Origin of the sequence: Auraticoccus cholistanensis (assembly GCF_009742705.1) — a bacterium.
GTDB lineage: Bacteria > Actinomycetota > Actinomycetes > Propionibacteriales > Propionibacteriaceae > Auraticoccus > Auraticoccus cholistanensis.
Genome location: NZ_WPCU01000010.1, coordinates 257,767 through 302,397, shown reverse-complemented (window position 1 = coordinate 302,397; position 44,631 = coordinate 257,767). Strand labels below are relative to the sequence as shown.

Sequence of the window (44,631 nt, the reverse complement as noted above, 5' to 3'; positions counted from 1 at the left end):
CAAGCAGGTGCTGGCCGCCGCCGCCACCGACACCGCCCCGCCGAACCTGCCGGTGGTGCCCGAGGCGCTGCGTCCCCGGCTGCGGCTGCTGACCCGCGGTGCGGAGAAGCCCGGGCCGGACGAGATCGCCACCAACCCCCGTTCCGCCTCGGCCCGGCTCCGGGCCGCCGAACGCATCAAGGAGGACGCGTGAGCGCGCTGCTGAACGTTCCCGGGCTGCGCCGTCCGGGGCCCGGGCCCCGGTCCGCGCGGCACCTGCGTCCCGTCCCCAGCGCGGTGCCGCGGCTGGCCCGGGTGCCCTTCCTGCTGGTGCTGGCGGCCGTGCTGGGGCTCGGCATGGTGGGTCTGCTGGTGCTCAACACCACGGTGCAGACCAACGCCGTCGAGGTGCGGGCGCTGGAGCAGCAGCTGACGACGCTCTCCTACACCGAGGCCGAGCTGAAGACCCGGCTGGACCAGGCCGAGTCCCCGGCCGACCTCGCCACCAAGGCCTCCGACCTGGGGATGCGCCCGAACCCCTACCCGGCCTTCATCGACCTGGAGACCGGTGAGGTGCTGGGCGACCCCCGGCCGGTGGAGGGCAAGGAGATGACCAGCCTGGTCACCAAGTCCGACGCCCAGGTCGCCCGCGAGCAGGCCGCCGCCGAGCAGCGCGCCGCGGAGGAACGGGCCGCGGAGCAGCGGGAGCGCGAGCGGGAGGCCGAGCGCCGGCGGGCCGAGCAGGAGCAGCGGGCCGAGCAGGAGAAGCAGGACAAGAAGGAGCAGGACGAGAAGGAGCAGGACAAGAAGGAGCAGAAGGAGCAGGAGGAGCAGGGTGACTGAGCGCCGCCCCCACCCCAGCCGACGCCCCCGTCCGGCCCCCGGTCCGCGCTCCGCGGCCTCCGCCCGCCCGGGTCCGGGCGACGGCCGGCGCAGCGCCCGCCCCCAGCCCGAGCAGACCAGGCCCGAGCAGGCCCGGCCAGAGCGGACCAGGCCCGGGCAGGCCCGACCCGAGCAGGCCCGACCCGAGCAGGCCCGGCCCGCACCCCGTCGCCGGCCGGTGCAGGAGAGCCGTCCGGCGCCGCGCCCGGCCGCACGTCGCAGCCCCTCCCCGCAGGCCTCCTCGCGGCAGCGCCCGGTCCAGCAGCGTCCGGCCCCGCGCCGCCCGCCGCGCCCGCCCGCCCCGCCGCGGGAGCCGGTGCGGCTCAAGCTCGGCCGCAGCGCGCTGCGGATCCGGGTGGTGCTGATCGCGATGGCCGTGCTCGTCTCGCTGTGCGCCGGCCGGCTCTTCCAGCTGCAGGCGCTGGACTCCTCGGCCTACGCCCAGTCCGCGGCGGAGAAGATGCAGTACACGATGACGCTGCACCCGTCCCGGGGCACCATCACCGACCGCAACGGTCTGGTGCTGGCGCGCAGCGAGACCGCGGTGGACGTCACCGCCGACCCGACCCACACCACCGAGGACGCCGCCGAGATCGCCGACGTGCTGGTCGCCCACCTGGGCGGGGAGCCGGCGGACTACCTGGAGCCGCTGACCCGCGAGGGCACGCGCTTCGTCTACCTGGCCCGCAAGGTGCCCTCGGCCACCTACCAGCGGCTGGCGGTGGACCTGCAGGAGCGGGGGCTGTACGGGGTGTTCCGCGAGAGCAACCCGATCCGCACCTACCCGGGCGGCACCGTGGCGGCCAACGTGGTCGGCTTCGTCAACGGCGAGAACGAGGGCGCGGCCGGCTTCGAGTACTCGATGAACCGCGAGCTGGCCGGCGTGGAGGGCTCGGAGGTCTACGAGCGCGACGCCCAGGGCAACAAGATCCCGCTGGGCACCCAGGAGATCACCCCCGCGGTGAACGGCACCAGCTACCAGCTCACCATCGACTCCGAGCTGCAGTGGATGGCCGAGCGCCGGCTGGCCCAGGAGGTCGAGAAGGCCGACGCCGCGTCCGGGACCGTGGTGATGATGAACGTCCGCACCGGCGAGGTGCTGGCCATGGCGAACTACCCGAGCTTCGACGCCGCGCAGCCGGGGGAGGCCGACCCCGAGGACCTGGGCAACCGGGCCGTCACCGACGCCCTCGAGCCCGGCAGCGTGCAGAAGGTGCTGACCTTCGCGGCGCTGCTGGACGCCGGCCTGATCACCCCCGAGACCAAGGTCACCATCCCCACCTCGGTCGCCTCCGGCGACGGCAGGATCACCGACGCCGACGACTACACCGGGGCGAGGCTGACCGCCACCGGCGTGCTGGCGAAGTCGGCCAACACCGGCACCGTGATGCTGAGCCGGGACATGTCGAAGGAGGACCTGGCCCGCTACCTGCGCTCGTTCGGGCTGGGCGCCCGGACCGGGATCGAGCTTCCCGGCGAGGCCACCGGCTTCGTCCCCGGGCCGGACATGGAGGACTACACCTTCGACCAGATCTCCTTCGGCCAGGGCCTGTCGGTCACGCCGATCCAGTACACCGCCGCGGTGGCGGGGATCCTCAACGGCGGGGTGTACAACCCGCCCACGGTGATCAGGTCGGCCACCGACAAGGACGGGGAACCGGTCGAGGTGCCGCGGGGGGAGCCGCGCCGGGTGATCTCGCCCGAGGCCTCCACCCAGATCGCGCAGATGATGGAGGCGGTGACGGGCGAGGGTGGCACCGGCGTCTCGGTGCAGCTGGACTCCTACCGCACCGGCGGCAAGACCGCCACCGCCGAGCGCTTCGACTCCGGGTGCAACTGCTACCGCGGCTACACCTCCGGCTACATGGGCTTCGCCCCCGCCGAGGACCCGCAGATCGTCACCTTCGTCCAGATCGACCGGCCCGCCAGCGGCCGCTACGGCTCGGTGGTGGCCGGACCGGTGTACAAGGACCTGACCCAGCTGGCCCTGCAGCGCTACGCGATCCGGCCCTCCACCACCCCCGCCTACGAGGGTCGGCTGACGTGGTGAGCGAAGGCACGGCGTCGCCAGCGGCGTCCGGGGGGCCCGAATCGGTACGGTCGGTGCCGTGCCCGACCCGCTGACCGAGCTCCGCCCAGCCGCCGCCGCACCTCGCCCGGTCGAGGAGCTGGCGGCGGAGCTGGGTGCGGGGCTCCACGTGCTGCGACCCGGCCGCAGCCGGGTCAGCGGTGTGACGCTGGACTCCCGCCAGGTGCGCCCGGGCGACCTGTACGCCGCGCTGCCCGGGCAGCGCACCCACGGCGCCCGCCACGCCGGCGAGGCCGTCGGCCGCGGCGCGGTCGCGCTGCTGACCGACCGGGAGGGCGCCGAGCTGGCGGCCGGGGTCGGGGACGAGGTGGCCCTGCTGGTGGCCGAGGACCCGCGTGCGGCCACCGCCCGGCTGGCCGCCGCCCTCTACCAGCACCCCGCCGAGCGGCTCCGCATGCTGGCGGTCACCGGCACCAACGGCAAGACCACCACCACGGTGCTGCTGGCCGCCGCGCTGCGGGCGACCGGTGCCGTCCCCGCCACCATCGGCACCCTCGGCTTCACGGTGGCCGGGCAGCCGCTGCGCGGACCGCGGACGACGGTCACCACCCCCGAGGCGCCGGACCTGCAGGCCCTGCTGGCCGCGGTGGCCGGGCGCGGCGCGGACGCGGTCGCGATGGAGGTCTCCTCCCACGCGCTGGTGCTGCGGCGGACCGAGCCGGTCGTCTTCGACGTGGCCGGCTTCACCAACCTCGGCCAGGACCACCTGGACTTCCACGCCGACATGGCCGAGTACCTGGCCGCCAAGGCGCAGCTGTTCACCCCCGACCACACCCGCCGCGCCGTGGTCTGCCTGGACTCCCCGGCGGGCGCGGAGATCGTCCGCCGCGCCGGCGCCGCGGGTGTGCCGGTGACCACCACCGGGCTGGCGCCGGGGGCCGACTGGACCGCCGAGGAGGTGCGTCCCGGCCCGGCGGCGACGTCGTTCGTGCTGGTCGGTCCGCGGGGCCGCTGGCCGGTCACCCTGGCCCTGCCCGGCAGCTACAACGTCTCCAACGCCGTGCTGGCGCTGGCCATGCTCGACGCGCTCGGCCTCGACGTGGCGGCCGCTGCCGCCGGGCTGGCCGATGTCGTGGTGCCGGGACGGATGCAGCGGCTGCCGCTGCCCGAGGGCTCGCCCGGCGTGGTGGTCGACTTCGCCCACACCCCGCAGGCGGTGGAGGCCACCCTGGCCGCGCTCCGCGCCGACCTCGACGCCGCCGGGCACCCGGGCCGGCTGGTGGCCGTCTTCGGCTGCGGCGGCGACCGCGACCGGGCCAAGCGGCGCCCGATGGGCGAGGCCGGCGCCCGGCTGGCCGACGTCGTGGTCGTCACCGACGACAACCCCCGCAGCGAGGACCCCGCGGCCATCCGCGCCGAGGTGCTGGCCGGCGCCCGCGCGCTGCCGGTCGCTCGGGCCCGTGAGGTGCACGACGGCGGCGACCGCCGGTCGGCGCTGCGGCTGGCGCTCGACCTGGCCCGTCCCGGTGACGTGGTCGCGGTGCTGGGCAAGGGGCACGAGACGGGTCAGGAGGTCGGCGGCGTGGTCACGCCCTTCGACGACGCGCAGGTGGTGACCGAGCTGGTCCTCGGCACCGTCCAGGCAACGGGAGGTGGCGGTCGTGCGACGACGCAGCGTTGACGAGCTGGCCGAGCAGGTCGGCGGCCGGGTGGTCTGGCCCGAGGGCCGCGAGCCGGCCGACGGCGGCCGGCTCTCCGTCGGGCCCGACGTGGTGACCGACTCCCGCCGGGCCACCCCCGGCGCCCTGTTCGTGGCGCTGCCCGGCGAGCACGCCGACGGCCACGACTACGTGCTCGCCGCCGCGGCCGCCGGGGCGGTGGCCGTGCTGGGCTCGCGACCCACCGAGCTGCCCACCGTCGTCGTCGATGACGTCGCCGCGGGCCTGGGCCGGCTGGGCCGCGCGGTCGTGCTCGGCACCCCGGGCCTGACGGTGGTGGGCATCACCGGGTCCTCGGGCAAGACCTCCACCAAGGACCTGCTCGCGCAGGTGCTGGAGGACGCCGGCCCCTGCGTGTCCCCGCCCAACTCCCTCAACACCGAGGTCGGCGTCCCGCTGACCGCCACCCGGGTCGAGGACGGCACCCGCTACCTGGTCAGCGAGATGGGCGCCCGCGGCATCGGCCACATCCGCTACCTGTGCCAGCTCACCCCGCCCCACGTCGGCGTGGTGCTCAACGTCGGCACCGCCCACCTCGGCGAGTTCGGCGACCGGGACGCGGTGGCCACCGCCAAGGGCGAGCTGGTCGAGTCCCTGCCGGCCTCCGGCTGGGCGGTCCTCAACGCCGACGACCACCGGGTGCTGGGCATGCGGGAGCGGACGTCGGCGCAGATCTCGCTGTTCGCCGTGGACGCCCGCCCGCCGGCCGCCGACCGCCAGGTGTGGGCCGAGCAGGTCGCCCCCGCCGGCGCGGGCCGCTACCGCTTCCTGCTCCGCTGCGCCGACGAGCTGGGGGAGCGCTCCGCCCCGGTGACGCTGGCCGGGCTGGGACGCCACCAGGTGGCCAACGCGGTCGCGGCCGCGGCGGCCGCGCTGGCCGTCGGGGTGGGGCTGGCCGAGGTCGCCGCCTCGCTGAGCGCCGCCGGCCCCCGCTCGCACTGGCGGATGGAGCTCACCGAGCGTCCCGACGGGGTGCTGGTGCTCAACGACGCCTACAACGCCAACCCGGACTCGATGCGCGCCGCCCTGGCCGCCGCCACCGAGCTCGTGACCGAGTCCCGCACGCGCCACCCCGGCGCCCGGCTGGTGGCCGTGCTGGGCGACATGCTGGAGCTGGGTGAGGTGGCGCAGCAGGAGCACCGGGCGCTGGGGGCGCTGGCGGCCGCGGCCGGTGCGGAGCTGGTGGCGATCGGGGCGCACGCCGACGACCTGGCCGCGGGCTTCGCCGAGGGCGCGGATTCGGCGCCGGGCGACGCGGCGGCTACCGTGCTGGGGACCAGGGACGAGGTGGTCGCGCTGCTGACGGGGCGGCTCTCGCCCGGCGACGTGGTCCTGGTCAAGGCATCCCGGGCGTGCGAGCTGCAGACGGTGGCGAGCGCGCTGGCCCGGGGTGGGAGCACGCCCCCGACTGGAGAGAGCACGTGAAGACGATCCTGCTGGCCGGCGGGCTGGCCATGCTGGGCACGCTGCTCGGCACCCGGGTGGCCATCGGGGTCCTCGTCCGCAAGGGCTACGGGCAGTTCATCCGCGACGACGGGCCGACCGCCCACCACACCAAGCGCGGCACCCCCACCATGGGCGGGCTGGTCATCATGGCCGCGGTGGTGCTGGCCTACCTGCTGGCGCACCTGATCACCTGGACGCCGCCGACCGCCTCGGCGCTGCTGCTGCTCTACCTGTTCGTCGGGCTGGGCGTGGTCGGCTTCCTCGACGACTGGATCAAGATCTCCCGGCAGCGTTCGCTGGGGCTGAACAGCAAGGCCAAGCTGATCGGGCAGGGGCTGGTGGCGGTCACCTTCGGGGTCGCCGCCCTGCAGTTCCCCGACGAGCGGGGGCTGACCCCCGCCTCGCAGTTCGTCTCCTTCCTCCGCGACCTGCAGCCGCTGCACCTGGTGCTGCCGCTGGCCGTGGTCTGGTTCATGCTGCTCATCGCCGGCGCCAGCAACGCGGTCAACCTGACCGACGGGCTGGACGGGCTGGCCACCGGGGCCAGCGCGATGGTCTTCGCCGCCTACGCCATCATCAACATCTGGCAGTACAACCAGAGCTGCGCCTACGTGGCCACCGCCAACGCCAAGTGCTACGAGGTCCGCGACCCCTACGACCTGGCCGTGGTGGCGCTGTCGCTGGCCGGGGCCTGCTTCGGCTTCCTGTGGTGGAACGCCTCCCCGGCCAAGATCTTCATGGGCGACTCGGGCTCGCTCTCGCTGGGCGGCGCGCTGGCCGGCATGGCGATCATGACCCGCACCGAGCTGCTGCTCGTGGTGCTGGGCGGGCTCTTCGTCATCATCACCCTCTCGGTGATCCTGCAGGTCGGCTGGTTCAAGCTGACCAAGGGCAGGCGGCTGTTCAAAATGGCGCCGCTGCAGCACCACTTCGAGCTCATCGGCTGGGCCGAGATCACCATCGTGATCCGGTTCTGGATCGTCTGCGGGCTGTGCACCGCCGGCGGGCTGGGGATCTTCTACACCGAGTGGGTGGCGGGCCTGTGAGCGCAGCGAGCACCGGGTTCTGCGCTGCGGGCGCAGCGAGCACCGAGGAGGAGGCCGTGGGGACGGCGGGCACGGGGGAGGACGCGTGAGCGGGCTGGACTGGATCGCCGGGGCCGACGGGCGCTCGCCCTGGCCGCAGGCCAGGGTGCTGGTCGCCGGGCTGGGCACCTCGGGGTTCGCCGCCGCGGACGGCCTGCTCGAGTTCGGCGCCCGGGTGCAGGTGGTGGACGAGTCCGACTCGGGCGTCAACGCCGAGCGGGGCACCCTGCTGGAGACGCTGGAGGCCGACGTCCGGCTCGGCCCGGGCAGCACCGCCACGCTGCCCGATGACGTCGACCTGGTGGTCACCTCGCCCGGCTGGCGGCCCTCCACGCCGCTGCTGCGGCAGGCCGCCGAGCGCGGCATCCCGGTCTGGGGCGAGGTCGAGCTGGCCTGGCGGCTGAGCCGGCCGGCGAAGCAGGTCCCGTGGCTGGCCGTCACCGGCACCAACGGCAAGACGACCACCGTGCAGATGCTGGAGTCCATGCTCAGCGCCGCCGGGCTGCGGACCGGCGCCTTCGGCAACGTCGGCCGTCCCGTGATGGAGGCCGTGCTCGACCCCGAGCCCTACGACGTGATCGCCGTCGAGCTGTCCAGCTTCCAGCTGCACTGGTCGAGCACGCTGCAGATGCACTCCGCCGCGGTGCTCAACCTGCAGCCCGACCACCTGGAGTGGTACGCCGACGCGGGCGCCCCGGGGAGCACCGGGCCCGACCCGATGGCCGCCTACGCCGCCGACAAGGCGCTGATCTACGAGCGGGTCACCCACTCCTGCGTCTACAACGTGGCCGACCCCGCAACCGAGCGGATGGTGGAGGAGGCCGACGTCACCGAGGGGGCGCGGGCCATCGGCTTCACCCTCGGCGTGCCGGCGCCGTCGATGCTGGGGGTGGTGGACGACCTGCTGGTCGACCGCGCCTTCATCGAGCAGCGGCGCGACTCCGCCCTCGAGCTGGCCCGGGTCGAGGACGTCCAGCCGCTGGCTCCGCACAACGTGGCCAACGCGCTGGCCGCCGCCGCGCTGGCCCGCTCCTTCGGCGTCCCGGCCACCGCGGTCCGCGACGGGCTGCGCTCGCTGCGGCTGGAGGGGCACCGCATCCAGACCGTGGCCGAGCGCTCGGGGGTGCGCTGGGTCGACGACTCCAAGGCCACCAACCCGCACGCCGCCGAGGCCAGCCTGGCCGCCTTCGATCCGGTGGTCTGGGTGGCCGGCGGACAGGCCAAGGGCACCACCTTCGACGACCTGGTCCGGCGGCACCGCGACCGGCTGCGCGGGGTCGTGCTGATGGGGGTGGACCGCGCGGTCATCGCCGCCGCGCTGGCCCGACACGCACCCGATGTGCCGGTGATCGAGGTGGCGACGCCGCACACTGGGGCCATGCAGGAGGTGGTCGGGGCAGCCGCGCAGCTGGCCCGACCCGGCGACACCGTGCTGCTGGCCCCCGGGTGCGCGAGCTTCGACATGTTCGCCGGCTACGCCGCCCGCGGCGACGCCTTCGCCGAGGCCGTCGGTCGACTCGACGCGGAGGAGTGAGCGTGGCGATCCTGTCCTCACCGTCGTCCCGGTCACCCGCACCGCCGCCCGCGCCGGGGCGGGGGAGCGGCTCGCTGGCCTCCATCCGGCAGGCCCTGGCGCACCCGATGGCGAGCTACTGGCTGATCCTGGTCTCCTCCGGCCTGCTGCTGGTGCTGGGCACGATGATGGTGCTGTCGGCCTCCAGCGTCCTCGGCCTGGCGGACTACGACGACCCCTACTTCTTCGTCAAGCGCCAGGTGGCCTTCCTCGGCCTCGGCCTGGTCGGCGCCTGGGTGCTCTCGCGGCGCCCGCTGGCCTGGCTGCGGGTGCTGGCCTGGGTGGTCTGGTTCCTGGCGGTGGTCCTGCTGCTGCTGCTGTTCACCCCGCTCGGCGTCGAGGTGAACGGCAACACCAACTGGGTCGCCATCCCGGGCCTGGACTTCTTCAACATCCAGCCCTCGGAGCTGGCCAAGCTGGCGATCGTGCTGTGGGGTGCGGACGTGCTGGCGCGCAAGGAGCCGCTGCTCGACCAGCCGCGGCACCTGCTGGTGCCCTTCCTGCCCATGGTCGGCGTGCTGGTCGGGCTGACCCTGCTCGGCGGCGACCTCGGCACCGCGGTGGTGATGGCCGCCATCGTCTTCGGCATCCTGTGGATGGTCGGCACGCCGGTGCGGGTGCTGGTCGTGCTGGGTCTGGCCGCGGCCGCGGGGGCGGCGGCGATGGTGGTCAGCAGCCCCAACCGGGTCCGCCGCTTCGTCAGCTTCCTCAACCCCTCGGTCGACACCGAGGGGGTGGCCATGCAGCCCACGCTCGGCGTCTGGGCGCTGGCCTCCGGCGGCTGGTGGGGGCTGGGCCTGGGGGCGTCCCGGCAGAAGTTCGGCGGTCTGGTCGAGGCCCACACCGACTTCGTCTTCGCCATCATCGGCGAGGAGCTGGGCCTGGTGGGCACGCTCACCGTGCTGGCGCTGTTCAGCGTACTGGGCTACGCCGGGCTGCGGGTCGCGCTGCGCTCGGACTCCACCTTCTGCTCGATGCTGGCCGCCGGGATCACGGCGTGGTTCCTCAGCCAGGCGCTGATCAACCTGGCCGTGGTGCTGCGGCTGCTGCCGGTGATGGGCGTCCCGCTGCCGTTCGTCTCCTACGGCGGGGCGTCGATGCTGACCAACCTGGCCGCCCTCGGCCTGCTGCTGGCGTGCGCCCGCCACGAGCCGGCGGCCCGCCGGCTGCTGGCCCGCCAGCGCCGCGGTGACCCGCGCCCGCGGATGACGGCCGTGATCGGCAGCCGGCGCCGGTGAGCGCGTCCGCGCCACCACCCAGCGCCCACCAGCGGACGAGCAGGACAGGAACGAGGCAGCACCGATGACGCACGTGGTTCTCGCCGGCGGGGGGTCCGCCGGGCACACCTCCCCGTTGATCGCCACCGCGCAGGCCCTGCGCGAGCTCGACCCGGCCGGCGCCGTGTCGGCCGTGGGGACCGCCCGCGGGTTGGAGACCACCGTGGTGCCGGCCGCCGGGATCGAGCTGGACCTGGTCCCGCCGGTGCCGATGCCGCGCCGGCCCACCCCGGACCTGCTGCGGGTGCCGCACCGGCTGGCCGCCGCGGTCGGCGCCGCCGCCCAGGTGCTGCGGGAGCGCCGCGCCGACGTGGTGGTGGGCTTCGGGGGCTACGTCTCGATGCCGGTCTACCTGGCCGCGCGACGGCTGCGGACCCCCGTCGTGGTGCACGAGGGCAACGCCGTGCCGGGGCTGGCCAACCGGGTCGCCAGCCGGTTCGCCGCCGCCGTGCTCACCGCCTTCCCCGACACCCCGCTGCGCGGGGCCGAGTACGTCGGCATGCCCGTGCGCCGGGCCATCTCCGGGCTGGACCGGGCCGCCGGCCGGGCCGCCGCGCGGGCGCTGTTCGACCTGCCGGCCGAGGGACCGGTGCTGCTGGTCAGCGGCGGGTCCCAGGGGGCCCGCAGCATCAACACGGCCGTGGCGGACGCCCTCGGCGACCTGCTCGAGCGCGGGGTCTCGGTGCTGCACGTGCTCGGCCGGGCCAACATGAGCGCCGACGTCGTCGCCGTGGACGCCCCCGGCGGGGCCCGGTACCGGCCGGTGGCCTACGTGGAGGCGATGGAGCAGGCCTACGCCGCCGCCGACCTGATGCTGGGCCGCTCCGGCGCCGGCACCGTGGTGGAGACCGCGATGGTCGGGCTGCCCGGGGTGTTCGTGCCGCTGCCCCACGGCAACGGCGAGCAGGAGCGCAACGCCGACGCCCTGGTGGCCGCCGGCGCGGTGCAGGTGGTGCGCGACGCCGAGCTCACCCCGCGGCGGCTGCTGGACCAGGTGGTGCCGCTGGTGCGCGACCCCGACCGGTTGGCGGCGATGGCCGCCCGCGGCCGCGACCTGGTGCCCCGGGACGCGGCCGACCGCGTCGCCGAGCGGGTCCTGCAGCTCGCGGCGGGGCGTCGGTGACGGCCGCGCCGCCGCCCGGCCGGCTGGTCGAGCCGGTGCCGCTGGTGCCGGTCGACGAGCTCGGCGACGTCCACTTCGTCGCCGTGGGCGGGGCGGGGATGAGCGGGATCGCCGCCCTCTACGCCGACCTCGGCGTCCGGGTCAGCGGCAGCGACCGCGCCGACTCCGCCACCCTGGCCGCGCTGGCCGCCCGGGGGGTGCGGGTGCACGTGGGCCACCGCGCCGAGCAGCTCGGGCAGGCCTCCACCGTGGTGGTCTCCACCGCCGTGGCCGAGGACAACCCCGAGCTGGTGGAGGCCCGCCGCCGGGGGCTGCGGGTGTGGCACCGCAGCGCCGCGCTGGGTGCGCTGATGCTCGGCCGCCGGGGGATCGCCGTGGCCGGCACCGCCGGCAAGACCACCACCTCGGCGATGGTGGCCACCGCGCTGGTCGAGGCCGGCCGCGACCCCGGCTACGTGGTCGGCGCCCCGCTGCTGGCCAGCGGCGCCAGCTCCGCGCTGGGCAGCGGCGAGCTGGTGGTGGTCGAGGCCGACGAGAGCGACGGCTCCTTCCTGCAGTACCCGGCCGAGGTCGTCGTGGTGACCAACGTGGAGGCCGACCACCTCGACAACTGGGGGACCCCGCAGGCCTACGCCGAGGGCTTCCGCCGGCTGGCCACCGCCCCGCAGGTCCGCGCCGTCGTGCTGTGCGCCGACGACCCCGGGGCCGCCCGACTGGCCCAGCAGGTCTCCGAGCTGGGCGACGAGGGCCCCGAGCTGGTGCTCTACGGCGAGTCCCCGCTGGCCGACCTGGTGGTCGCCGACGTCGGCGTCGGCCCGGACGGGACGACCGCGACGCTGCGGTGGCGGGGGACCGAGGAGGGCCGGCTGCGGCTCGCGCTGCCCGGCCGGCACAACGCCCTGAACGCGGCCGCCGCCTACGCGGTGGCCCGGCTGGTCGGGGTGGAGCACGAGCGCGCCCTCGCCGGCGTCGCCGCCTTCGGGGGCACCTCCCGGCGCTTCGAGCGCCGCGGCGAGGTCGGCGGCGTGGTGGTCGTGGACGACTACGCCCACCACCCGACCAAGGTGCGGGCGGCGCTGGCCTCCGCCCGGGCCGCCGCCGGCGGAGGACGCGTGGTGGTCTGCTTCCAGCCCCACCTGTACAGCCGCACCCGCGACTTCGCCGACGAGTTCGGCGACGCGCTCGCGCTGGCCGACGAGGTGGTGCTGATGGAGGTCTACGCCGCCCGCGAGGCGCCGCTGCCCGGGGTCACGTCGGAGCTGGTGGCGCGCGCCTGCGCCGCCCGGCTGGGCGAGCAGCACGTGCGGCTGGTGACCGGGCGCGAGCAGGTCGTCCCCACCCTGGCGGGGCTGGCCCGGCCCGGCGACCTGGTGATGACCGTGGGCGCCGGCGACGTCACCGAGGTGGCGGGTGAGCTGCTGACCGCGCTGGCGCAGGAGCCGCGGTGAGCGCCCGCCGCGGCTCGATCACCGACGCCCGCCCGGCGCTGCGGCAGCGGCAGCGCCGGCTGCGGCGGCGCCGGCTGCTGCCGGTGCTGGTGCTGCTGCTCGTGCTGGGCCTGGCCGGGGCCGGCACCTGGCTGGTCGGCTGGTCCTCGGTGCTGGCGCTGACCCGGGTGGAGGTGACGGGCACCTCGGTGCTGACCGCCGAGCAGGTCGTCGCGGCGGCCGACGCGCCCGTGGGACGTCCGCTGGCGCGGGTGGACACCGACGCCGTGGCCGCGCGGGTGGCCGGGCTGGCCCCGGTGCGTGAGGTCGAGGTGTCGCGCGGCTGGCCGTCCACGCTGCGGGTGGAGGTCACCGAGCGCACCCCCGTGCTGGCCACCGGGAGCGGCCGCCAGCTCACCCTCGTCGACGCCGAGGGGGTGGGCTACACCACGGTGGCCGAGCTCCCCGAGGGCGTCGTCCGCGCCACCCTCGCCGAGGAGGTGCCGGCGGAGGACCGCCACGAGCTGCTGGTCGACCTGGCCACCGTCGTGCGGGCGCTGCCGGCGCCGCTGCTGGAGCAGGTGGAGCGGGTGGGCACGGCCTCGGCCGACACCATCGAGCTGCACCTCGCCGAGGACCGTGTGGTGGAGTGGGGCAGCGCCGACGACTCCGCCCTCAAGGCCGAGGTCGCCGTGGTGCTGCTGGAGCAGGAGGGCGAGGTCTACAACGTCACCGTGCCCTCGCACCCCACCGTCCGGTGACGGCCCGGCGTGGTCGAACCCTGACCCTGAACCTCACCTTGAGACCTTCTCCGCGCGTCGTCGGGCACTGTTTGGACTCCCCCCGAGGGCTCTCATAGCCTGACGGGACGCCTGTCGTGCCCACCAGAAAGAGGCAGCGCCTGATGTCGAACCCTTCTCAGAACTACCTGGCGATCATCAAGGTCGTCGGTGTGGGCGGAGGCGGCGTGAACGCCGTGAACCGGATGATCGAGGCCGGGTTGCGGGGCGTGGAGTTCATCGCGGTCAACACCGACGCCCAGGCGATGCTGATGAGCGACGCCGACGTGAAGGTCGACATCGGCCGCGACCTGACCCGCGGCCTCGGCGCCGGCGCCGACCCGGACAAGGGCCGCCAGGCCGCCGAGGACAACGCCGAGGAGCTGGAGAACACCCTCAAGGGCGCCGACATGGTGTTCGTCACCGCCGGTGAGGGCGGTGGCACCGGCACCGGCGCCGCCCCCGTGGTGGCGCGCATCGCCCGGGCGCTGGGCGCGCTGACCATCGGCGTGGTCACCCGCCCCTTCGGCTTCGAGGGCCGCCGCCGGGCGACCCAGGCCGACGAGGGCATCGCCCGCCTCCGCGAGGAGGTCGACACCCTCATCGTCATCCCCAACGACAAGCTGCTGCAGATGACCGACCACCACGTCGCGATCCTGGACGCCTTCAAGCAGGCCGACCAGGTGCTGATGCAGGGTGTCTCGGGCATCACCGACCTCATCACCACGCCCGGTCTGATCAACCTCGACTTCGCCGACGTGAAGTCGGTGATGTCCAACGCCGGCTCGGCGCTGATGGGCATCGGCCAGGCCCGGGGCGAGGACCGCGCCCGGGTGGCCGCCGAGGCCGCCGTGTCCTCCCCGCTGCTGGAGGCCAGCATCGACGGCGCCCACGGCGTGCTGCTGTCCATCGCCGGCGGCTCCGACCTGGGACTGTTCGAGGTGTCGGCCGCGGCGAACCTGATCGAGGCCGCCGCCCACGACGAGGCGAACATCATCTTCGGCACCGTGATCGACGACGCCCTGGGCGACGAGGTCAAGGTCACCGTGATCGCCGCCGGCTTCGAGGGCGGCACCCCGCCCCGGCGCCAGCAGGGCATCACCACCCGCAGCGCCGACCTGCGGCCCACGCCGCAGGTGCCGGTGAACCGGCCGGCCCAGCAGCCGGCCGCCAGCCCGGCCTCCGGCAGCCGTCCCGGCGTGTCGGCCGCGGTCCCGGCCGCGCCGCAGCCGGCCCCCGCCCCCGAGCGCACCGCACCTCCCGCGCCCCAGCCGCGGCCGTCCGCGCCGCCGGCCGCCGACGACGACCTGGACGTCCCCGACTTCCTCAAGTGAGTGCTCCGCTTCACTGACTCCGTCGACGGCGTCCGGGTCGCCTTCACCGACCGCCACGGGGGAGTGACCCCGGGCCCGAGGGGCAGTCTGGACCTGGGCCGGACGGACCTCGACCCCGACGGGGCGCGCGAGAACTTCACCCGGCTGCGCCGCACCCTGGGCCTGGACCGGGTGGTGGCCATGCACCAGGTGCACTCGGCCCGGGTGCACGAGGTCGACCTGGCCACCGCCCGCCGCTGGCCCGAGCACGGCCACCTCGGCGACTCCGTCCCCGGGCAGCCGCCGCTGCCGGTGGCCGACGCGCTGGTCGCCGGGGACCTCCGCGAGGCCGGCCGCGTCGCGCTCTGCGTCCGGGTGGCCGACTGCCTGCCGGTGCTGCTGGCCGACCCCGCCGCCCGGGTGGTGGCCGCCGTGCACGCGGGTCGCGTCGGGCTGCTGGCCGGGGTGCTGCCGCGGGCGCTGGAGGCGCTGCGCCGGCGCGGCGCCACCGCGGTCCGGGCCTGGATCGGGCCGCACGTCTGCGGGCGGTGCTACGAGGTGCCCGAGCCGATGCAGCAGGAGGCGGCCGCCACCCACCCCGCCGCCGTGGCCCGGACGTCCTGGGGCACCCCCTCGCTCGACCTGGGCGCCGCCGCCGAGCAGGAGCTCGGCACCCTCGGCGTCGACGTCACCCGGGTCGGCGGGTGCACCCGCACCGACCCCGACCTGCACAGCCACCGCCGCGACGGCGAGGCGTCCGGCCGGCTGGCCGGACTCGTCTGGCTGGAGTGAGCGTGTCGGCGTGTGCCGACGGGGTCGACGGGGCCCGAGGCGCTAGGCTCGACCGCGCAGCTCCAGGACACGAAAGGCAGGGCCATGGCAGGGCGGATGATGCGTGCGGCGGAGTGGTTGGGGTTCGTCTCGAACGACCGCTACGCCGACGACCGGTGGGACGACGAGGCCGACCAGGAGCTCACCGAGGACGTGCCGGCCGCCCCGGCGGCCCGGACGCCCGCCACCAAGGAGCCGGCCCGGGTGACCGACCTCTCCACCCGGCTCCCCAGCCGTCCCGAGCCCGCGGCCACCGCCGCGAGGACCCCCGCTTCCCGTGAGGCCGACGTGACCCGGATCATCACCGTGCACCCCCGCACCTACAACGAGGCCCGCACCATCGGCGAGCACTTCCGCGACGGGGTCCCGGTCATCATGAACCTGTCCGAGATGGAGGACGTCGACGCCAAGCGCCTGGTCGACTTCGCCGCTGGGCTGATCTTTGGGCTGCGTGGCAGCATTGAACGCGTCACCAGCAAGGTGTTCCTGCTGTCCCCGCCGAACGTGCACGTCACGGCCGAGGACAAGGAGCGCATCGTCGGCGGGTTCTACAACCAGAGCTGACGCGGACCCCGGGCCCGCCCGGGGAGGAAGAGGTCGCCCCCGTGGTCCTGCTCGGTCTCGTCATCAGCTGGGTGCTCGGCATCTACTCGATCATCCTGCTGGCCCGGCTGGTGCTCAGCTGGGTCCCCATGTTCAGCCCGCAGTGGTCGCCCAAGGGCCCGGTGCTCGTGGTCGCGGAGGCGGTCTACACCCTCACCGACCCGCCGCTGCGCTTCCTGCGCCGTTTCATCCCGCCGCTGCGCATCGGGCAGGTCGCGCTCGACCTCTCCTTCATCGTGCTGTGGCTCTGCGTGCTGCTGCTCACCCGGCTGAACGCCGCCCTGCTGCTCAGCTGAGCCGGGCGTGCACAGCCGTCGCCGGTTGGGTAAGGTCGCACGGAGCCGGGCTCCCCGAGGTCCGCGCCGAGACTTCCCGTGCCGGTAGCCGCCGCACACCGATTTCCGAGGTGAGAGATGACCCTGACGCTGGACGAAGTCCGCAACACCAAGTTCCACATGGCACGCCGTGCCGGCTACGAGGTGACGGACGTCGATCTCTTCGTCGACCGAGTCGAGGCCTCCTTCGCGCAGCTGGTCGAGGAGAACCAGATGCTGAAGCGGCAGATCGAGGCGCTGAAGGCCTCCCAGGGCGACAGCCCCGTCTCCACCGAGGAGGACGGCTCCGACGACACGATCCGCCAGCCGGCTCCCGCCGCCGTCCAGCCCGAGGCCGCCGCCCCGCAGGTCGCCACCGCGGCCGCCGGCGAGGGCGCTGAGCGCATCGTGGTGACCACCGGCGCCGAGGCCAGCCCCGCCGTCGTCCGGCTGGTGCAGCTGGCCACCGAGCAGGCCGAGAGCCTGCTGGGGGAGGCCCAGGCCGAGGCCCGACGGACCCGCGAGGACGCCCAGAACGAGGCGAAGCAGACCGTCGACCAGGCCCGCCGCGAGGCCCACGAGATCACCACCGACGCCCGCACCAAGGCCGAGCGGGTCGAGTCCGAGGCCCGGGTGAACGCCGAGCGCGTCCGCAACGAGGCCGCGGCCAAGGCCAGCGACGTCGAGCGCGAGGCCGCCGAGCGCCGCACCGCCCTCTTCACCGAGCTCGAGCAGGAGCGCGACACCCTCAAGGCGTCGGTGCGGGAGCTGCGCGAGTTCGAGGCCGAGTACCGCCGCACCTTCACCCAGCAGCTGCAGGAGCAGCTGGACCGGGTGACGGGCAGCACCGCCGAGCCGTCCGGCTCGCCCGTCCTGCTCGACGAGGACGCCGACGACGACGCCGAGGACGAGTCCCCGGCCGGTCGCCGCGGGCACGAGCAGCCCAGCAGCACCCCCCGGCTGGACGCCCTCATCCGCGACAACTCCTGAGCTCCCCGCACCACCCCGGAACTCCTGCAGGGCCCCGCTTGTGCGGGGCCCTGTGTCGTGTACGCTTCCCCGGACTTCCTCCCCGCTGGCGGGGTCGGGGACCTGACCAGGAGGCTTTCCATGAGCTCGGCCAAGCACGGGGCGACGGCGGACGACATCAGCTGGCGGGCGTCCGTGGACCCCGGTTCGCTGCCCTACCGCGAGGGCGAGGAGCCCTGGAGCCGCGAAGAGGTCGACGAGGTGATCGACGAGCTGCTGGCCGACATCGCCAAGCAGCAGACCGCGATCGCCGTCGCCGAGCGGGAGCTGGCGGACCTGCGTGACGGCACCGACGGGGCGGGTCGCGACCCGGCCGACGTCGGGTCCAGCAACTTCGAGCGCGACCAGGAGATGTCGCTGGTGCACAGCGCCCGCGAGATGCTCGAGCAGAGCCTCTCCGCGCTGCGCGCCATCCGCACCGGCCACTACGGCTCCTGCGAGAACTGCGGGCAGCCGATCGGCAAGGGACGGCTGCAGGTGTTCCCCCGGGCGAACCTGTGCGTCACCTGCAAGCAGCGCGAGGAGCGGCGCTGACCTCTCCAGCCGCGCCCGAGGACGCCGTGAGCCAGTCCCCGCCGCCGCGGCACCGGATCGGTGCGGGCGCCGCCCGCCTCCTCTTCGTCGCCACCGTGGTGGTGGGCTACGGCCTCGACCTGCTGACCAAGCAGCTGGTGCTGGCCCGGCTGCGCGAGGGCGAGCCCGAGCGGCTGCTGGGCGGCCTGCTCACCCTGCGGCTCATCTTCAACCCCGGCGCGGCCTTCGGACTGGGGCAGGGGGCGACCATCGTCTTCTCGCTGCTCTCGATCGCGGTCCTGGTCGGTGTGCTGGTCGGCCTGCTGCCGCGGATCCGCCACCGGGGCTGGGCGCTCGCCCTCGGCCTGCTGACCGCCGGCGTGTGCGGGAACCTGACCGACCGGCTGGTCCGCCCGCCCGCCGTGATGCACGGCCACGTGGTCGACTTCCTGCAGATCCCCTACTTCCCGGCCATCTTCAACGTGGCCGACGTCTGCGTCACCGTCGCCGCCTTCTCCATCGCCGCCATCTCGGTGTTCGGCCGCACCACGATGTCCGGTGAGCCCGTCGAGCCGGAGCGGACGCCGTGAACCGGGTGCTGCTGGTCCCCGACGGCCTCGACGGGCAGCGGGTCGACGCCGCCACCGCCCGGATGCTGGGGCTCTCGCGCAACCAGGTGGCCGACCTCATCGCCGCCGGCTCGGTGCTGCTCGACGGCCGCCCGGTGGCCAAGTCCGACCCCGTCGTCGGCGGCGCCATGCTCGAGGTCGAGCTGCCCGACGCCCCGCGCGGGGTCACCGTGGTGCCCCGCACCGTGGCCGGGGTGCGGATCGTGCACGACGACGCCGACGTGGTCGTGGTCGACAAGCCGGTCGGGGTGGCGGCCCACCCCACGCTGGGCTGGGACGGCCCGTCGGTGGTCGAGCACCTGGCCGGCGCCGGGTTCCGGATCTCCACCTCCGGCGCCCCCGAGCGGCAGGGCATCGTGCAGCGGCTCGACGTCGGCACCTCCGGGCTGATGGTGGTGGCCAAGAGCGAGCAGGCCTACACCGTCCTCAAGCGCGCCTTCCGCGAGCGCCGGGTCGAGAAGGTCTACCACGCGCTGGTGCAGGGCCACCCCGACCCGTTCGAGGGCACCGTCGACGCGCCCATCGGCCGCCACCCGGGCAACGACTGGAAGATGGCGGTCGTCGACGGGGGCCGGCACTCGGTCACCCACTACCGCACCCTCGAGGCGAACGCCGCCAGCACGCTGCTCGAGATCCACCTCGAGACCGGCCGCACCCACCAGATCCGGGTGCACATGCAGGCCATCCGCCACCCCTGCGTCGGCGACCCGGTCTACGGCGGCGACCCGGTGCTGGCCGCCCGGCTCGGCCTGGAGCGGCAGTGGCTGCACGCCGTCCGGCTCGGCTTCGTCCACCCCGGCACCGGCGAGCCGGTGGTCTTCGAGTCCGACTACCCCGAGGACCTGCAACGGGCCCTCGATCTCGTCCGCGAGCGCTGAGGTGCTGCCCGGGCACGATGTGAGTAGGGTCGAACCCGTGCGTAGAGCAAAGATCGTGTGCACGCTCGGGCCGGCCACGTCGTCCCCGGAGCGTCTGGAGGAACTGGTCGCCGCGGGCATGGACGTCGCCCGCTTCAACATGAGCCACGGCGACCACCCCGACCACGAGGAGAGGCTCGCCAACGTGCGGGCCGCCGCGGCGGCCGCCGGACGCCCGGTGGGGGTGCTCGCCGACCTGCAGGGCCCCAAGATCCGCCTCGGCCGGTTCGCCGAGGGCCGGGCCCAGCTCGTCGAGGGCGCCACCTTCACCATCACCACCGAGGACGTCGCGGGCGACGTGAGCCGCTGCTCGACCACCTACAAGGGCCTGCCGGGCGACGTCCGCCCCGGCGACCGGATCCTGATCGACGACGGCCGGCTCGCGCTCCGCGCCGAGGAGGTCCGCGGCACCGAGGTCGTCACCACCGTGGTGGTCGGCGGCCCGGTCAGCAACAACAAGGGCATCAACCTGCCCGGGGTCGCGGTCAGCGTCCCCGCGATGAGCGAGAAGGACGTCGACGACCTGCGCTGGGCCCTGCGCAACGGCTTCGACATGGTGGCGCTCTCCTTCGTGCGCAGCGCCGCCGACGCCGAGGCCGTCCGGGCGGTGATGGCCGAGGAGGGCCGCACCGTCCCCATCATCGCCAAGATCGAGAAGCCGCAGGCGGTCGAGAACCTCGACGAGATCATCGACGCCTTCGACGCCTTCATGGTCGCCCGCGGCGACCTCGGGGTGGAGCTCCCGCTCGAGGAGGTGCCGCTGGTCCAGAAGCGGATCGTCAGCGCCGCCCGCCGCTGGGCCAAGCCCGTCATCGTGGCCACCCAGATGCTGGAGTCGATGATCTCCGCGCCGCGGCCGACCCGGGCCGAGGCCTCCGACGTGGCCAACGCCGTGCTCGACGGCGCCGATGCGGTGATGCTCTCCGGTGAGACCAGCGTGGGCGAGTACCCGATCGTCACCGTCGAGACCATGGCGCGCATCGTCGACCAGACCGAGCAGCACGGCCTGGAGCAGATCACCGCCATCAACTGGGACCCGCACACCACCGGCGGCGTGATCGCCAAGGCCGCCGCCGAGGTGGCCGAGCGGATCGGCGCCAAGTACCTGGTGGCCTGCACCCAGTCCGGGGACTCCGCCCGCCGGCTCTCGCGGCTGCGCTCGCCGATCCCCGTGGTGGCGTTCACGCCGGAGCAGCAGACCCAGCAGGTGCTGACGCTGTCGTGGGGGATCCAGACCTACAAGGTCGACACCGTCGGGCACACCGACGAGATGATCCTCATGTGCGAGAACGAGCTCGTCCGCCTGGGTCTGGCCGAGCAGGGGGAGCGGGTCGTCATCGTGGCCGGCACCCCGATGGGCGCCTCCGGCACCACCAACATGATCCGCGTCCGGCGCATCGGCGGACCGCTGAAGTAACCGCAGCGACGACGAGGCCCCCCGGAGCACGCTCCGGGGGGCCTTCTCGTCGTGCTGCGTCCACGTCGCTGCGGCTGGTGGTGGACGCGTCTCGTGCTGTGCCCCGAGTGGGACTCGAACCCACACTGGATGGTTTTTGAGACCACCGCCTCTGCCGATTGGGCTACCGGGGCGAGGCACGGGCATCATACCGAGGTCCGCGCGGCTTCACGGTACGGTTGGTCCCGGCAGTGCGGGCCGAGCGCGGCCCGAGGACGGCAGCGTGGCCCCGAGTAGACAGTGAGGCAACACATCATGGCTGAGAAGAGCGCGGGGCAGGAGTCGGCGAGCAGGCCGCGGGTGCTGGTCGCCGAGGACGAGGCGCTGATCCGGCTGGACCTGGTCGAGCTGCTCACCGAGGAGGGCTACGACGTGGTCGGCGAGGCCGCCGACGGCGAGCAGGCCGTCGCCATGGCCCACGAGCTCGAGCCCGACCTGGTCGTGATGGACGTCCAGATGCCCAAGATGGACGGCATCACGGCCGCCCAGGCCATCGCCGAGGAGCGGCTGGCGCCGGTCGTCATGCTCACCGCCTTCAGCCAGCGCGAGCTCGTCGAGCGCGCCCGCGAGGCCGGCGCGATGGCCTACGTCGTGAAGCCCTTCGAGGCCTCCGACGTGGTGCCCGCGATCGAGATCGCCATCGGCCGCTTCGCCGAGATCAAGGCGATCGAGTCCGAGGTCGCCGACCTCTCCGAGCGGCTCGCCTCCCGCAAGGCCGTCGACCAGGCCAAGGGCCTGCTGCAGACCGGGCTCGGGCTGACCGAGCCGGAGGCCTTCCGCTGGATCCAGAAGACCGCCATGGACCTGCGCAAGTCCATGCGCGAGGTGGCCGAGGGCGTCATCGAGCACGCCAAGACCAACAAGGCGTCGACGATCAAGCGTCCGACCCGCTGAACCTGCCGGCTGCGGGTCCGGGGCGGTCCGCGCCCTGACCGGCGGACCCGGTGTCCCGCCCGGCCGAGCCTCGTCCTCGTTCCTCGGACGAGTTCGGCCAACGCCCGCCACACCCCGACACCGGGTCCGCCGGTCAGGGCGCTCGTGCCGCGTCCACCGGTGGGCCCGCGAGCCGGACGCCCGGGATCTGGGAGGGCTGGGGTTCGGCGGTGACGCCTCGCGTTTCGTCCGTGTGACGGCGTGGTCGATCGCATAACGAAGTCGCAACGAGCGCGGTGCGGGCGGTCACCCCGGGGACACCCGGGCGTAGTGTTCGGCACGATCCGCGGAGCGAGGCCTCCGCCGGTCGTGGCGAACACCAGGAGGAAGCGTGCGAAAGAACCGCATCGTGATCGCAGGGGCCACCCTGCTGGCGACGGCTATGGCCCTGACGGCGTGCGGCACGCGCGCCGAGGAGGGCGGCGGCGGCACCACCGGCGGCGGCGAGGAGACCAAGACGGCCGTGATCGGCGTCGTGGCCCCGCTCAGCGGTCCGCTGGCCCCGCTGGGGCTCGGCATCCGCAACTCGGTGCAGCTGGCCGTGGACCAGGCCAACGAGTCCGGCGCCATCCCCGGCTGGACGCTCGAGGTGCAGCCCGAGGACGACCAGGGCCAGCCGGACCCCGGCCGCAACGCCGCCACCTCGCTGTCCTCCGACGCCGACGTGGTCGGCGTGGTGGGTCCGCTGAACTCCTCGGTGGGGCAGGCCATCCAGCCCGTCTTCGACAGCGCCAGCATCGTCCAGGTCTCCCCGGCCAACACCGGCACCGCGCTGACCCAGGGCGCCGACCCGGCGAACCCGGAGCGGCCCTACGAGACCTACTTCCGCACCTGCACCACCGACGCCATCCAGGGCCCGTTCGCGGCGCGCTACCTGTACGAGACCGCCAAGGTCACCAAGGTGGCGACCGTCCACGACAAGAAGGCCTACGGCCAGGGCCTGGTCGAGGCGTTCTCGGCGGAGTTCGAGAGCCTGGGCGGTGAGATCGTCGCGGCCGAGACCATCAACCCCGACGACACCAACTTCTCCGCCGTCATCAGCGCCGTCGGCGACGCCGACCCCGAGGCCCTCTACTACGGCGGTGAGTACCCGCAGTCGGGTCCGCTCTCGCAGCAGATGAAGGCCGCCGGTCTGGACATCCCGCTGATGGGTGGCGACGGCATGTACGACCCGACCTACATCGAGCTGGCCGGTGAGGAGTCCGAGGGCGACCTGGCCACCTCGGTCGGCGCCCCCGCCGAGGAGCTGGAGTCCGCGCAGGCCTTCCTCGACGCCTACGAGGCCGCCGGGTTCGCCGAGCCGTACGCCGCCTACGGCCCGTACTCCTACGACGCCGCCCAGGCCGTGATCGAGGCCCTGAAGGTGTCGCTGCCCCAGGCCGAGACGGCCGAGGACGCCCGCCAGGCCACGGTCGAGGCCATGGCCGGCGTCTCCTTCGAGGGCGCCACCGGTCCGGTGGCCTTCGACGAGTTCGGTGACAACACCACCCGCGTGCTGACCGCCTACAAGGTCGAGGGCGGGGAGTGGGTGGCCGACCAGACCGACGAGTTCGAGGACTGATCCCACCCGGCCCAGGTCAACCTCCGACGGGGCAGGCGTTCCGCGCCTGCCCCGTCGCACGCCAGAAGGGTTCGCATGGACGTCACCCTCTTCCTCCAGCAGCTGGTCAACGGACTCACCCTGGGCTCGCTGTTCGCGCTCATCGCCGTCGGCTACACCGTCGTCTACGGCATCATCCAGCTCATCAACTTCGCCCACGGCGAGATCTTCATGGTCGGCGCCTTCGGGGCGCTGTCCACCTGGATCGTCATCGGCCGCGCGCAGATCACCGCCTGGTGGATGCTGCCGCTGATGATCCTCGGCGCGATGGGCGTGGCGGTGCTCACCGCCCTGGTGATGGAGCGGCTGGCCTACCGGCCGCTGCGCAACGCACCCCGGCTGGCCCCGCTGATCACCGCGATCGGCATCTCGGTCTTCCTGCAGGAGGTCGTCCGGCTCTTCTACGGGCTCATCCCGGGCTTCCCCGACGCCAAGGCACCGGTGCCCTTCCCGGCGGTGCAGGGCGTCAGCGGGGGAGCGCTCGACCTCGGCGGCGTGGTGCTGCAGCGGGCGGCCATCTTCACCCTGGTCGCGCTGGTGGTCAGCTGGACCTTCCTCTACTTCTTCGTCAACCGGACCCGGATCGGGCGCGCCATGCAGGCCACCTCGCAGGACCCCGACACCGCCCGGCTGATGGGCATCGACGTGGACCGGATCATCATGGTCGCCTTCGCCCTCGGGGCCGCGCTGGCAGCTCTGGCCGGCATCGCCCACGGCCTGCAGTACACCAACATCGACTTCCGGATGGGCTTCCTCGCCGGCCTCAAGGCCTTCACCGCCGCGGTGCTGGGCGGCATCGGCAACATCAACGGTGCCGTCGTGGGTGGGCTGCTGCTCGGCCTGGTCGAGGTGATGGCCACCGCCTACATCCCCGGCACCTTCGGCGGCTCCGCCTGGAAGGACGTCTGGGCGTTCGCCCTGCTGATCCTGGTGCTGGTATTCAGGCCGCAGGGTCTGCTGGGCGCCAAGGTGGTGGACCGGGCATGAGGCTCAACCCCGTCACCCCCGAGCTGCAGCAGCGCCACCGGCGCACCGGCTGGCTGCTGGCGCTGGTCGGCGCGGTGCTGCTCATCGGCTCGCCCTACCTGCCCTGGGCCTGGTCCGACGACGCCCTGGACGACATGACCTACCTGTTCGGGCCCTCGCCGACGCAGTTCCTCGGCCTGGCGCTCGGCGCGGTGCTGCTGGTCTGCCTGCTCGCGCCCCGGCTGCTCGCCCGCGTGCTCGCCGGACGCCGGGCCCGCTGGTTCGCCTTCGCCGACGGGGCCAAGGCGGCGGCGCTCGGCGCCCTGGTCTTCGTGGCCGTCGTGGTGGTCGGCATCGCCGTCGAGCTCGGCGGTCTGGTCAACGTCCGCTACGGCGGCTGGATCGCGCTGGTCGCCGCGCTGCTGGCCGTGGCCGGCACGATGCTGCTGCCCCGCGACCGGCCGGCCACGCTGGGCGGGGTCCGCTCGCCGGGCTGGCTGGTCATCTCGACCATCGCCGTGGTCATGCTGGTGACCCTGCTGCTGGTGGCCTACGCGCTCGACGAGGACGACCCGGTCATCTTCGTGGCGCTGCTCGCCTTCGTCGCCGGGGTGGTGGCCGTGCTGCTGAAGCTCGGCGTCGGCCCCTGGTTCTCCAGCCAGACCGCACGCCACCGCGGCGTGCTCGTCGCCTCCGCCTTCCTGGTCGCCTTCGCCTTCCCGTTCACCCAGGACGGCTCGGAGGCGAACATGTCGATCGCCACCCAGGTGCTGATCTTCGCCGCCACCGCGCTCGGGCTGAACATCGTCGTCGGGCTGGCCGGTCTCCTCGACCTGGGCTACATCGCCTTCCTGGGCGCCGGCGCCTTCGTGGCGGCCATCCTGTCCGGCTCGGCGTTCAGCGCCGTCGGGTGGAACCCGCCCTTCATCGTCACCGTGCTGATCAGCGGGGTGGTGGCCTCGCTGCTCGGGCTCATCATCGGCTCGCCCACGCTGCGGGTGTCGGGGGACTACCTGGCCATCGTCACGCTGGCGTTCGGGGAGATCTTCCGGCTGGTGATGATCAACCTCGACGGCTCCGACGGCCCCGACCTGACCAACGGCTCCAACGGCATCCCGGGGGTCCCCGACCTCGACCTGCTGGGCTTCGACTTCGGCGAGCCCCACGTGCTGCTGGGCGTCGAGATCGGCCGTTTCGCCAACTACTACTTCCTGCTGCTGCTGGTGATCGCCCTCATCATGGTGGTCTTCGCGAACCTGAACCGCAGCCGCATCGGCCGCGGCTGGGTGGCCATCCGCGAGGACGAGAAGGCGGCCGAGGCGATGGGGGTCAACGTCTTCGGGCTCAAGCTGTTCGCCTTCGCCGGCGGTGCGTTCCTGGCCGGGGTGGCCGGTGCCGTCCGGGCCCACCACGACATCTCCGTCACCCCCGACCAGTACATCTTCCTGGAGTCGGCGTTCCTGCTGGCGGCCGTGGTGCTGGGCGGCATGGGCACCATCGTCGGGGTGCTGCTGGGCGCCGTGCTGCTGCGGCTGATGCCGGAGAAGCTGCGCTTCGTCGACGAGTACCGGCTGCTGATCTTCGGCGCCCTGCTGGTGCTGATGATGCGGTTCCGGCCGGAGGGCCTGGTGGCCAGCCGGCGGCGGCAGCTGGAGTTCCACGAGGACGACGAGGAGCTGGCCGACAAGGTCGACCCGACCGTGACGAGGGCGGAGGGAGCCCGGTGAGCACCGAGCAGCACGAGGTCCAGTTCGCCACCGCCCCCGAGGGTGCGGTGCTGCTGGAGGCCCGCGGGGTGACCATGCGCTTCGGCGGCCTGCTGGCGGTGAACGCGGTGGACATGAGCGTCCGCAGCGGCGAGATCGTCGGTCTCATCGGCCCCAACGGCGCCGGCAAGACCACCTTCTTCAACTGCCTGACCGGGCTCTACCGGCCGACCGGCGGGCAGGTCTCCTTCGCCGGGCGCCCGCTGCCGCCGCGGCCGCGCAAGGTCGTCCAGGCCGGCATGGCGCGCACCTTCCAGAACATCCGGCTGTTCCAGAACATGACCGCCCTGGAGAACGTCATGGTCGGGCGCTACTGCCGGACCTCGGCGGGCCCGCTGACGTCCATCGTGCGCGGCCCCAAGTTCCGCCGCGAGGAGGCGGCCACCCGGGCCCGGGCGCAGGAGCTGCTCGGCTTCGTCGGCATCCCCGAGGCGGGGGAGTCGCTGGCCCGCAACCTCTCCTACGGCGACCAGCGCCGGCTCGAGATCGCCCGGGCGCTGGCCACCGACCCGCAGCTGCTGCTGCTCGACGAGCCCACGGCGGGCATGAACCCGCAGGAGACCCGCCAGGCCGAGGAGCTGATCTTCCGGATCCGCGACTCCGGGCTGGCGGTGGTGGTCATCGAGCACGACATGCGCTTCATCTTCAACCTGTGCGACCGGGTGCTCTGCCTGGTGCAGGGCGAGGTGCTGGTGCAGGGCACCCCGGAGCAGGTGCAGTCCGACCCGCGGGTCATCGAGGCCTACATCGGGACCAGCGACGAGGGGGAGACCGGCGATGCTTGAGGTCAAGGACCTGGTGGTCTCCTACGGCCGGGTCCGGGCGGTGAAGCGCATCAGCTTCACGGTGCCGGAGGGGTCGGTGGTGTCGCTGCTCGGCACCAACGGCGCCGGCAAGACCACCACGCTGCGCACCATCTCGGGCCTGCACCGACCCGAGTCGGGGGAGATCTGGTTCGACGGGCGGCGGATCGACTCCGTCCCGGCCCACCGCATCGTGCAGCGCGGGCTGGCGCACTCCCCGGAGGGCCGCCGGATCTTCCCCCGGCTGACCGTGCGGGACAACCTGATGCTGGGCGCCTTCGCCCGCACCGACCGGGGCAGCGCGAGCGCGGACCTGCAGCGGGCCTACGACCTCTTCCCGATCCTGCACGAGCGCCGCAACCAGCCGGCCGGCACGTTCTCCGGCGGCGAGCAGCAGATGCTGGCCATCGGCCGGGCGCTGATGAGCCGGCCCCGGATGCTGATGCTCGACGAGCCGTCGATGGGGCTGAGCCCGCTGATGACCAAGCGGATCATGAGCACCATCGCCGAGCTGAAGTCCGAGGGCGTCACCATCCTGCTGGTCGAGCAGAACGCCCAGGCGGCGCTCACCCTGGCCGACCACGGCTACGTGCTCGAGGTGGGCAGCATCGCCTTCGACGACACCGGGGCGAACCTGCTCTCCGACGACCGGGTGCGCCGGGCCTACCTCGGCGAGGACTGAGCCGGCCGGGTGGCGGGTCAGCGCCGGGGCGGCACCAGCGAGCAGGTCAGCCGGGCCGTGCAGAGCCGCTGCCCGTCGTCGCCGGTGAGCACCACCTCGTAGCTGGCCAGCGTGCGGCCCAGCCGCAGCGCGGTGGCGGTGCCGGTCACCCACCCCTCGCGGGCGGAGCGGTGGTGGGTGGCGTTGAGGTCCACGCCGACCGCCACCAGGTCCAGGGTGAGCGCGTGGGCGTGCGCGGCCAGCGACCCCAGCGACTCGGCCAGCACGCACGAGGCGCCGCCGTGCCAGAGCCCGAACGGCTGGGTGTTGCCGGCCACCGGGGCCCGCCCCACCGCCCGCTCGGGGGACACCTCGAGCAGCTCCAGGCCGAGCTTGGCGTCCAGCGGGCTGACGGCCGAGGCCGTCCACTCGGGCAGGGGTCGGGGAGCGGCAGCAGTCACGCCCCGCACTCTGTCAGAGCCGGACGCTAGAGTCGCGACGTGGTCACGACGAACTCGCCCGCTCCCGCAGCCGACGCCGAACGGCCCCGCCTGCTGCTGATCGACGGGCACTCGATGGCCTACCGCGCCTTCTTCGCCCTCCCGGTCGAGAACTTCTCCACCGTCACCGGCCAGCACACCAACGCGGTGTTCGGGTTCACCTCGATGCTGATCAACGTGCTGCGCGACGAGCGGCCCACCCACGTGGCGGTCGCCTTCGACGTCTCCCGCACCACCTTCCGCACCGAGCTGTACACCGACTACAAGGCCAACCGCAGCACCTCGCCCAACGAGTTCAAGGGTCAGGTCGGTCTGGTCAAGGAGGTCCTGGACGCGCTCAACATCGTCCACGTCGAGCTCGAGGGCTGGGAGGCCGACGACATCATCGGCACCCTGGCCACCCAGGCGCAGGCCGCCGGCATGGACGTGCTGATCTGCACCGGCGACCGCGACGCCCTCCAGCTCGCCAGCGAGCGGGTCACCATCCTCTACGCCCGGCGCGGGGTGTCCGACCTGGCACGGATGACCCCGGCCGCGGTCGAGGAGAAGTACCTGGTGCCGCCGGCCCGCTACCCCGAGCTGGCCGCCCTGGTCGGTGAGAGCAGCGACAACCTGCCCGGCGTCCCGGGGGTCGGCCCGAAGACGGCGGCCAAGTGGATCACCCTCTACGACGGCCTCGAGAACGTCCTCGACCGCGCCCACGAGATCAAGGGCAAGGCGGGGGAGTCGCTGCGCGAGCACGCCGCCAGCGTCCGGCTCAACCGCCAGGTCAACGCCCTGGTGCGCGACCTGGAGCTGCCGGTCACCCTGGAGGAGCTGACGCGCCGGCAGTGGAACCGCGAGGCCACCCACCAGCTCTTCGACTCCCTGGAGTTCCGGGTGCTGCGCGACCGGCTGCTCGAGACCCTCCCGCAGGAGGAGGCCGAGCCCGAGGGCGGTTTCGAGGTGGCGGGCGAGGTGCTCGCCGAGGGTGCCCTGCCGGGCTGGCTGGCCGAGCACGCCTCCGGCAAGCGCACCGGGCTCGACGTGGTCGGGCACTGGGGGGCGGGCACCGGCGACGTCCGCGGGCTGGCCATCGCCTCGGTCGACGGTGCGGCCTGCTGGCTGGACGTCGCGGCGCTGGCCCCCGACGACGAGCAGGCGCTGGTGGCCTGGCTCGCCGACCCCGAGCAGGCCGTCACGCTGCACGACGCCAAGGGACCGCTGCTGGCCATCTGGTCCCGCGGCTGGGAGCTCGCCCGGCTGGAGTCCGACACCCAGCTGGCGGCCTACCTGCTGCGCCCCGACCAGCGCAGCTTCGACCTCGCCGACCTGTGCGTGCGCCACCTCAAGCGCGAGCTGCGCATCGACGTCGAGCCCGACAGCCCGCAGGACACGCTCGACTTCTCCGAGGCCGGCGACGACACCTCCGGCGCCGACGCCGCCGTCAACGCCTCGATGGTGCGGGCCCGTGCGGTGATCGACCTCGCCGAGGTGCTCGACGAGGAGCTGGCCCGCCGCGACTCGGTGGGGCTGCTGCGCGACGTCGAGCTGCCGCTGCTGCGCACCCTGGCCGGCATGGAGCGCACCGGGATCGCGGTGGACGTCGGCTACCTGGAGTCCCTGGAGTCGGAGTTCGACACCGCCGTGCGCACCGCCCAGCAGGCGGCCTACGACGTCCTGGGCAAGGAGATCAACCTCGGCTCGCCCAAGCAGCTGCAGGTGGTGCTCTTCGACGAGCTGGGCATGCCCAAGACCCGCCGCACCCGGACCGGCTGGACGACCGACGCCGACGCCCTGCAGGGGCTCTACGCCCGCACCGAGCACCCCTTCCTGGCCCACCTGCTGGCCCACCGCGACGCCATCCGGCTGCGCCAGACCGTGGAGGGCCTGCTCAAGTCGGTCGCCGACGACGGCCGCATCCACACCACCTACCTGCAGACGATCGCCGCCACCGGGCGGCTGTCGAGCACCGACCCCAACCTGCAGAACATCCCGATCCGCACCGAGGAGGGCCGGCGGATCCGCCGCGCCTTCGTGGTGGGCGAGGACTACGAGTCGCTGCTGACGGCCGACTACTCCCAGATCGAGATGCGGATCATGGCCCACGTCTCCGCCGACGAGGGGCTGATCGAGGCCTTCCGCAGCGGCGAGGACTTCCACACCGTCACCGCGTCGCGGGTGTTCGGGGTGCCGCCCGAGGGCGTCGGGCCCGAGGAGCGGGCCAAGATCAAGGCGATGAACTACGGCCTGGCCTACGGCCTGAGCGCCTACGGCCTCAGCCAGCAGCTGGGGATCGACACCGGCGAGGCCAAGGGCCTGATGGAGGAGTACTTCGAGCGCTTCGGCGGCGTGCGCGACTACCTGCAGGGCGTGGTGGCCCAGGCCCGGCGCACCGAGTACACCGAGACGCTGCTGGGCCGGCGCCGCTACCTGCCCGACCTGATGAGCTCCAACCGCCAGCGCCGCGAGATGGCTGAGCGGATGGCCCTCAACGCGCCCATCCAGGGCTCGGCCGCCGACATCATCAAGGTGGCGATGCTCAACGTGGAGCGGGCGCTGGCGGCCGAGGGGCTGCGCAGCCGGATGCTGCTGCAGGTGCACGACGAGCTGGTGCTCGAGGTGGCGCCCGGCGAGCAGCAGGCGCTGGAGGAGCTGGTCCGCACCCAGATGGGACGCGCGATGGAGCTGTCGGTCCCGCTCGACGTCTCGGTCGGTTCGGGCCGGTCCTGGTTCGAGGCGGCGCACTGACCCCGGCCGGCGGGTGGGGTTTGCCCACTCCCCGCGACCGCGGGTAGGCTGTGCGGGCGCTGTGTCCTGCGTGCCCTCGTACCGAGTGGGGCGCGCACGCCGCCGTCGGGGCCCGCTCCACCGTTGGGCGTCCCCACGACGCGTAGCCGGGCCGGCACACGATCGCTACGCAGTCCACAATCGGAGCCCTACTACATGACGTCCTCCCTCGAGGCACCCCCGCAGGTCGCTGTCGACGACTTCGGGTCCCCGGAAGCTTTCCTGGCGGCCATCGACGCCACCATCAAGTACTTCAACGACGGTGACATCGTCCAAGGCACCGTCGTCAAGGTCGACCGTGACGAGGTCCTCCTCGACATCGGCTACAAGACCGAGGGGGTCATCCCCTCCAAGGAGCTCTCCATCAAGCACGACGTCGACCCCTTCGAGGTCGTCAGCGTCGGCGACGAGATCGAGGCCCTCGTCCAGCAGAAGGAGGACAAGGAGGGTCGCCTGATCCTGTCCAAGAAGCGCGCCCAGTACGAGCGCGCCTGGGGCACGATCGAGAAGATCAAGGAGGAGGACGGCGTGGTCACCGGCCACGTCATCGAGGTCGTCAAGGGTGGTCTGATCATCGACATCGGCCTGCGCGGGTTCCTGCCCGCCTCGCTGGTCGAGATGCGCCGGGTCCGCGACCTGCAGCCCTACGTGGGCCAGGAGCTCGAGGCCAAGATCATCGAGCTGGACAAGAACCGCAACAACGTCGTGCTGTCGCGTCGTGCGTGGCTCGAGCAGACCCAGTCCGAGGTCCGCCAGAACTTCCTCACCCAGCTGCAGAAGGGCCAGATCCGCAAGGGTGTCGTGTCCTCGATCGTCAACTTCGGCGCCTTCGTCGACCTGGGTGGCGTGGACGGTCTGGTGCACGTCTCCGAGCTGTCCTGGAAGCACATCGACCACCCGAGCGAGGTCGTCGAGGTGGGCACCGAGGTCACCGTCGAGGTGCTGGACGTCGACCTCGACCGCGAGCGCGTCTCGCTGTCGCTGAAGGCCACCCAGGAGGACCCGTGGCAGGCCTTCGCCCGGCTGCACCAGATCGGGCAGATCGTGCCCGGCAAGGTCACCAAGCTGGTGCCGTTCGGTGCCTTCGTCCGCGTCGAGGAGGGCATCGAGGGTCTGGTGCACGTCTCGGAGCTGGCCGAGCGCCACGTCGAGATCCCCGAGCAGGTCGTCAGCGTCAACGACGAGGTCATGGTCAAGATCATCGACATCGACCTCGAGCGTCGCCGCATCTCGCTGTCGCTGAAGCAGGCGAACGAGAGCATCGACGTCAACGCCGAGGACTTCGACCCGACCCTGTACGGCATGGCCGCCAGCTACGACGAGCAGGGCAACTACCTCTACCCCGAGGGCTTCGACCCCGAGACCCAGGAGTGGAAGGAAGGCTACGAGGAGCAGCGGCTCGCGTGGGAGCAGCAGTACGCCGAGGCCCACGCCCGCTGGGAGGCGCACAAGCGCCAGGTGGAGGAGGCCGAGAACGCCGACGTCCAGGCGTCCGCCGCGCCGCAGACCTCCTACTCCTCGGCCGGCTCCAGCTCGGCTGACGAGGACACCGACGGTGGCGCGCTGGCCTCCGACGAGGCTCTCCAGGCCCTGCGCCAGAAGCTGACCGGCGGCGCCTGAGCGCTCCCGGTACGCACCTGACGAGGTCCCCTCCGCCCGGCGGAGGGGACCTCGTCCGCGTCCGGGCCCCTGACGGCCACCGCGCCCGGGCTGCACGTCGCCGTCGCCGGCCGGCCGCAGCGCGGTTCGTCCCGACCCTGTCCGAGCGCCGGCGAGCCGGGGTAGATTGACCATCCTGGCGACGGGCTCCGTCGGGGGATCGGCCTGCGCCAGGTGACTCGGGGAGCCACGACGATGCCGGTGCGACCAGTGCCCCGGCCGCCAAGCAGGGTCGGCGGCCTCCCGCGTCATGTCGTCCCAGGTCCCCCGCGCTGGTGTCCCGCGAGGACCCCGGTGCGAGCTGCTGGCCCACCACGAGACGACGGAGCACGAGCGTGCCTGAGACACCCCACGCCCACCACCCGCGCACGTCCCGACCGCGCCGCGCCCGGCGGCCACGCCGCCGGCGGGTCTGGGTCGGGGGAGTGCTGCTGCTGACCCTGCTGGTCGGCGTCTGCACCTCCCTCGTCCTGCCGCCGCAGGACGACCTGGAGCGGGCGGCCCTGGAGCCGGTGCCCTCCGCCGTCCCGCCGTCGCGGGAACGGGCGCTGGACCTGCTCGGCACCCCCCGCTCCGGCGGACGCTGGCACTCCGGCGTCTGGGCCGGCGGCGACGTGGCCTCCGGCGAGCGCGTCGAGGCCTTCGGCAAGTGGCGGGGGACCCGCGTGGACGCGGTCACCATGTACCCGGCCTACCGGACCTGGGAGGAGATCGCCGGCTCCACCTGGCACATCGACACCTTCGACAGCACACCCGCGGTGCTGGTCTACGGCCTGCCGATGCTCCCCTCGCAGGACGAGGGCAGCTTCCGCTCCGTGGTGGCCGGGGAGCACGACCGGGTCTACCGCAAGGTCGCCCAGGACCTGCTCGACCGCGGCCGCGGGACGTCGGTCGTGCGCATCGGCTGGGAGGCCAACGGCGCCTGGTTCCCCTGGAACGCCACCGCCCAGGACGCGGTGGAGTACCGGGCGGCCTTCCGCCACGTCGTGCGGGTGCTCTGGTCGGTGGCGCCGGACCTGGTCATCGACTTCGACGTCGCCTGCGGGACCACGCTGCGGGGGCAGGACTCCCGCACCGACACCCTGGAGCTGCTCTACCCCGGCGACGACGTCGTCGACGTGGTCGGCTGCGACACCTTCGACTGGTACCACACGGTCACCGTGGACGACGCGAGCTGGGCCGCCACGCAGCGTCCCGCCGACGCGGTGGGGATCGCCGACGTGGCCGACTTCGCGCGCGCCCACGGCAAGGGCATGACGGTGCCGGAGTGGGGGCTGGCGAGCCCCCAGGAGCAGGGCAGGGGCGACAACCCCCTGCTGATGCAGCGCATGCGCGGGTTCTTCGAGGACAACGCCGACGTGCTGGTGCTGGAGAGCTACTTCAACGAACCCGACACCAGCCTGGCCAACAGCATCTGGGACCCCGTCCAGCACCCCCGGGCCTCGCAGGTCTACGCCGACCTCTGGTGAGGGCGGGCCGGCCGGCCGGGGCCTGTCCGGGGTCAGCCCCGGCGGGCCATCGCGTCGGTGTGGCGGACCTCGGTGAGCGCCTGCCCGGCCGCGTAGAGCGCGTAGCGCCACAGCAGCGAACGCGACCCCACCCCGACGGCGAAGTCGTCGTGGACGCTGATCCGCTCGCTCCAGCGGCGCTTGGCCAGGTTGGGTCCGGGGGACAGGTTCACCCACCGGTCGCCCTGCTCGCACGCGGCACGGAAGGCGTGCTCCTGCAGGTGCGTCACCGCCCCGAGCTCCCAGACGTCGGCCCGCATCCCCGAGGAGTGCACGTACAGCGTCTGCGGCGCGTGCAGCACCAGCTGGACGGCGACGACCTCACCCCCCAGGTGCAGCTCCCACAGCCGCGCCCGGCCGGCCCGACCCAGCGCCGGCAGCAGCTCGCGCATCATCCGCCGCCGGACCGGGTCGGCGAAGGCGTCCGGGTGCACGGCCGTCCCCGACAGGTCGGCGCGGGCCCGGTGCAGCCCGAGGAAGCGGTCCACCGCCGCCACGTCGATGTCCTCGCAGAGCTGGCGGACCTCGACCTCGCCGCCGTGCCTGGCCAGCCGGTTGCGCGAGCGCCGCAGGCTCTCCTTGACGTTGCGCTTCAGCCCCCGCAGCGTCTGCTCCCACGACCCGTCGAGCTCGAGCACCACGCAGGCCCGCGCCCGCTGGTGGCGGAAGAAGGCCGAGCGGTCGGTGCCGTGGTCGATCCACTGCGGCTCGAACCAGCCCTGACCGTCGGCCACGGTGAGCTCGGTCCAGCTCCCCGCCGCGCGCGGGTCGTCGGTGTCGCGCAGCCACTCGACCACGCTGCGCAGCACCTCCCGCTCGCAGCCGGGCGCGCAGAGCACCTGCGGCAGCTCCAGCAGCGACCCGCCCTGCCCGGCGCCGGCCAGCTGCAGCCGGCGGGCGAGCAGCAGCCCCTTGACGCGGAGGTCGCCGCGGAAGAACGGGGCGATCCCGACCAGCTGCTCCCCCTCCCGCACGGCCAGCAGCAGCTGCGCGTCGGCGTCAGGGGCGAAGTGGCGGTACCAGGTGGTGCTCCACTCCGGCGAGGTGAACGGGTTCGCCGGACCGCGCTGGCTCTCGTGCAGCCGCTCCCAGGCGGCGAGGTCGTGGTCGCCCAGCTGGGCCACGGACAGCACCTCGGTGTGCATACGACCCGTCCTCTCGTCTCGGCGGGCCAGAGTCTAGGAGCCGGGGGGCGCATCTGCCCGGGATTCGCCGGACGCCTTCGCAGAACCGCACGAGCTCGCAGGAACTTTTCCAAGTCCGCATGCGCACCACCGTCGCTGTTGTAACGTCAGCGCCGGCGGGGCCCTCGGAGGCACCGCCGCTGGGCCGGCGAACGGGGGATTCGCTGGCCCGTCTCGGGGGAGACATGTCACGCAAGATCTACGACGTCGTCGTGGTCGGAGCCGGGATCCTGGGCCTCGCCACCGCACGCGAAATCCACGCTCGCCAGCCGGGGCTGTCGCTGGCCGTCCTGGAGAAGGAGCCGGCTGTGGGCCGGCACCAGAGCGGCCACAACAGCGGGGTGCTGCACGCCGGGGTGTACTACGCCCCGGGGTCGCTCAAGGCGCGGCTGTGCGTCCAGGGCAAGGTGCTCATGGAGCGCTTCGCCGAGGAGCACGGCATCGCCGTCGACCGCTGCGGCAAGCTCGTCATCGCGGTCCGCGAGGACGAGCTGCCCCGGCTGGAGGAGCTGGAGCGGCGCGCCCGGGCCAACGGGGTGCCCGGGGTGCGGATGCTCGGCCCGCGCGAGCTGCGCGAGGTGGAGCCGCACGCCACCGGGCTGCGGGCCCTCTACAGCCCGGGGACGGGGATCATCGACTTCAGCGCCGTCACCCGCGCCATGGCCGAGGAGCTGGTGCAGGACGACGTCGAGCTGCACCACGGCGCCGAGGTGCGGGCCATCCGCTCCGGCGGCGACCACACCGTGGTCGAGACCTCCGCGGGTGAGTTCGCCACCCGTCGGGTGATCAGCTGCGCCGGTCTGCACGCGGACCGGGTGGCGCGGATGGACGGCGAGCCGGAGGTGGCCACGATGCCCTTCCGCGGCGACTACTACACCCTGGTGCCCGAGGCCCGGCGGCTCTGCCGGGGGCTGATCTACCCGGTCCCGGACCCGTCGCTGCCGTTCCTCGGCGTGCACTTCACCAAGCGGCACGACGGCGAGGTGTGGGCGGGCCCCAACGCGGTGCTGGCCACCCGGCGCGAGGGCTACCGCCGCTCGGACGTGGACCTGCGCGACCTGTGGGAGACGGTCCGCCACCCCGGCTTCGTCCCGCTGGCGCGCCGCTGGTGGCGCACCGGGGCGCAGGAGGTCTGGCGCGACGTGGTCAAGGCCGCCTTCGTGCGCGACCTCAGGGCGTACGTGCCGGAGATCCGCTCCGACCAGCTCGTGTTCGGGCCCTCCGGGGTGCGCGCCCAGGCGGTGGCCGCGGACGGCCGGCTGGTGGACGACTTCACCTTCGCCACCACGCCGACCAGCCTCCACGTGCTGAACGCGCCGAGCCCGGCGGCCACGGCGTCGCTGGCGATCGCCGGCCACGTCGTCGACACCGCCGAGGCCGCGCTCGGGCTCGCCGAGCTGCGCAGCACGCCGGGGTCCCGGCAGACAGGGCCGCGCCGGGCGCACGGCTAGCAGTCGACCTACTCGTCACAGCTTGGATCGGGGGATCAAGCATGGCACTTCAGGAACGGGTCAGCTACCGCGTCACAGGTCAGCCGCAGAGGCGGCTCAAGATCGAGTGGCCGTGGACGCTGAGCAAGCGGCACATGGACCCGGGGCCCACCCGGGGAGCGTGGTGGACGCCCGTGCTGCGCGACGGCACGCGTCCGGTCTTCCTGCTCGCCGACGCGGCGGGCTGCGCGCTGGCGGCGGTCGCCACCCAGACCGGGTGGTGGTCGGCGGCGGCGTTCAGCACGCTGCTGCTGGTGCTCTTCGCCTCGGTGCGGCTGTACCGCTCGCGGCTCGCGCTGTCGGTGCTGGACGACCTGCCGCGGATCACGCAGACCTGGCTGGTCGCGCTGGCCCTGCTGCTGATCGGCTCCACGCTGCTGCGGGGCGGGTTCACCGGCCTCGACTACGCCGCGCTCTGCCTGGCCGGGGTGGTGCTGATGCGGTCGGCCGCCTACGGGCTGGTCCGGCTGCTGCGACGCCGCCGGGTGGTGGCCCACGCCACCGTGGTGGTCGGCACCGACACGACGGGCCAGGCCATCCTGGGCCGGCTGGACCGCAACCCGCAGACCGGGCTGCTGCCGCTCGGGTTCCTCGACGACCTCGCCGAGCCGGCGACGGGGCTGCCGGCTCCGCTGCTGGGCGGCATCGGCGAGGTCAACCGGGTGCTGCAGGAGAACGAGGTCCGGGCGCTGGTCATCGCGCACGGCCACCTGCCCGAGTCCCAGCTGATCACCATGATCCGCGCCTGCCACCGCCACCACTGCGAGCTGTTCGTGCTGCCGCGGCTGTACGAGGTGACGCAGGTCGGGGCCGACATGGACTTCGTCGGCGAGATGCCGCTGGTCCGGCTGCGGCGGGCCGCCTACCGCAGCTGGGCCTGGCGGGCCAAGCGGCTGCTCGACGTGGTGGTGTCCGCCACCGCGCTGGTGCTGCTGGCCCCGGTGATGGCGGTGCTGGCCCTGGCCGTCCGGCTCGAGGGCGGGCCCGGCGTCATCTTCCGCCAGGAGCGGGTCGGCGTCGACGGTCGCCGCTTCGACGTCCTCAAGTTCCGCTCGCTGCGACCGGTCGACGAGACGGAGTCCCAGACGCAGTGGAACATCTCCCACGACGACCGGCTGGGTCCCGTCGGCCGGCTGATCCGCAAGACCTCGCTCGACGAGCTGCCGCAGCTGTGGAACGTGCTGCGCGGCGACATGAGCCTGGTCGGCCCGCGGCCGGAGCGGCCCCACTTCGTCGCCGAGTTCGACCGTCTCTACGTCGGCTACCAGGCCCGTCACCGGGTGCCCTGCGGGCTCACCGGGTGGGCCCAGGTCCACGGGCTGCGCGGGGACACCTCCATCGCCGACCGGGCCGCCTACGACAACTTCTACATCGAGAACTGGTCGCTCTGGCTCGACCTCAAGATCCTGCTGCTGACGGTCGTGGCGGTCTTCACCGACCCCGGTTCCTGAGCAGCCCGTGCCCACCACCACTCCGCACCAGACCGCACCCGACCACACCACGAAGGAAGAACCAGCCATGAGCACTGCCACCCCTCCCGCCTTCGACCCGGCGGACATCCCGGTCGTGATCCTCTGCGGAGGCATGGGAACCCGACTGCGCGAGGCCAGCGAGAAGCTGCCCAAGCCGCTGGTCGACGTCGGCGGGAAGCCGATCCTCTGGCACGTGATGAAGACCTACAGCCACTACGGCTTCCGCCGCTTCGTGCTGTGCCTGGGCTACAAGGGAGACCAGATCCGGCGCTACTTCCTGGAGTACCGCGAGCGGGTCAAGGACTTCACCCTCGACCTGGCCGCGGACCAGCCGCCCACCTGGCACGGCGAGGCGGAGGGCGCCGAGGACTGGCAGATCACCTTCGCCGAGACCGGTCTGCTGACCGGCACCGCCGGTCGCGTCCGCCGGGTCGCGCCGTACCTGGACCGCGACCTCTTCCTGCTCACCTACGGCGACGGCATCGGCGCGGTGGACATCCGCGGCCTGGTCGAGCAGCACCTGGCCTCGGGCCGGCTGGCCACCGTGACCGGCGTCCACCCCAGCAGCCGCTACGGCGAGATGCACGTCTCCGGCGAGCAGGTGATGGAGTTCAACGAGAAGCCCACCCTCGCCACCGGCTGGGTCAGCGGCGGGTTCTTCGCCTTCGACCGGCTGGTCATCGACAAGTACCTCGACGACGACGACTCGATGATGCTCGAGAAGCGGCCGCTGCAGACCATCGCCTCCGACGGCGAGCTCGGCGTGTTCAAGCACGAGGGCTTCTGGATGGGCATGGACACCTTCCGCGACTGGACCGAGCTCAACGCCCTGTGGGACGGCGGGAACCCGCCGTGGAAGGTCTGGCAGGACTGACCGCCCCACGCTCACGCCGCACCGCACACGACAACCAAGGACGAAGGAACCCATGAAGGTACTGGTCACCGGCGTCGAGGGCTACCTCGGCTGCCTGCTCACCCCCGAGCTGGTCCGCGACGGCCACGAGGTGGTCGGCGTGGACACCGGCTTCTACAAGTCCGGCTGGCTCTGGAACGGGCTGGCGCGCACCCCGTACACCCTGGTCGAGGACATCCGCACCCTCACCGCCGAGCACCTGGAGGGCGTGGAGGCGGTCGTGCACATGGCCGAGCTCTCCAACGACCCGCTGGGCCAGCTCTCGCCGACGATCACCTACGAGATCAACCACCAGGGCTCGCTGCACCTGGCCCGGCTGGCCAAGCAGGCCGGCATCGAGCGCTTCGTCTACATGTCCTCCTGCAGCGTGTACGGGGTGGCCGAGGGCGAGGTCGACGAGACCTCGCCGGTGAACCCGCAGACCGCCTACGCCGAGTGCAAGACGATGGTCGAGCGCGACCTGACGGCGATGGCCGACGACGACTTCTCGCCGACGTTCCTGCGCAACGCCACCGCCTTCGGCGCCTCGCCCCGGATGCGCTTCGACATCGTGCTCAACAACCTCTCGGGGCTGGCCTGGACGACGCGCCGCATCGCCATGGTCAGCGACGGCTCCCCGTGGCGTCCGCTGGTGCACGCCCTCGACATCGGCCAGGCGATCCGGCGGGTGCTCCAGGCGCCGCGCGACATCGTCCACAACGAGGTCTTCAACGTCGGGTCCAGCGAGCAGAACTACCGGGTCCGCGACATCGCCGAGATCGTCCGGGCCGAGTTCGGCGACTGCGAGCTCAGCTTCGGCGAGAACGGCGGGGACAACCGGAGCTACCGGGTGTCCTTCGAGAAGATCGCGAACAAGCTGCCGGGCTTCGCCTGCGAGTGGGACGCCGTGCGCGGCGCCCGCCAGCTGCACGAGGTGTTCGCCCGCATCCAGCTCGACAGCGAGACCTTCACCGGCCGGGGACACACCCGCCTGCTGCAGCTGCAGCACCTCATCGACACCGGTCAGCTCGACGACAAGCTCTTCTGGAGGGTCCCGTGAAGATCAGCACCACCGCCATCGACGGCGTCGCCGTCATCGACCTCGAGCGCCGCGAGGACGACCGCGGCTTCTTCGCGCGGACGTTCTGCGCCGAGGAGTTCGCCGCCGCCGGCCTCGAGCCGGTCGTCGACCAGTGCAACCTCTCCGGCAACCACCGCGCCGGCACCCTGCGCGGGATGCACCTGCAGGTGGCCCCGCACCCGGAGACCAAGCTGGTCCGCTGCGTCCGCGGCGCGGTGCTCGACGTCATCGTCGACCTGCGTCCCGACTCGCCGACCCGGCTCCAGCACGTCGCCGTCGAGCTCAGCGCCGACAACCGGCGCGCCCTCTACGTGCCGGCGTACTTCGCCCACGCCTACCTGACCCTGGTCGACGACACCGAGGTGATGTACCAGGTGACGGGTCGCTACGAGCCCAGCGCCGAGCGGGGCCTGCGCCACGACGACCCCGCGCTGGGCATCGAGTGGCCGCTGCCCGTCACCACCATCAGCGCCAAGGACGCCTCGTGGCCGCTGCTGACGGGGGCCGAGGCCGTGCCGGGGCCGCTGGCGCGCACCGGGGCGCAGCTGCAGGAGGTCGGCCGGTGATCCTCGTCGACAGCGCGCTGCAGCAGCGCCAGGCGCAGGGACGACCCGTCCGGGTCGCCCTGGTGGGTGCCGGCTTCATGGGTCGCGGGGTGGCACGTCAGATCGTGCACAGCACGCCCGGCATGGAGCTGGTCGCCGTGGTGAACCGCCACCTCGAGGGTGCCGAGCGGGCCTACCGCGAGGTCGGTGTCACCGACGCGCGCCACGCCCGCGACCGGGCCGAGGTGGAGCGGGTGCTGGCCTCCGGCGGCCACGTCGTCACCGAGAGCTGGGCCGCGGTCTGCGAGGCCGACGGGGTCGACGCCGTGGTCGAGGCCACCGGGGCCGTGGAGTACGGCTGCCACGTCGTCGTCTCGGCCATCGAGCACGGCAAGCACGTGGTCCTCATGAACGCCGAGGTGGACGCCACCGTCGGCCCCGTGCTGGCGGCCATGGCCCGCGAGCGGGGCGTGGTCTACACCGGCTGCGACGGCGACCAGCCCGGGGTGCAGATGAACCTGGTGCGCTTCGTCCGCGGCATCGGGCTCACCCCGCTGCTGTGCGGCAACGTCAAGGGGCTGCAGGACCGCTTCCGCAACCCGACCACCCAGCAGGGCTTCGCCGAGCGCTGGGGCCAGGACCCGCGGATGGTGACCAGCTTCGCCGACGGCACGAAGATCTCGGTGGAGCAGGCCACCGTGGCCAACGCCACCGGGATGACGGTGGAGCGCCGCGGCATGCGCGGCGCCGACCACGCCGGCCACGTCGACGAGCTCGTCGACCACTACGACGTCGACGAGCTGCGCTCCTCGGGAGGGTTCGTCGACTACGTGGTGGGCAGCCGGCCCGGGCCCGGCGTCTTCGTGCTGGCCACCTCCGACGACTCGCGGCAGCGGCACTACCTGGAGCTCTACAAGCTGGGCAAGGGCCCGCTGTACAGCTTCTACACCCCGTACCACCTCTGCCACTTCGAGGTGCCGACCACGGTGGCGCGTGCGGTCCTGTTCGGCGACGCCACCATCGTCCCGCTCGGGGCGCCGACGGTCGAGGTGATCACCCGGGCCAAGCGGGACCTGCCGGCCGGTGCGGTGCTGGACGGCCTGGGCGGCTACGACAGCTACGGCGAGGCGGAGCGGGCCGACGTCACCGCCGACCAGCGGCTGCTGCCGATGGGGGTCGCCGAGGGCTGCCGGCTGCTGCGCGACGTGGCCCGCGACGAGGTCATCGGCTACGACGACGTCGAGCTGCCGCCCGGCCGGCTGGTCGACGAGCTGAGGGCCCAGCAGGCGACGCAGCTGCCCGCGGCCGGCCTGGCGGCGGTCTGATCCAGGTGGTCGCGACGATGACGGGGACGAGCCAGCCGTGGCACCAGCTGGTGCGCGAGGACCTGGTGGCCATGTTCGAGGGCCACGAGGTCACCGCCGCCCGCCTGGCCGCCCGGCTGGCCGTCCACCCGCGGTACCGCGCCGCCGTGTACTGGCGGGTGGCGCAGGCCGCGCTGCGTCACCGGCCCACCCGGGCCCTCGCGCTGCTGCTCACCGCCCGCGTGCTCTCGGCGACGGGGGCCGAGCTGCAGCCCGGCGCGCGGATCGGGGGCGGCGTGGTGCTCAAGCACACCACCGGCCTGGTGGTCGGCGGCGAGGTGCAGGCCGGTGAGCGGCTGGTGCTGCACCAGAACGTCACCCTGGGCGACCGCCGGCCCTACGGGGGGCAGCCCCGCATCGGGGACGACGTGACCGTGGGCGCCGGCGCCTGCGTCCTCGGCCCCGTCTCCATCGGCAACCGCGTCCAGGTCGCCGCCAACTCCGTCGTGCTCACCGACGTCGACGACGACTGCGTGGTGGCCGGCGCCCCAGCCCGGGTGGTCAAGCGCCGGGGCGAACCCGTGTCCAGCAACGCCGAGCCCTATCGAGGACGTCCATGACCATCACCTCAGCCCCCACCACCGCCGTCCGCGACGCGGGTGGTTCCGCCGCCCGGCACGTCGCGCCCTGGCCCGGCTCCTCGCCGGGGCTGGTGCTGCAGACCGTCCGCCGCTGGTTCTGGCTGCCGCTGGGCCTCGGCCTGGCCGGCGCGCTGATCGGCGGCGGGATCGGCACGGACGCCCGTCCCACGGCCGAGACCCTGCTCGTCGTGCAGGCCAGCAGCCAGGACAGCACCAACCGGGCCCGTGTCGTCGAGACCGCCGTCCGCGAGCTCAGCGCGCCGGGCATCTACGAACGGGCCGGCCAGGACATCGGCGCCGACCCCGCCGAGCTCCGGTCGCGCACCCGGGTGTCGTCCACCGCCACCTCCGACGTCATCTCGGTGACGGTCACCGCCGACGACCCGACGCAGGCGGTGCGGGAGTCGGCGGCCGTGGCCCGGGCCGGTGTCGAGCTCCGCGCCGAGCGGACCGAGATCCAGCTGCAGCAGCTCGCCCAGGACACCCGCCAGCTGATGGACCAGTCCGACTGGGGCGTGGAGGACCTGCAGGCGGAACGGGCCCGCGTCGAGCAGCTCGGGCTGTCGCTCGCCGCCAGCCAGAGCTACCTGGTGGCCAACTCCGAGGAGCTGGTGGTCATCCAGGAGAGCGAGCCGGCCGAGAGCCTGGTCAGCCGGCTCACCCTGGCGGCGCTGAGCGGGCTCGGCGGGGTGCTGCTGGGCGTGGGGGCCAGCCTCTTCCTGGGCACGCGGGTGGGTCGCGTCGGGTCGTTGCGCCGGCTGCGGCGCATGTTCCCCAACCTGCCGGCGCTGCGCACCGAGGACCTGGCGCCCACCGTGGCCATGGAGGGCACCGCGATCCGCACCGTGCTGGTCACCCGGATCGGGTCGGTGCCGCTGTGGCAGGCCTGCCGCCTCGTCTCCGACACGCTCCGCGAGGCGGGGCACCCGGTGCGGCGGACGACCAACATCGTCCACGCGCTCACGGCCGACCAGACGTCCCGTCCGCCGCAGGGCGGCATCGACGTCGTCAGCAGCCGGCTGACCCCCACGGTGATCCGCCGGGTCGCCCGGGACCCGCACGTGCTGCTGCTGGTCGCGGTCGACCCGCGGACGGTCCGGCTGGAGTGGCTGGACCGCAGCCTGCACACGCTGGGGGAGCGGGCCTACTTCCTCGTCGACAACGGGTGACGAGGTGCGCACCGCCACCGGCCGCAGCCTCGCCCGACGGCAGGCCATCTGGATCGCCACCCTGTTCGCGGCCAACTTCTGCCTGCAGCGCTTCTCGCTGCCCGGGCTCGCCATCCCGGTCACGCTGCCGCTGACCATGCTCTGGGTGGGGGCCGGCCTGTGGGCGGGGATCCTCGAGCTCAACGTGACCCGGCTGCGGCTGTGGCTGGTGGCGGCGGCGGCCAGCGCCCTGGTGGCCATCCCGCAGGTGGCGCTGCTGGACTTCCCGCTCATCAGCGTCACCAGCTGGGGGCTGTGGGTGGTGATCTGGCTGCCGGTGGTGGTGCAGCTGCGCGACCGCTCGGTCCGGGCGGTGCGCGCCGCGCTGTCCGCGGTCGCCGACGTCGGGGTCGCCCTCGGGGCGGTGGCGGTGCTCTTCACGCTGTCGCAGGTCGCCGGGCTGCCGTACCGGGACTACCTGGGCGAGCTCGTGCCGAGCCAGTACCTGGTGCCCCTCTACGTCACCAGCTACCCGATCAGCTACGGCTCGCCGATCTACAAGGCCAACGGCTGGCTGGCGCTGGAACCCTCGTTCCTGTCGTTCATGCTCGGGGTCGCCGCCATCGCCGCCATCGCCTCCTCCCAGCGCCAGCTCAAGCTGCTGGTGATCGCGCTCGGGCTGGTGTGCACGGCGGCCGGGTCGGGGATCGCGCTGCTGGCGGTGTTCGTCGTGGTCAGCGTGCTCCGCGGGGACCTCGTCCGGCTCGCCCGCTACCTGCCGATCGC

Annotated in this window: 40 protein-coding genes and 1 tRNA gene (1 of these 41 only partly in view); 38 read left to right on the top strand and 3 right to left on the bottom strand. The window is 73.4% G+C overall.

Annotated features, from left to right (window positions below):
* The 20 genes from mraW to pyk all read left to right on the top strand — a co-directional run.
* Positions 1-193 (top strand): 16S rRNA (cytosine(1402)-N(4))-methyltransferase (mraW, locus tag GC722_RS18585; protein ID WP_231747887.1); only part of this gene is annotated, 193 nt, incomplete at its 5' end.
* Entirely contained in the window at positions 190-822 is a 633-nt protein-coding gene (locus tag GC722_RS14905; protein WP_156611461.1) for a hypothetical protein, read from the top strand. The genes mraW and GC722_RS14905, both read left to right, overlap by 4 nt.
* Positions 815-2,911 (top strand): peptidoglycan D,D-transpeptidase FtsI family protein, encoded by a 2,097-nt coding sequence (locus GC722_RS14900; RefSeq protein WP_331714898.1) that lies wholly within the window; start codon positions 815-817, stop codon positions 2,909-2,911. The genes GC722_RS14905 and GC722_RS14900 overlap by 8 nt, the downstream gene beginning before the upstream one ends.
* A 58-nt stretch (positions 2,912-2,969) precedes the next feature.
* The gene (locus tag GC722_RS14895; RefSeq protein ID WP_331714897.1) at positions 2,970-4,571 is read left to right on the top strand and encodes a UDP-N-acetylmuramoyl-L-alanyl-D-glutamate--2,6-diaminopimelate ligase; all 1,602 of its coding nucleotides are present in this window, start codon (positions 2,970-2,972) and stop codon (positions 4,569-4,571) included.
* A complete protein-coding gene (locus GC722_RS14890; protein WP_156611458.1) occupies positions 4,552-6,033 on the top strand; it encodes a UDP-N-acetylmuramoyl-tripeptide--D-alanyl-D-alanine ligase in 1,482 nt (493 codons plus the stop codon). The genes GC722_RS14895 and GC722_RS14890 overlap by 20 nt, the downstream gene beginning before the upstream one ends.
* Entirely contained in the window at positions 6,030-7,100 is a 1,071-nt protein-coding gene (gene mraY / locus GC722_RS14885) for a phospho-N-acetylmuramoyl-pentapeptide-transferase (protein WP_331714896.1), read from the top strand. Before GC722_RS14890 ends, mraY begins: the two co-directional genes overlap by 4 nt.
* 85 nt (positions 7,101-7,185) lie before the next feature.
* Complete coding sequence (gene murD / locus GC722_RS14880) at positions 7,186-8,673, top strand: UDP-N-acetylmuramoyl-L-alanine--D-glutamate ligase (protein WP_331714895.1); 1,488 nt, start codon at positions 7,186-7,188, stop codon at positions 8,671-8,673.
* 2 nt (positions 8,674-8,675) lie between these two features.
* Positions 8,676-9,950 carry a putative lipid II flippase FtsW gene (gene ftsW, locus GC722_RS14875; protein ID WP_331714894.1) on the top strand — a complete coding sequence of 425 codons (1,275 nt, stop codon included), beginning with the start codon at positions 8,676-8,678 and terminating at the stop codon, positions 9,948-9,950.
* Between the two features lie 64 nt (positions 9,951-10,014).
* Positions 10,015-11,112: an undecaprenyldiphospho-muramoylpentapeptide beta-N-acetylglucosaminyltransferase gene (gene murG, locus GC722_RS14870; RefSeq protein ID WP_156611456.1), complete on the top strand. Its 1,098-nt coding sequence runs from the start codon at positions 10,015-10,017 to the stop codon at positions 11,110-11,112.
* Positions 11,109-12,560 (top strand): UDP-N-acetylmuramate--L-alanine ligase, encoded by a 1,452-nt coding sequence (murC, locus tag GC722_RS14865; protein ID WP_331714893.1) that lies wholly within the window; start codon positions 11,109-11,111, stop codon positions 12,558-12,560. The genes murG and murC overlap by 4 nt, the downstream gene beginning before the upstream one ends.
* A complete protein-coding gene (locus GC722_RS14860; RefSeq protein ID WP_156611454.1) occupies positions 12,557-13,300 on the top strand; it encodes a cell division protein FtsQ/DivIB in 744 nt (247 codons plus the stop codon). The genes murC and GC722_RS14860 overlap by 4 nt, the downstream gene beginning before the upstream one ends.
* A 143-nt stretch (positions 13,301-13,443) precedes the next feature.
* The gene (ftsZ, locus tag GC722_RS14855; protein WP_156611451.1) at positions 13,444-14,652 is read left to right on the top strand and encodes a cell division protein FtsZ; all 1,209 of its coding nucleotides are present in this window, start codon (positions 13,444-13,446) and stop codon (positions 14,650-14,652) included.
* Positions 14,653-15,423 carry a polyphenol oxidase family protein gene (locus GC722_RS14850; protein ID WP_331714892.1) on the top strand — a complete coding sequence of 257 codons (771 nt, stop codon included), beginning with the start codon at positions 14,653-14,655 and terminating at the stop codon, positions 15,421-15,423.
* A gap of 84 nt (positions 15,424-15,507) precedes the next feature.
* A complete protein-coding gene (locus tag GC722_RS14845; RefSeq protein ID WP_156611450.1) occupies positions 15,508-16,026 on the top strand; it encodes a cell division protein SepF in 519 nt (172 codons plus the stop codon).
* Positions 16,027-16,067: 41 nt separating this feature from the next.
* Positions 16,068-16,361, top strand: coding sequence for a YggT family protein (locus GC722_RS14840; protein WP_331714891.1), 294 nt, complete (start codon positions 16,068-16,070; stop codon positions 16,359-16,361).
* Positions 16,362-16,478: 117 nt separating this feature from the next.
* Positions 16,479-17,369 (top strand): DivIVA domain-containing protein, encoded by an 891-nt coding sequence (locus tag GC722_RS14835; protein ID WP_156611447.1) that lies wholly within the window; start codon positions 16,479-16,481, stop codon positions 17,367-17,369.
* A 120-nt stretch (positions 17,370-17,489) separates the two neighbouring features.
* Positions 17,490-17,942 carry a TraR/DksA family transcriptional regulator gene (locus GC722_RS14830; RefSeq protein WP_156611445.1) on the top strand — a complete coding sequence of 151 codons (453 nt, stop codon included), beginning with the start codon at positions 17,490-17,492 and terminating at the stop codon, positions 17,940-17,942.
* A gap of 26 nt (positions 17,943-17,968) precedes the next feature.
* Complete coding sequence (lspA, locus tag GC722_RS14825) at positions 17,969-18,511, top strand: signal peptidase II (RefSeq protein ID WP_331714890.1); 543 nt, start codon at positions 17,969-17,971, stop codon at positions 18,509-18,511.
* The gene (locus GC722_RS14820) at positions 18,508-19,428 is read left to right on the top strand and encodes an RluA family pseudouridine synthase (protein WP_331714889.1); all 921 of its coding nucleotides are present in this window, start codon (positions 18,508-18,510) and stop codon (positions 19,426-19,428) included. The genes lspA and GC722_RS14820 overlap by 4 nt, the downstream gene beginning before the upstream one ends.
* 37 nt (positions 19,429-19,465) lie before the next feature.
* Positions 19,466-20,884, top strand: a complete 1,419-nt coding sequence (gene pyk, locus GC722_RS14815; protein WP_331714888.1) for a pyruvate kinase — start codon at positions 19,466-19,468, stop codon at positions 20,882-20,884.
* A 99-nt stretch (positions 20,885-20,983) separates the two neighbouring features.
* On the opposite strand, the gene GC722_RS14810 is transcribed toward pyk, so the two are convergent.
* A tRNA-Leu gene (locus GC722_RS14810) sits at positions 20,984-21,057 on the bottom strand.
* 121 nt (positions 21,058-21,178) lie between these two features.
* On the opposite strand from GC722_RS14810, the gene GC722_RS14805 reads away from it, so the two are divergent.
* From GC722_RS14805 to GC722_RS14780, 6 genes are all read left to right on the top strand, one after another.
* Positions 21,179-21,817, top strand: a complete 639-nt coding sequence (locus GC722_RS14805) for an ANTAR domain-containing response regulator (RefSeq protein ID WP_156611444.1) — start codon at positions 21,179-21,181, stop codon at positions 21,815-21,817.
* Positions 21,818-22,187: 370 nt separating this feature from the next.
* Entirely contained in the window at positions 22,188-23,417 is a 1,230-nt protein-coding gene (locus GC722_RS14800) for a branched-chain amino acid ABC transporter substrate-binding protein (protein WP_331714887.1), read from the top strand.
* 75 nt (positions 23,418-23,492) lie between these two features.
* Positions 23,493-24,443, top strand: coding sequence for a branched-chain amino acid ABC transporter permease (locus GC722_RS14795; protein ID WP_156611441.1), 951 nt, complete (start codon positions 23,493-23,495; stop codon positions 24,441-24,443).
* Entirely contained in the window at positions 24,440-26,149 is a 1,710-nt protein-coding gene (locus GC722_RS14790) for a branched-chain amino acid ABC transporter permease (protein ID WP_156611439.1), read from the top strand. The genes GC722_RS14795 and GC722_RS14790 overlap by 4 nt, the downstream gene beginning before the upstream one ends.
* Entirely contained in the window at positions 26,146-26,973 is an 828-nt protein-coding gene (locus GC722_RS14785; RefSeq protein WP_331714886.1) for an ABC transporter ATP-binding protein, read from the top strand. The genes GC722_RS14790 and GC722_RS14785 overlap by 4 nt, the downstream gene beginning before the upstream one ends.
* The gene (locus GC722_RS14780) at positions 26,966-27,673 is read left to right on the top strand and encodes an ABC transporter ATP-binding protein (protein WP_156611437.1); all 708 of its coding nucleotides are present in this window, start codon (positions 26,966-26,968) and stop codon (positions 27,671-27,673) included. Before GC722_RS14785 ends, GC722_RS14780 begins: the two co-directional genes overlap by 8 nt.
* A gap of 17 nt (positions 27,674-27,690) precedes the next feature.
* Here the strand turns inward: GC722_RS14780 and GC722_RS14775 are convergent, their stop codons facing one another.
* Positions 27,691-28,113 (bottom strand): PaaI family thioesterase, encoded by a 423-nt coding sequence (locus GC722_RS14775; RefSeq protein ID WP_331714885.1) that lies wholly within the window; start codon positions 28,111-28,113, stop codon positions 27,691-27,693.
* 39 nt (positions 28,114-28,152) lie between these two features.
* Here GC722_RS14775 and polA point away from each other — a divergent pair, with 39 nt between their 5' ends.
* The 3 genes from polA (at position 28,153) to GC722_RS19355 (ending at position 34,049) form a co-directional block, all read left to right on the top strand.
* The gene (gene polA, locus GC722_RS14770) at positions 28,153-30,882 is read left to right on the top strand and encodes a DNA polymerase I (protein ID WP_331714884.1); all 2,730 of its coding nucleotides are present in this window, start codon (positions 28,153-28,155) and stop codon (positions 30,880-30,882) included.
* Positions 30,883-31,077: 195 nt separating this feature from the next.
* Positions 31,078-32,541 carry a 30S ribosomal protein S1 gene (rpsA, locus tag GC722_RS14765; protein ID WP_156611436.1) on the top strand — a complete coding sequence of 488 codons (1,464 nt, stop codon included), beginning with the start codon at positions 31,078-31,080 and terminating at the stop codon, positions 32,539-32,541.
* A 374-nt stretch (positions 32,542-32,915) separates the two neighbouring features.
* Complete coding sequence (locus tag GC722_RS19355) at positions 32,916-34,049, top strand: glycosyl hydrolase (RefSeq protein WP_156611434.1); 1,134 nt, start codon at positions 32,916-32,918, stop codon at positions 34,047-34,049.
* Between the two features lie 32 nt (positions 34,050-34,081).
* Here the strand turns inward: GC722_RS19355 and GC722_RS14755 are convergent, their stop codons facing one another.
* On the bottom strand, positions 34,082-35,233 hold the full coding sequence (locus tag GC722_RS14755; protein WP_156611432.1) for a GNAT family N-acetyltransferase: 1,152 nt from the start codon (positions 35,231-35,233) through the stop codon (positions 34,082-34,084).
* Between the two features lie 224 nt (positions 35,234-35,457).
* On the opposite strand from GC722_RS14755, the gene lhgO reads away from it, so the two are divergent.
* The 9 genes from lhgO to GC722_RS14710 all read left to right on the top strand — a co-directional run.
* Positions 35,458-36,723, top strand: coding sequence for an L-2-hydroxyglutarate oxidase (lhgO, locus tag GC722_RS14750; RefSeq protein ID WP_156611430.1), 1,266 nt, complete (start codon positions 35,458-35,460; stop codon positions 36,721-36,723).
* A gap of 41 nt (positions 36,724-36,764) precedes the next feature.
* Positions 36,765-38,213 carry a sugar transferase gene (locus tag GC722_RS14745; protein ID WP_156611428.1) on the top strand — a complete coding sequence of 483 codons (1,449 nt, stop codon included), beginning with the start codon at positions 36,765-36,767 and terminating at the stop codon, positions 38,211-38,213.
* A 67-nt stretch (positions 38,214-38,280) separates the two neighbouring features.
* Positions 38,281-39,108 (top strand): glucose-1-phosphate cytidylyltransferase, encoded by an 828-nt coding sequence (locus GC722_RS14740; RefSeq protein ID WP_156611426.1) that lies wholly within the window; start codon positions 38,281-38,283, stop codon positions 39,106-39,108.
* 52 nt (positions 39,109-39,160) lie between these two features.
* Positions 39,161-40,186: an NAD-dependent epimerase/dehydratase family protein gene (locus GC722_RS14735; protein ID WP_156611424.1), complete on the top strand. Its 1,026-nt coding sequence runs from the start codon at positions 39,161-39,163 to the stop codon at positions 40,184-40,186.
* Positions 40,183-40,773: a dTDP-4-dehydrorhamnose 3,5-epimerase gene (gene rfbC, locus GC722_RS14730; RefSeq protein WP_197430187.1), complete on the top strand. Its 591-nt coding sequence runs from the start codon at positions 40,183-40,185 to the stop codon at positions 40,771-40,773. The genes GC722_RS14735 and rfbC overlap by 4 nt, the downstream gene beginning before the upstream one ends.
* On the top strand, positions 40,770-42,077 hold the full coding sequence (locus tag GC722_RS14725) for an NAD(P)H-dependent oxidoreductase (protein ID WP_197430186.1): 1,308 nt from the start codon (positions 40,770-40,772) through the stop codon (positions 42,075-42,077). The genes rfbC and GC722_RS14725 overlap by 4 nt, the downstream gene beginning before the upstream one ends.
* Before the next feature lie 17 nt (positions 42,078-42,094).
* The gene (locus GC722_RS14720) at positions 42,095-42,676 is read left to right on the top strand and encodes a serine O-acetyltransferase (RefSeq protein WP_156611422.1); all 582 of its coding nucleotides are present in this window, start codon (positions 42,095-42,097) and stop codon (positions 42,674-42,676) included.
* Positions 42,673-43,866: a YveK family protein gene (locus tag GC722_RS14715; RefSeq protein ID WP_156611420.1), complete on the top strand. Its 1,194-nt coding sequence runs from the start codon at positions 42,673-42,675 to the stop codon at positions 43,864-43,866. Before GC722_RS14720 ends, GC722_RS14715 begins: the two co-directional genes overlap by 4 nt.
* 4 nt (positions 43,867-43,870) lie before the next feature.
* Positions 43,871-44,631, top strand: partial view of a hypothetical protein gene (locus tag GC722_RS14710; RefSeq protein WP_156611418.1) — the 5' portion only. 484 nt of this gene lie beyond the right edge of the window; only the first 761 of its 1,245 coding nucleotides appear in the window; the start codon lies at positions 43,871-43,873; its stop codon lies off the right edge, out of view.

Coding starts and splice junctions, on each gene's coding strand:
- murG (WP_156611456.1), top strand. CDS start 10,015: ATGACGCACGTGGTTCTCGCCGGCGGGGGGTCCGCCGGGCACACCTCC.
- ftsZ (WP_156611451.1), top strand. CDS start 13,444: ATGTCGAACCCTTCTCAGAACTACCTGGCGATCATCAAGGTCGTCGGT.
- GC722_RS14845 (WP_156611450.1), top strand. CDS start 15,508: ATGGCAGGGCGGATGATGCGTGCGGCGGAGTGGTTGGGGTTCGTCTCG.
- GC722_RS14835 (WP_156611447.1), top strand. CDS start 16,479: ATGACCCTGACGCTGGACGAAGTCCGCAACACCAAGTTCCACATGGCA.
- GC722_RS14830 (WP_156611445.1), top strand. CDS start 17,490: ATGAGCTCGGCCAAGCACGGGGCGACGGCGGACGACATCAGCTGGCGG.
- GC722_RS14805 (WP_156611444.1), top strand. CDS start 21,179: ATGGCTGAGAAGAGCGCGGGGCAGGAGTCGGCGAGCAGGCCGCGGGTG.
- GC722_RS14795 (WP_156611441.1), top strand. CDS start 23,493: ATGGACGTCACCCTCTTCCTCCAGCAGCTGGTCAACGGACTCACCCTG.
- GC722_RS14790 (WP_156611439.1), top strand. CDS start 24,440: ATGAGGCTCAACCCCGTCACCCCCGAGCTGCAGCAGCGCCACCGGCGC.
- GC722_RS14780 (WP_156611437.1), top strand. CDS start 26,966: ATGCTTGAGGTCAAGGACCTGGTGGTCTCCTACGGCCGGGTCCGGGCG.
- rpsA (WP_156611436.1), top strand. CDS start 31,078: ATGACGTCCTCCCTCGAGGCACCCCCGCAGGTCGCTGTCGACGACTTC.
- GC722_RS14755 (WP_156611432.1), bottom strand. CDS start 35,233: ATGCACACCGAGGTGCTGTCCGTGGCCCAGCTGGGCGACCACGACCTC.
- lhgO (WP_156611430.1), top strand. CDS start 35,458: ATGTCACGCAAGATCTACGACGTCGTCGTGGTCGGAGCCGGGATCCTG.
- GC722_RS14745 (WP_156611428.1), top strand. CDS start 36,765: ATGGCACTTCAGGAACGGGTCAGCTACCGCGTCACAGGTCAGCCGCAG.
- GC722_RS14740 (WP_156611426.1), top strand. CDS start 38,281: ATGAGCACTGCCACCCCTCCCGCCTTCGACCCGGCGGACATCCCGGTC.
- GC722_RS14735 (WP_156611424.1), top strand. CDS start 39,161: ATGAAGGTACTGGTCACCGGCGTCGAGGGCTACCTCGGCTGCCTGCTC.
- GC722_RS14720 (WP_156611422.1), top strand. CDS start 42,095: ATGACGGGGACGAGCCAGCCGTGGCACCAGCTGGTGCGCGAGGACCTG.
- GC722_RS14715 (WP_156611420.1), top strand. CDS start 42,673: ATGACCATCACCTCAGCCCCCACCACCGCCGTCCGCGACGCGGGTGGT.